Origin of the sequence: Hoskinsella mucinilytica (assembly GCF_045223415.1) — a bacterium.
Taxonomy (GTDB): Bacteria; Bacillota_I; Bacilli_A; order Erysipelotrichales; family Erysipelotrichaceae; genus Hoskinsella; species Hoskinsella mucinilytica.
This window is the reverse complement of record NZ_JBEQZJ010000008.1, coordinates 1-57,671: the sequence shown is the minus strand read 5'-3', so window position 1 is coordinate 57,671 and position 57,671 is coordinate 1. Positions and strand designations below refer to the sequence as shown.

At 33.8% G+C, this 57,671-nt stretch carries 53 protein-coding genes (1 of these 53 running past the window's edge); 41 read left to right on the top strand and 12 right to left on the bottom strand.

Annotated features, from left to right (window positions below; translation table 11 throughout):
• From UGRO018_RS04140 to UGRO018_RS04045, 19 genes are all read left to right on the top strand, one after another.
• Positions 1-5,051: the 3' portion of a SpaA isopeptide-forming pilin-related protein gene (locus tag UGRO018_RS04140; protein WP_416325191.1), read on the top strand. It extends 88 nt beyond the left edge of the window; only the last 5,051 of its 5,139 coding nucleotides appear in the window; the start codon falls outside the window, past its left edge; the stop codon is at positions 5,049-5,051.
• Positions 5,052-5,213: 162 nt separating this feature from the next.
• A complete protein-coding gene (locus UGRO018_RS04135) occupies positions 5,214-5,714 on the top strand; it encodes a hypothetical protein (protein WP_416325190.1) in 501 nt (166 codons plus the stop codon).
• Between the two features lie 31 nt (positions 5,715-5,745).
• Complete coding sequence (locus UGRO018_RS04125; protein WP_463667550.1) at positions 5,746-14,277, top strand: helicase-related protein; 8,532 nt, start codon at positions 5,746-5,748, stop codon at positions 14,275-14,277.
• 65 nt (positions 14,278-14,342) lie between these two features.
• Positions 14,343-14,684 (top strand): hypothetical protein, encoded by a 342-nt coding sequence (locus UGRO018_RS04120; RefSeq protein WP_416325189.1) that lies wholly within the window; start codon positions 14,343-14,345, stop codon positions 14,682-14,684.
• 67 nt (positions 14,685-14,751) lie between these two features.
• Positions 14,752-15,765: a DUF3991 domain-containing protein gene (locus tag UGRO018_RS04115; RefSeq protein ID WP_416325188.1), complete on the top strand. Its 1,014-nt coding sequence runs from the start codon at positions 14,752-14,754 to the stop codon at positions 15,763-15,765.
• 110 nt (positions 15,766-15,875) lie between these two features.
• Positions 15,876-16,049, top strand: coding sequence for a hypothetical protein (locus UGRO018_RS04110; protein ID WP_416325187.1), 174 nt, complete (start codon positions 15,876-15,878; stop codon positions 16,047-16,049).
• A gap of 109 nt (positions 16,050-16,158) precedes the next feature.
• Positions 16,159-16,968, top strand: a complete 810-nt coding sequence (locus UGRO018_RS04105) for a KilA-N domain-containing protein (protein WP_416325186.1) — start codon at positions 16,159-16,161, stop codon at positions 16,966-16,968.
• 287 nt (positions 16,969-17,255) lie between these two features.
• A complete protein-coding gene (locus tag UGRO018_RS04100) occupies positions 17,256-17,495 on the top strand; it encodes a hypothetical protein (protein WP_416325185.1) in 240 nt (79 codons plus the stop codon).
• A gap of 363 nt (positions 17,496-17,858) precedes the next feature.
• Entirely contained in the window at positions 17,859-18,209 is a 351-nt protein-coding gene (locus UGRO018_RS04095; RefSeq protein ID WP_416325184.1) for a DUF6664 family protein, read from the top strand.
• Positions 18,206-18,517 (top strand): hypothetical protein, encoded by a 312-nt coding sequence (locus UGRO018_RS04090; RefSeq protein ID WP_416325183.1) that lies wholly within the window; start codon positions 18,206-18,208, stop codon positions 18,515-18,517. Before UGRO018_RS04095 ends, UGRO018_RS04090 begins: the two co-directional genes overlap by 4 nt.
• Positions 18,518-18,585: 68 nt before the next feature.
• Positions 18,586-18,921, top strand: a complete 336-nt coding sequence (locus UGRO018_RS04085) for a DUF3848 domain-containing protein (protein WP_416325182.1) — start codon at positions 18,586-18,588, stop codon at positions 18,919-18,921.
• Between the two features lie 56 nt (positions 18,922-18,977).
• Positions 18,978-19,310: a plasmid mobilization protein gene (locus tag UGRO018_RS04080; RefSeq protein WP_416325181.1), complete on the top strand. Its 333-nt coding sequence runs from the start codon at positions 18,978-18,980 to the stop codon at positions 19,308-19,310.
• A gap of 1 nt (position 19,311) precedes the next feature.
• Positions 19,312-20,718, top strand: coding sequence for a relaxase/mobilization nuclease domain-containing protein (locus UGRO018_RS04075; RefSeq protein WP_416325180.1), 1,407 nt, complete (start codon positions 19,312-19,314; stop codon positions 20,716-20,718).
• Positions 20,681-21,442, top strand: a complete 762-nt coding sequence (locus UGRO018_RS04070; RefSeq protein ID WP_416325179.1) for a PcfB family protein — start codon at positions 20,681-20,683, stop codon at positions 21,440-21,442. Before UGRO018_RS04075 ends, UGRO018_RS04070 begins: the two co-directional genes overlap by 38 nt.
• Positions 21,443-21,444: 2 nt before the next feature.
• Positions 21,445-22,356, top strand: a complete 912-nt coding sequence (locus tag UGRO018_RS04065) for a hypothetical protein (protein WP_416325178.1) — start codon at positions 21,445-21,447, stop codon at positions 22,354-22,356.
• Between the two features lie 8 nt (positions 22,357-22,364).
• Positions 22,365-22,550, top strand: coding sequence for a hypothetical protein (locus tag UGRO018_RS04060; RefSeq protein WP_416325177.1), 186 nt, complete (start codon positions 22,365-22,367; stop codon positions 22,548-22,550).
• The gene (locus UGRO018_RS04055; protein ID WP_416325176.1) at positions 22,540-24,327 is read left to right on the top strand and encodes a VirD4-like conjugal transfer protein, CD1115 family; all 1,788 of its coding nucleotides are present in this window, start codon (positions 22,540-22,542) and stop codon (positions 24,325-24,327) included. Before UGRO018_RS04060 ends, UGRO018_RS04055 begins: the two co-directional genes overlap by 11 nt.
• Complete coding sequence (locus UGRO018_RS04050) at positions 24,287-24,649, top strand: glutamyl-tRNA amidotransferase (protein ID WP_463667549.1); 363 nt, start codon at positions 24,287-24,289, stop codon at positions 24,647-24,649. The genes UGRO018_RS04055 and UGRO018_RS04050 overlap by 41 nt, the downstream gene beginning before the upstream one ends.
• A complete protein-coding gene (locus tag UGRO018_RS04045; protein WP_416325175.1) occupies positions 24,649-25,488 on the top strand; it encodes a hypothetical protein in 840 nt (279 codons plus the stop codon). Before UGRO018_RS04050 ends, UGRO018_RS04045 begins: the two co-directional genes overlap by 1 nt.
• Before the next feature lie 23 nt (positions 25,489-25,511).
• Here UGRO018_RS04045 and UGRO018_RS04040 read toward each other — a convergent pair whose 3' ends face one another.
• Positions 25,512-25,898 (bottom strand): hypothetical protein, encoded by a 387-nt coding sequence (locus UGRO018_RS04040; protein WP_416325174.1) that lies wholly within the window; start codon positions 25,896-25,898, stop codon positions 25,512-25,514.
• 94 nt (positions 25,899-25,992) lie between these two features.
• Here UGRO018_RS04040 and UGRO018_RS04035 point away from each other — a divergent pair, with 94 nt between their 5' ends.
• From UGRO018_RS04035 to UGRO018_RS04000, 8 genes are all read left to right on the top strand, one after another.
• Positions 25,993-26,376, top strand: coding sequence for a PrgI family protein (locus tag UGRO018_RS04035; RefSeq protein ID WP_416325173.1), 384 nt, complete (start codon positions 25,993-25,995; stop codon positions 26,374-26,376).
• Positions 26,348-28,705, top strand: coding sequence for a VirB4-like conjugal transfer ATPase, CD1110 family (locus tag UGRO018_RS04030; RefSeq protein WP_416325172.1), 2,358 nt, complete (start codon positions 26,348-26,350; stop codon positions 28,703-28,705). Before UGRO018_RS04035 ends, UGRO018_RS04030 begins: the two co-directional genes overlap by 29 nt.
• Positions 28,692-29,471 carry a DUF6674 family protein gene (locus UGRO018_RS04025; protein ID WP_416325171.1) on the top strand — a complete coding sequence of 260 codons (780 nt, stop codon included), beginning with the start codon at positions 28,692-28,694 and terminating at the stop codon, positions 29,469-29,471. The genes UGRO018_RS04030 and UGRO018_RS04025 overlap by 14 nt, the downstream gene beginning before the upstream one ends.
• Before the next feature lie 25 nt (positions 29,472-29,496).
• Positions 29,497-29,895: a DUF6075 family protein gene (locus UGRO018_RS04020; protein WP_416325170.1), complete on the top strand. Its 399-nt coding sequence runs from the start codon at positions 29,497-29,499 to the stop codon at positions 29,893-29,895.
• Positions 29,892-31,619: a lysozyme family protein gene (locus UGRO018_RS04015; protein WP_416325169.1), complete on the top strand. Its 1,728-nt coding sequence runs from the start codon at positions 29,892-29,894 to the stop codon at positions 31,617-31,619. Before UGRO018_RS04020 ends, UGRO018_RS04015 begins: the two co-directional genes overlap by 4 nt.
• A gap of 248 nt (positions 31,620-31,867) precedes the next feature.
• The gene (locus UGRO018_RS04010) at positions 31,868-32,275 is read left to right on the top strand and encodes a hypothetical protein (protein ID WP_416325168.1); all 408 of its coding nucleotides are present in this window, start codon (positions 31,868-31,870) and stop codon (positions 32,273-32,275) included.
• A gap of 61 nt (positions 32,276-32,336) precedes the next feature.
• Complete coding sequence (locus tag UGRO018_RS04005; protein ID WP_416325167.1) at positions 32,337-33,134, top strand: hypothetical protein; 798 nt, start codon at positions 32,337-32,339, stop codon at positions 33,132-33,134.
• Between the two features lie 1,428 nt (positions 33,135-34,562).
• Positions 34,563-35,195, top strand: coding sequence for an ABC transporter ATP-binding protein (locus tag UGRO018_RS04000; protein ID WP_416325166.1), 633 nt, complete (start codon positions 34,563-34,565; stop codon positions 35,193-35,195).
• Between the two features lie 332 nt (positions 35,196-35,527).
• Here UGRO018_RS04000 and UGRO018_RS03995 read toward each other — a convergent pair whose 3' ends face one another.
• The gene (locus UGRO018_RS03995; RefSeq protein ID WP_416325165.1) at positions 35,528-36,169 is read right to left on the bottom strand and encodes a VanZ family protein; all 642 of its coding nucleotides are present in this window, start codon (positions 36,167-36,169) and stop codon (positions 35,528-35,530) included.
• A gap of 599 nt (positions 36,170-36,768) precedes the next feature.
• Between UGRO018_RS03995 and UGRO018_RS03990 the strand changes: the two genes are divergently transcribed.
• Positions 36,769-39,042, top strand: coding sequence for a glycoside hydrolase domain-containing protein (locus UGRO018_RS03990; RefSeq protein ID WP_416325164.1), 2,274 nt, complete (start codon positions 36,769-36,771; stop codon positions 39,040-39,042).
• Positions 39,043-39,147: 105 nt separating this feature from the next.
• On the opposite strand, the gene UGRO018_RS03985 is transcribed toward UGRO018_RS03990, so the two are convergent.
• The 7 genes from UGRO018_RS03985 to UGRO018_RS03955 form a co-directional block, all read right to left on the bottom strand.
• Positions 39,148-39,654, bottom strand: a complete 507-nt coding sequence (locus UGRO018_RS03985; protein WP_416325163.1) for a hypothetical protein — start codon at positions 39,652-39,654, stop codon at positions 39,148-39,150.
• A 2-nt stretch (positions 39,655-39,656) separates the two neighbouring features.
• Positions 39,657-40,241, bottom strand: a complete 585-nt coding sequence (locus UGRO018_RS03980) for a hypothetical protein (protein WP_416325162.1) — start codon at positions 40,239-40,241, stop codon at positions 39,657-39,659.
• A 377-nt stretch (positions 40,242-40,618) separates the two neighbouring features.
• Entirely contained in the window at positions 40,619-41,200 is a 582-nt protein-coding gene (locus UGRO018_RS03975) for an accessory gene regulator B family protein (RefSeq protein WP_416325161.1), read from the bottom strand.
• Positions 41,175-42,446: a hypothetical protein gene (locus tag UGRO018_RS03970; protein WP_416325160.1), complete on the bottom strand. Its 1,272-nt coding sequence runs from the start codon at positions 42,444-42,446 to the stop codon at positions 41,175-41,177. The genes UGRO018_RS03975 and UGRO018_RS03970 overlap by 26 nt, the downstream gene beginning before the upstream one ends.
• Before the next feature lie 2 nt (positions 42,447-42,448).
• Positions 42,449-43,150: a LytR/AlgR family response regulator transcription factor gene (locus UGRO018_RS03965; RefSeq protein ID WP_416325159.1), complete on the bottom strand. Its 702-nt coding sequence runs from the start codon at positions 43,148-43,150 to the stop codon at positions 42,449-42,451.
• Between the two features lie 26 nt (positions 43,151-43,176).
• Positions 43,177-43,497 (bottom strand): helix-turn-helix transcriptional regulator, encoded by a 321-nt coding sequence (locus tag UGRO018_RS03960; protein ID WP_416325158.1) that lies wholly within the window; start codon positions 43,495-43,497, stop codon positions 43,177-43,179.
• A gap of 89 nt (positions 43,498-43,586) precedes the next feature.
• A complete protein-coding gene (locus tag UGRO018_RS03955; RefSeq protein WP_416325157.1) occupies positions 43,587-43,790 on the bottom strand; it encodes a helix-turn-helix domain-containing protein in 204 nt (67 codons plus the stop codon).
• Positions 43,791-44,008: 218 nt separating this feature from the next.
• Between UGRO018_RS03955 and UGRO018_RS03950 the strand changes: the two genes are divergently transcribed.
• The 7 genes from UGRO018_RS03950 (at position 44,009) to UGRO018_RS03920 (ending at position 48,713) form a co-directional block, all read left to right on the top strand.
• Positions 44,009-44,149 carry a cyclic lactone autoinducer peptide gene (locus UGRO018_RS03950; protein ID WP_416325156.1) on the top strand — a complete coding sequence of 47 codons (141 nt, stop codon included), beginning with the start codon at positions 44,009-44,011 and terminating at the stop codon, positions 44,147-44,149.
• A gap of 188 nt (positions 44,150-44,337) precedes the next feature.
• Positions 44,338-44,793, top strand: a complete 456-nt coding sequence (locus UGRO018_RS03945) for a sigma-70 family RNA polymerase sigma factor (RefSeq protein ID WP_416325155.1) — start codon at positions 44,338-44,340, stop codon at positions 44,791-44,793.
• A 48-nt stretch (positions 44,794-44,841) separates the two neighbouring features.
• Complete coding sequence (locus tag UGRO018_RS03940) at positions 44,842-45,192, top strand: recombinase family protein (RefSeq protein WP_416325154.1); 351 nt, start codon at positions 44,842-44,844, stop codon at positions 45,190-45,192.
• Positions 45,193-45,277: 85 nt separating this feature from the next.
• Positions 45,278-45,703 (top strand): sigma-70 RNA polymerase sigma factor region 4 domain-containing protein, encoded by a 426-nt coding sequence (locus UGRO018_RS03935; RefSeq protein WP_416325153.1) that lies wholly within the window; start codon positions 45,278-45,280, stop codon positions 45,701-45,703.
• 541 nt (positions 45,704-46,244) lie between these two features.
• Entirely contained in the window at positions 46,245-46,607 is a 363-nt protein-coding gene (locus UGRO018_RS03930) for a type II toxin-antitoxin system PemK/MazF family toxin (RefSeq protein WP_416325152.1), read from the top strand.
• Positions 46,608-46,665: 58 nt separating this feature from the next.
• Positions 46,666-46,935 carry a DUF6870 family protein gene (locus UGRO018_RS03925; protein ID WP_416325151.1) on the top strand — a complete coding sequence of 90 codons (270 nt, stop codon included), beginning with the start codon at positions 46,666-46,668 and terminating at the stop codon, positions 46,933-46,935.
• Between the two features lie 56 nt (positions 46,936-46,991).
• Positions 46,992-48,713: a recombinase family protein gene (locus tag UGRO018_RS03920; RefSeq protein WP_416325150.1), complete on the top strand. Its 1,722-nt coding sequence runs from the start codon at positions 46,992-46,994 to the stop codon at positions 48,711-48,713.
• On the opposite strand, the gene UGRO018_RS03915 is transcribed toward UGRO018_RS03920, so the two are convergent.
• The 3 genes from UGRO018_RS03915 to UGRO018_RS03905 form a co-directional block, all read right to left on the bottom strand.
• Positions 48,674-49,060 carry a hypothetical protein gene (locus UGRO018_RS03915; protein WP_416325149.1) on the bottom strand — a complete coding sequence of 129 codons (387 nt, stop codon included), beginning with the start codon at positions 49,058-49,060 and terminating at the stop codon, positions 48,674-48,676. The genes UGRO018_RS03920 and UGRO018_RS03915 overlap by 40 nt on opposite strands.
• A 78-nt stretch (positions 49,061-49,138) precedes the next feature.
• Positions 49,139-50,251, bottom strand: coding sequence for a patatin-like phospholipase family protein (locus UGRO018_RS03910; RefSeq protein ID WP_416325148.1), 1,113 nt, complete (start codon positions 50,249-50,251; stop codon positions 49,139-49,141).
• Between the two features lie 93 nt (positions 50,252-50,344).
• Positions 50,345-50,569, bottom strand: coding sequence for a hypothetical protein (locus UGRO018_RS03905; RefSeq protein WP_416325147.1), 225 nt, complete (start codon positions 50,567-50,569; stop codon positions 50,345-50,347).
• A 173-nt stretch (positions 50,570-50,742) separates the two neighbouring features.
• On the opposite strand from UGRO018_RS03905, the gene UGRO018_RS03900 reads away from it, so the two are divergent.
• The 6 genes from UGRO018_RS03900 to UGRO018_RS03875 form a co-directional block, all read left to right on the top strand.
• Positions 50,743-51,417, top strand: coding sequence for a response regulator transcription factor (locus UGRO018_RS03900; protein ID WP_416325146.1), 675 nt, complete (start codon positions 50,743-50,745; stop codon positions 51,415-51,417).
• A complete protein-coding gene (locus tag UGRO018_RS03895; RefSeq protein WP_416325145.1) occupies positions 51,407-52,429 on the top strand; it encodes a sensor histidine kinase in 1,023 nt (340 codons plus the stop codon). The genes UGRO018_RS03900 and UGRO018_RS03895 overlap by 11 nt, the downstream gene beginning before the upstream one ends.
• A 138-nt stretch (positions 52,430-52,567) precedes the next feature.
• Positions 52,568-52,774, top strand: a complete 207-nt coding sequence (locus UGRO018_RS03890) for a hypothetical protein (RefSeq protein ID WP_416325144.1) — start codon at positions 52,568-52,570, stop codon at positions 52,772-52,774.
• Positions 52,771-53,538, top strand: coding sequence for an ABC transporter ATP-binding protein (locus tag UGRO018_RS03885; RefSeq protein WP_416325143.1), 768 nt, complete (start codon positions 52,771-52,773; stop codon positions 53,536-53,538). The genes UGRO018_RS03890 and UGRO018_RS03885 overlap by 4 nt, the downstream gene beginning before the upstream one ends.
• Positions 53,528-55,585, top strand: a complete 2,058-nt coding sequence (locus tag UGRO018_RS03880; protein ID WP_416325142.1) for an FtsX-like permease family protein — start codon at positions 53,528-53,530, stop codon at positions 55,583-55,585. The genes UGRO018_RS03885 and UGRO018_RS03880 overlap by 11 nt, the downstream gene beginning before the upstream one ends.
• A gap of 52 nt (positions 55,586-55,637) precedes the next feature.
• Positions 55,638-57,671 (top strand): ABC transporter permease (locus UGRO018_RS03875; RefSeq protein WP_416325141.1); only part of this gene is annotated, 2,034 nt, incomplete at its 3' end.

The window sequence follows — 57,671 nt, the reverse complement described above, 5'->3', positions numbered from 1 at the left end:
TCATGGCAAGTACGCATACAGCTAGTTTTACAGCTACAGGATATGAAGCTAATATCAATTTCTCGATTGAAGATCGTTTTTCTGGCACAGTGAGCAGTCCCAAAAAATATCCAATATATGATTTCAGAATAGATGGACAAAAAGCATATTGTGTAGAGCCTGATGTTCAGATTTCAAATAACATTAACTATGCTCATGAGAAGATATATGGACGATCAGCATTCAAAAATATAGGATTTTCTGATGCTCAAATAGATCGTATGGGTTATATTTCTAGTCTTGGTTACGGTTTTAAAGGTGATAATTCCAAGGAAATGCTTGCGGCAACACAACTCTTAATTTGGAGAGTGAAGAAACCAAACGGATTTTCACAGATACCTTCAGCAGTACAAGCTAAAGTAGACATTATCAACAATAGATTGAATGTTATTTACTCGAATGTATCTTTTAAAAACAACACGGTAGAGTTACAAGGTTATGGGAAAGAACATGCAATTACTTTAACAGATGTTTCTAAAACATTTTCTGCTTATCTAACAAATAGCGTACCAAAGGGTATTCATGTTGAAAGAAACGATAATCAACTCACCATATGGGCTGATAAGAGTGCTTCTGATAATGGTAATATTGTTTTTGATGCCTATTATTTGAAAAATGAAGCTACAAATGCTGAAATTGGCTACTATCAACCATTGAATCAAACATTGGCTGTTTTTGGAGTGAAAGATCCAAAGAGTATGAGAGTATCCTATAAGGTGGCAGTACAACCCGAAACAGCAGATATTTCTTCAAAGAAAACAGGAAAAGGAAAAGTAGATGCTGAATTAAAATTGAACAAGACAGATAGAGATTCTAAGAAAGGAATCAAGGATATTGAGTTTGAGTTTTTTCGTGACGATGTTTCCCTTGGTAAAGCAAAAACAGATACAGATGGAAAAGTATCCATGTCCTCACATATCGAACAGGGATTTTCTTCTGCAACATATAGTGAAACGTATGTAACAAACTGGGATGACTTAAATTCTGCTATGCAGCTCTATAGCACATCACAGGGATGGTATCCATCTGAAAAGGAAGCACAAGCAGAAGCAGATAAAAAAGCACAGCAGGATTTAGATAGTCAAATCAATGCTTATCAAAATTCAAAGCATACGTATAAAGCAGTGGAAACAAACAGTGGCAAGTATTATTATCTTGACCCTGAAACAACCGTTTCTAAAGAAATGAATGGCAGTGGAGAAGTTGATCTAACAAAAGATAACCAGCGTTTTACTTTATCCATTCAATTAGACAAGTTTGACGAGGATATTCATAAGGTCATGAACGGTCTAACAGAAGAAGAATTCAATCAAAACAACAGCATAGTGCCTAGTGCGAATACTTCTACAGGAAGTAAACAGACACAGGGAGATGCGGTCTTAAGTGATGCAGTTTATGGTCTTTACGCAGCCAATGATATTTACAATCCAGAGAACAGAAAACAGGTTCTTTATCATAAAGGCGAGAAAGTCATGGAAGTCACTACAGACAAAAATGGTTATGCAGATACCAGTGCCTATACAGACAAGAATGGTAAAAAGGGTCTTTACTTCGGCTCTGCTGATGATAACAGTTGGTATTATTGGAAAGAAATCAAGGCTCCGAAAGGTTATGAACAATCTGATCTTTATTACCCAGTCACAAAAGATATGATAGTACAAGATGGAGAACCATATCACTTTCTAGTAAAAGTCGAAGCTTCAGATAAAGTACGTACAGGAAAATTTGAAATTGCGAAATTTATTACAGATGGTGAGAATAGTGAAATTACAAAACCTGAAGTAGATGCAGAATTCAAAGCAGTGGCTAAGAAATATTATGATGAAGCAAAAGGTAATATCCATCAAGCAATCGAACTGGCGAAGAAGAGTGGCACAAAGAAGGAATATACAGTTATGAAAACTGACAATACAGGAACTGCCTATTCTCCTGATCTAGCTTATGGAGCTTATGTAGTACAACAAACATCAAAAGGTACAAATGGTCAGGAAACAGAATTATATGCTGAACCATTTTTCTTTTATGTTGCTGAAACAACCGACGGACAGACTTACGTCTATGGTGAAGATGAAAAAGGTAATCACATTGGTTCCTCTACGGATGAAAGTGTGCATTTCTACATCAACAACCGTCCATTTGATTCTTATGTGCAAGTTGTGAAGAAAGATGCGGAAACAGGTAAAAACGTATCACTCAATTATGCAACATTCAAGGTACAGATGTTAGATGAAGATGAAAAGGCTATAACGAATTATAAAAAGAAAACGATTCGTACCGACGACAATGGCTATATTTCCATGAAGGTCGGCTCTAGCTGGTATTCTGAATTTACGACGAACTCAGATAATCGGATCAGTATAGGTAGTAAAATAGTGGATTTCTTTGCTTCTGATAAAAATTATGAAGAGAACGAGAGTTATGACAAAGCAAAAGTAAAACTACCAGTACCTTTGCCTGCTTCTAAATATAAGTTGACAGAAATTACAGCGCCAGATTATTTCGTAATCGCAAAAGAATCCAAAGTCTTTGAAATTACCTCTTCTAATGTATCAGGGAAAGATGAAGATGGCGAGCCAGTTGTGGAGATAGAAATGTCTAATAAAGAAGTCAAAGGACAGGTATCTGTAAAAAAAGAAGGAGAAGTCCTCACTTCGGTTGGAAAGGATAAGAACGGAAACATCCAATTCCATTATGAAGTGCAAGGTATTGCAGGTGCAATTTACGAAGTACGTGCTAGAGAAGATGTACTTGATCCAGCAGATGGAAGCATCATGTATAAAGCTGGTACGGTATTGGATACTATTACAACAGGAAAAGATGGTGTTGCCACCTCAAAGAAACTTCCATTATCAAAACTGGAAGTCGAAGAAATCAAAGCGCCTAATGGATTCATCATTACTCATGACATTCAGTATGCAGAATTGGAATATGAAGATCAGAATACTGAACTTGTTTTTGATTCTGTGACTTATTTCAATGAACGTCAAAAATTAGATATGAGTGTGATAAAAAAGGACTCTGAAACAAAGAAACCATTAGCTGGATCAACATTTGGTGTTTATGCAACTAAAGATATTAAATCAGCAACTGGCAAAGTAGTAGTTGAAAAAGGAACACTGATTGAAACAGCAATATCTGATTCCAAGGGGCTTGTTGATTTTAGTGCTGATTATCCATTATCAACTTATGAAATCAAAGAAATTAAACCAAGTATTGGTTATGCGACAAACAAAGATGTTTTAAAAGTTGATGGAACATATCAAGGTCAGAGCATTCCAGTCATTAAATATCGCAACGAAGTCTTAAATGAAATGACGAAGGTTGAAGTATACAAACAAGACATTACAGATGAATCAGAAATAGAAGGTGCATTATTAACGGTATATCCTAAAGAACAACAGGGAGAAATCTTTGATACTTGGATATCAGGACAAGATGGGGAAAATGAGGATGGAAGTATTAAGCCACATCTCATTAAGGGATTGGAAATCAATAAAACCTATATTCTGCATGAGGAAAGTTCCCCTTATGGCTTTGCTTTAACGAATGATATTGAATTTAAAATCAAGGATACTGGTGAAATTCAAAAGGTAACAATGAAAGATGAACTTGTCATGGGAACGTTAAAATGGAACAAGACCGGAGAAATATTTAATCAGGTCATTACTGGTCAAAACGAATTTGGTACGACATATTCCCCTGTTTGGAATGAATCCAACTTGCTAAATGCTGAAATCACAATCTATGCAGCAGAGGATATTAAGATTGGCAACAACGTCTATTACAAAGCTAATGAAAAAGTGCAGATACTGGAGAGTGATTTAGAAGCAAGAGTAAGCAAGAAACTTCCAGTTGGTCGCTATTATTATTTGGAGAGCAAGACACCACATGGTTATATTACTGATACAAACAAACATTATTTCAGTATTGAGGATAACCAATCAACAACCATTCAAATCGTTACTTCTATTCTTGAAAATAAACGACCTTCTTTTGATATTGATATGAAAAAAGTTATGGAACAACAGAGCTACTTTAAGAATGAAGAAGCCTATAAAGATGTTGTCTTTGGAATCTATGCTCGTGAGGATATTTACGACTATAAGGAACAAGTAGCAATCAAAAACAGCTCTATGATTGCGACTACAGGAATTGACGAACAGGGACATCTTGTCGATGTACCAGACCTCCCAAATGGCGTTTATTTCATCAAGGAACTGGCAACAAACAGCCAGTACAAACTGAATGACAAGGAATATGATTTTGAAGTTTCTTATCATGGAGAGGATGTATCTTGTTATACGATTCACATTGGAGATGCTGGTAAAGTAGAAAACAAACTGGCACGAGGAAATGTCAGAGTGAGAAAAGTAGACACCATTCATTCTGAAAAAATCATGAGTGGAATTACTTTCAATCTTTCTGTAAAAGAAGATATGTCAGAAGTAGTGGCAACCGCAATGACCGGCGATGATTCTGTTGCCTATTTTAATGATCTAGAATTAGGAACTTACTATATTCAAGAAGCAGAGCAACTTGATGGATATTCATTGAACAATCATATTTATAAAGCGATAGTAACAACTGATGGTATGGAGCTTGAAATCAAATGCGAGAATAAACCGACAGAAATTGTGTTTAGTAAAGTGGATATAACAAACAAAAGAGAACTAGAGGGTGCAATCATTACTGTAACAGACAAAAAAACAAATGAGGTCATTGATCAATGGACATCTACAAAAGATAGCCACATCATACGTTATCTTGTTGAAGGCAAGGAATATGTCATGACAGAAATTACTGCACCAAATGGTTATAAAAAGGCAGAAAGTATCACGTTTGTCGCAAAAGATGGTATGAAAGTAACCATGAGTGATGAAAGAAAACAGGAAGTTGTAAAAACAGGAGATGAAACAGACACATCAAAAGCAGTGTTACTTTTTGGTGTTTCATTGTTTGTGATTGGTTCTTTACTTTATCTGAAAAACAGAAAAAAGAATGATAATGAATAGTATATGGATATTGCTTGGTGCCATGATAGCCATACTGGCACTTAGAATTTATTTGGAGGTTAGGTTTTACCAAAAGTATAAAAAGAAATAGCGTAAGGGCGATGCAGTTCAATCGCCCTTTTACATACCCAAAGAACGGTATAGAGAAAGGATGGATAAAAAATGAATGATAAAACAAGTGAAGTTAGTAATCTGATGACAAAGAAGGAGTTTGATTCAGCGAGAAAATTTATCAATCGGTATTCACAATATACGCTAGAGGATATTCAACAGTCCCCTGTTGTTAGAAATAAATTTGAAAAATGGCAGATACGTGAAGAATTATCTAAGCTAGATTATTATCATAGGGGTATTCAGAGAAGCGATTCCTTTATCCAAATAACATTGGTTGACTTAGTGAATGCATTAGATCAAAATCCAAAGCTTAAAGAGTACGTGTTTTCCTATGCACAGAGCAATCTTGTGGAAAACTCATTAGATGATAAATTCAATACGATATGGGCAATAAAGAATTCTGATATAGATTTTCTTCAAGAATGCGATACAGAAGTTCGAGAAAACTTCTGTAAAAGTTTTCTTGGAGGGATAAAATCTATGCGGACAGAGTTAAGAGAAAAAAACAAGGAACTATCTACACCGCAAAAGAAAGATGTTAGCAGATAAAATTATGTAATGATCAAAGGAGGTGTCATATATGGCAATTCGATATGAAGAGGCAACACAACTATATCAAGAAACATTAAAACGAATCACAAAAGATGAGAAAAACTGGACTGCGTTTTTGAAAGTAGCATGTAAAAACTATCGTTTACCCTTTAGCGATATGGTCATGATCTATGCACAGCGACCTGATGCTACCGCAGTGTTGGAAATGGAAGATTGGAACCGGCGCTATGGATTGTGGATTAAAAGCGGTTCAAAAGGTATCGCAGTATTTGATGACGAATATCAGGGGAACGCAAGACTAAAATATTATTTTGATATATCAGACACGAGAGCATCAAAACAACATCGTCAGGTTCCTGTGTGGAATATGAAATTGGAATATGAAACAGAAGTCATAGAAACACTGATAGATAAATTCGGTCCATTAAATCAAAAGGATAAACTCGTTTCCGCAATCCTATCCTCAACAGCTAACATCGTAGAGGATAATATCAAAGATTATTTAAATGATTTACAATACTGTAAAGAAGGAACTATGCTTGAGGAACTAGATGAACAGAATACAGCAATCATTTATCAAAATGTTATCAATGCCAGTGTTGCTTATGCTGTGTTGACTCGTTGTGGTATTCATGCAGAGGATTATATCAGTGAAGATGACTTGCGACAGATTTCATTGTTTACGGGAACTAGTATCAATGCAGTTGGTGTGCCAGTGAAAGATATGTCGCAGATGATTATCAACGAAAACAGAAGAACGGTATTGTTGTTAGAACGCAATGAGAATCGCACATTTGCCGATGAGTCTGTAAAAAACTACAATGAAGATGAAAAAGAAACCACGATGGAAAGGAGTCAGGAATCATATGGAACTAAATTATATACAGATGGGAGAGTATCAGATACCCAATCTCACATTGAAACCGGAGAAGACGGTGGAGTTAGGCAAGTACGGATTGATGAGGAGAAAATATCTCAAGGAACACCATCCGATTCTGTTTACGAATTATTTGACAACACAGACCTTGAATCAACATCTAATGGAGATAGACAAGACAGCCAATCGACGCAAAGAACAGCTGATGACGCAGATGAAGGAAAAGATGGGAGTCAACGAGCAACTCAAGGAAGTCAACCAAATGGAATGGATACGTCAGATGAACAACATCGAGGAAACGATTCACGAACTGATCAAGAAAGAACTGATCTTCATTTAAATACAGAAACTGCAGGTACGAAGTCTTCCATACCTGCTTTTTTTACGCAAGATGAGTTTGAGGAACTTCTCAAATATGACCGTTTCCGTTCCCACAAGAATAAAGATATTCAAACAGTTTTTCAGTTCTTTGATGATAAGGAACATCGCCTTGCTTATATCAAAGAAAGTTTTACCACCACAATCATTGAATTTCTGTATCAAGAAGAAAGACTTGGATTTCAACGCAGTGAAGAAAAAGATATGTTAAGGGTCTGGAAAGGAAGTTATCTTAATCCGAAGTTTGAAGGGTATGTTACATGGGATGTTATTACTGCATATACAGAGGATATGATTCAACGAAATGCATGGGTTTCTATTCCTATAAAGCCACTTCTTTCTACACAGGAACAGCAATTGAACCTATTTGAAATAGAATCTTTTGAACCAGCTGAAAATAAAGAAAAGCTCCCCTTTTCTATGCCTCAGCATATCGTAGATGCGGTACTGGCAGAAGGTACAGAAGAACGGGATTCTAAGATACAAATTGCATTATTTCTATCACTTGATTTACCAATAAAAGAGAATGTCCAAATGCTGAAGAATTTATATAAAAAAGGCAGCAATGGTTTTATCATCGACAATAAGCATGTTGCCTATACATGGGATGGGGATGGTATTCACATTTCATGGGGAAAAGGAATCGTTACGTCATTTGATAAACAATCATTAAGCTGGGAGGATGTGTCAAAAGGTATTCGTAATCTGTTGGAAACAGGACGCTATATGCCACAGGAAGATTTGGATAAGCTGAATGATTATGAATATAAAGATATATCTGTAAAGCTATTGTATATGTGTCAAAACATGAATTTTGAAGTTAGTGACCATATGATGGAGCTTCGAGAATATTATCATATGGGATTTGTTGATGGTCCGCCTAAAGTAGCTGAGCTTCTCAAGACAAAAGATTTTTATGATCGAACGTTACAGGATTTATTTGAATTCAATCAAGCTTATCAGCAGAATCACGATCTCATGAACTGGAAACAGTATACACCGGATAAAATGATCACTGCTATGGAATATATAGCGATTCCTCATTTAGATTTTCGTGCAGCAGATTATCATGAACCTGATTATGCATATTTTATTACACAGGATACAATTGATGAAGTCTTGACTGCTGAGCATCGCACCAATCAAAAGTATGATACGTTATCATTTTACAGAAATCATAATGATAAAAAAGAGCGTATAAAATTCTTGAAAAATATTTGGGGAATGGCAGGAAATAATAGATACTTGTCTGACAGCAAAGGAATTGAAATCAAAACCGGTTCTTATAATAAGCCCTATGCAAAGACATTGTTGAAATGGAAAGATGTGGCAGATAGAATTGCTTATTTGATTGCACATGATAAATATCTTACAACAGAAGAAAAAGCAGGTATGGAAGATCATGAGCGACATACGATTACAATGGAAATCGAGAATTTCTTTTATCATCTGCCATTTCATAATATCCGCCCTTATCGCATAGCTTACGGGTTCTTTAATGAAGATAAGGCATTGTTCTCATTCCTTAGTAAAAAAGATAACATAGAGCATGTTTTGGATCTAATGCATATTGCACTTCGCAATACTGAGGAAGGTTCACAATATCATGAACAGATGAATGAGGAATTATCCCATGTATTGGAGTTCTATTATGGAACGTATTCTCTTTTTCATGAGAAGAAAGAACCGACAATTTACACGCCATACGAGCCGATATTAAGTGCAAGAGAAACCATAGCCAAAACTTTGACTACGTTTATGGCAGAATATGATCCAAACAATTTCAAGAATCAGTATCAAGAAACGGATTTTGAAGCAGCGGTTTCTGATACCCAAATGATGCTAAATGATATAGGAGGGTTAGAAGATTTAATCTTATTTCTGAATAAAATAGTTTATGAACAAATAGAAAATCCACTGTTTGATAAGGCAATGATTCTTCGTGAAGAAATCAGTATGCTGTATGCGGAAAGAAAAGGCAGTGACCTAACAAAAAACAGTGAATCAGGATATTCGTATGATCCAGTAATTTCAAATGAACAGCCACGTTATAATGACGGAGATATTGTTTTCTTTCAATATGAGAATAAACAGATCTATGGAAAAATTGAAGTGGTTGATGAAGATGAAGTTATCTTAAATCTATTCTCCGATAGTTATGATGGAGATGGAATGATAGAAGTAGATATTGAGGATTTTGAGAAAGCGATTCTTCATGATTATCGTAATGGTTATCTTTATGATCAAAACAGACCATTTTTTCGTGTTGAGAAGAAAGCACCGAAAATTTACACGCCATATGAGCCAATATTAAGTTCAAGAGAAACCATAGCTAAAACTTTGACTACCTTGATACCATATCAAGAAAATATAGAAACAAAACCAACTCAAAAAGAAACGTTCGTTGATATGCCTAGAAATGAGAAAGAAATCATCATTCCTAGGAAACTATATCCTAATGTATCTGATACAGAACGTCGCAACTACCAAATTACCGATGATAGCTTAGGCTCAGGTGGATTGAAAGAGAAATATCAAAATAATGTATCCGCAATAAAACTGTTAAAACAGCTGGAACAGGAACAGCGATTAGCTACTCCTGAAGAACAGCAAGTCCTATCAAACTATGTAGGATGGGGTGCCTTGGCAGATGCATTTGATGACACCAAAGAAAAGTGGAAAAACGAATATGAAGAATTGAAAGCAGTATTGAATGATACAGAATACAAGGCAGCGAGAGAATCTACTCTAACTGCCTTTTATACACCTCCAATCATCATAGAAGCAATTTATCAAAAGCTGATGGATATGGGATTGAAAGAAGGAAACCTGCTGGAACCATCTTGTGGTATTGGAAATTTTATGGGGATGCAGCCGGAAGGTATGGATTGCAATTTTTATGGTGTAGAACTTGACTCAATTTCAGGTAGAATTGCCCAGCAACTATATCAAAAGGCAACAATTGATATAAAGGGATTTGAACAGACAGAACTATCTGATAATCTGTTCGATGCAGTGGTTGGCAACGTTCCTTATGGTCAATTACCGGTATATGATCCTAAATACAATCAGCAGCACTTCATGATTCATGATTATTTCTTCGCTAAGGCACTAGATAAAGTCAAGGTTGGTGGTATTGTTGTATTTCTGACTTCTAAATTCACAATGGACAAGAAAAATAGGAACGTACGAAAGTATATTGCTCAGCGTGCTGATCTATTGGGCGCAATCCGTCTGCCTGATGATACCTTTTCATTAAATGCAGGCACAAGAGTGACCAGTGATATTTTATTTCTACAAAAACGAGAAAGACCATTTGTTGATGAACCTGAATGGCTGGATGTCATGAGCAATAAGGATGGTATCGTCATGAATTCATATTTTGTCAATCATCCTGAGATGTGCTTGGGTACGATGGTGGAAGAACCTTCACAGTATGGTGTATCTACTTCTTGCAAGCCTTATGAAAATGCAGATATTAAACAGCTGCTTGAAGATGCAATGAGTAATATCAAATCAGATATATCCATGGCTTCCTCGTTATATGTGGATGAAGAAGATCAATCCATTCCCGCAGATCCGACAGTACGTAATTACAGTTACTGTATCGTAGATGGAACTATCTATTATCGTGAGAATAGTAGGATGTATCCGTACACTACCTCAAAAACAGGAGAAAATCGTATACGAGGCATGATTCAAATTCGTGATGCCATGCGACAGCTCATTGTATATCAGACAGATGATGATCCACAGGATAAGATAGAACAGCAGCAGACACAGCTTCATGACCTTTATGATTCTTTTACCAACAAATATGATTTATTGAATAGTCGAGGAAATAAACAAGCATTTCAGGATGACAGTTCTTACAACCTAATTTGCTCGTTAGAAGTCTTGAATGAAGATAAGACATTGAAGAAAAAAGCAGATATTTTTTATAAACGAACCATAAAACCTCGCAAACAGCTTGCTTCTGTAAAATCAGCAAATGAAGCTCTAATTGTCTGTATGTCAGAAAAAGGTCATGTTGATTTTTCATTTATGACACAAATATCTGAAATGGAAGAGCCAGAACTTATACAGAGTTTAAATGGAGTTATTTATCCAAATCCTGAGAAGAAAGATGAAAATGGCAATCCTGTGTATGAAACAGCTGATGAATATCTATCAGGAAATGTGAGAGAGAAACTGATTTATGCAAAACATGCAGCAATGAAAGAACCACAACTTTATCAGATGAATGTAACTGCGTTGGAACAGGTTCAGCCGGAACCCATCAAAGCAGGAGATATTAGTGTACGTCTTGGAACAACATGGATACCAAGAGAACTCTATAAAGAATTCATGTATCAATTATTGGATACACCTAGCTATTATCGCAGTTCCATAGATATTCAATTTGTGACAAGCACACAAGAATGGAATGTAACGAGAAAATCGCTTGATTGTGGTGTAAAAGCGACGAAAAGCTTTGGAACACATCGTGTCAATGCCTATAAAATTATTGAGAATACGCTGAATCTAAGAGATGTTAAAGTGTTTGATAAGACTACTGATGAAAACGGAAAAGAAGTACGTGTATTGAATAAAAAGGAAACTGCTATCGCACAAGATAAACAGGATTTGATAAAATCAGAATTCAGTAATTGGATATGGAAAGATCCTGAACGAAGAGAACAATTATGTACGATTTATAATGAGAGATTTAATTCTATTAGAAATCGGACCTATGATGGAAGTCACTTATCATTCATCGGTATGAATCCTGATATTACTCTTCGAAAGCATCAGGTAGATGCCATTGCCCGTATCCTCTATGGCGGGAATACCCTATTGGCTCATTCCGTAGGTGCAGGAAAGACATTTGAAATGATCGCTGCAGGGATGGAAAGTAAACGACTTGGCTTTTGCAGTAAACCGTTATATGTAGTGCCGAATAACATCATCGGTGATTTTGCATCGGATTTTTATCGTTTATATCCTAGTGCAAATGTTTTGGTGGCAACAACCGATACGTTATCCAAAGCAAATCGCCATAAGTTCTTTGCACGTATTGCTGCCGGAGATTGGGATGGCGTCATCATCACACATAGCCAATTTATCAAAATGCCGATTTCAGCAGAGCGGCAACGAATCCAAATTAGAAATCAGGTAGAAGAGATTTCTAATAATATTAAAATGTTAAAAGAAAGTGATGGAGAACGTTTCACAATCAAACAGTTAGAAAAAATGAAGTATCAACTTTCAAGCAAATTGGATAAGCTCAATGATTCTACCAAAAAGGATGATATTCTTTGTTTTGAACAATTGGGCATTGATATGCTGTTTGTAGATGAAGCGGATCTGTTCAAGAACTTATTTCTTTACAGCAAAATGCGAAATGTATCAGGGATATCACAGACTGATTCTCAGCGTGCTTCTGATCTATTCATGAAAACACAGTATTTAAATGAACTTACAGGATATCGTGGTGTTGTTTTCGCAACGGGAACTGCGATATCAAACAGCATGGCAGAATTGTATACGATGCAAAGATATCTTCAATATGATGTGTTGAAAAAAAATGAACTTGAATCCTTCGATGCGTGGGCATCTACATTTGGAGAAACCGTTACTGCTATGGAACTATCGCCAGATGGAAAAGGTTTTAAGATGAAAACACGATTCTCTAAATTTTATAACTTGCCTGAACTTATGACCATGTTTCGTGAGGTCGCAGACATACAGACACCGGAAATGTTGAATCTACCAGTACCCAAAGTACAATTCGATATTATATCTGTTCCCGCCAGTGATGAACAGGAGAAGATGATAAAATCACTGGGAGAACGAGCAGAGAAAATAAGAAATCGTGAAGTAAAGCCATATGAGGACAACATGCTGAAGATTACATCGGATGGAAGAAAACTGGCATTAGATCAACGCTTAATGAATCCATTATTACCGGAACATGAAGGAAGCAAGGTCAATGCTTGTATTGAGCAGGTATACAAACTATGGGAAGATTCAGCAGATATCAAAGGCACTCAGTTGTTGTTTTGCGATTTATCTACACCAACAGCAGATTCTAAAAATATCAATGATGATGTCATAGCAGATTCAAATGATGTGTCAGTATTCAATAATGTCTATGAAGAAGTCAAAAAGAAACTGGTAAAAAAAGGCATACCATCCAATGAAATTGCGTTTATCCACGATGCTAAAACAGATATTCAACGAAAAGAATTGTTTGCGAAAACACGTCAAGGATCTGTACGTATCTTACTTGGGAGTACCAGCAAGATGGGTGCCGGCACGAATGTGCAGGATTTGATTGTTGCTTTGCATGATCTTGATTGTCCATGGCGACCAAGAGATCTAGAGCAACGGCGTGGACGAGGAATCCGACAAGGCAATATCAATGAAACTGTGCATGTCATCCGATATGTGACCGAAGGAACATTCGATGCCTATTTGTATCAGACCATAGAAAAGAAACAGCAGTTTATCTCACAGGTACTGACAGGGAAAACACCGCAAAGATCCATGGAGGAAATTGATGATGCAGTTATGGAGTATGCTGCAATCAAGGCGATTGCCTGTGGTGATCCTAAAATTATGGAACGTTGCAATCTGGAGATGGAAGTCAATAAGCTGAATACGTTGAAAGCCAGTTATCAAAATCAAATCTATGAATTACAAGACAGTATTTTAAAAACGTATCCCAAACAGATTGCATTGAATAAAGAAATCATTCAATTAACTCAAAAAGATATTTTGATAAGAGATCAGCATCCCCTTTTAGATGGAGAGGAGTTTATTGGTATGGAATTAGGTGGTGTTCATTATCAGGACAAAGCAGAAGCAGGCAACATGCTGCTTTTACTTTGTAGAAAACACACATCCTCAGAACCTGTATTGATTGGCAATTATCGAGGATTCGATATGAAAGTTTCTTTTAATCAATTTAATGCTGAATATATGCTCACATTAGAACATGGATGGGAATATACAATTTCGTTAGGAAGCGATAAATCCGGAAATCTTACAAGGATCAATAACGCACTGAATGGTATTGAGAAAATCAAAGAGAAAGCAGAAACAACCTTATCTTTGGTTCAATCACAACTGGAAACAGCTAAAATAGAGGTAAATAAACCATTTGAGCATGAAGATAAATTACAGGAGAAAAGCAAAAGGCTTGCGAAACTGACCATCGAATTGAAACTTGATGAAAAAGAGCCTTCGATTATTGATGAGAATGAAATTGATACAGTTGATGACAGGGAAACAAATCGAAGATCAAGACAAAGAGAAAGATAACGCTCATCGTACATTTGCGAATATGGCTATCCATTTCTATAATAAAAGTGGGAAAGGAGGAGCTTATGAAATTTATTGATTTATGGGATGATGAGTATATCACATTGCGTAGTCCATTTGTTACAAGAATGTATGATGTACCTACAAAAAAATTATGTAATCTATCAGATAAGTATCGAGAACTGAAAAAAAGAAAAGATAAATTAGAAGAGGACTATCCGTTTATATCTTCACTGAGTGATGATACTGAATTGGAAAAGGAAACATATTCAAGAGAAGATATGAAAGCCTTACAGGAATTTTTTAGTGTTGTACGAATGATGGATAATTATGAACAGTTAGAAATCTACAAATTAGGTTATCATGATTGTATGAGATGGTTGCAAATGATTGGTTTATATGATTAATAAAATGATTGAAATGTTAGGAGAGCCTGAAATATGGTTCTCTTTTCATTTGAAAGGAGCAGAGGTTATGGCATATATCAAGCCAGCGGAACTGGAAAAAATAAAAAAGGTAGATTTACTCACTTACCTTTCTAACTATCAGCCTGAACGATTGAAAAAGATCTCACATGATACGTATTGTATAAGAAATCACGACAGCTTGCATATATCTAATGGATTATGGCATTGGCAGTCTATGGGAATAGGAGGAAAATCAGCTTTGGATTTTCTCATTAAAGTAGATCACTATTCCTTTTTGGAAGCTGCAAAGATTCTTGCGGGCAACATGGAGTTAAAAGCACTTAAATATGTTCCTTATTCAGAAAAGGAAAAAGACAAGAAGCTGCAGCGTCCCTTACCATCGAAAAGCAATCAGGAAACTTTAGATTACCTGTTAGGTAGAGGAATCGCATATGAGGTAATTCATTACTGTATTGCACATTATTTGATTTATCAGTGTGAGTATCAAAATAAGGAAACGAAAAGGACCTATAAAAATGTTGCCTTTGTTGGTTATGATAAAGAAACACAGAAAGCACGTCATGTTGCATTACGTGGTATCAACAGTGATTTCAAAGGAGATGCAGCTGGAAGTGATAAGCGATACAGCTTTTGTATTGAATCAGCAGATCCTGATTGTAGAATCGTTCATGTAAATGAAGCACCTATTGATGTTTTATCACAGGCTACCCTATTTATCCTTGATAAAAAAGAATTTAATCAGGAGTATATTCTAGCACTAACTGGTGCATATGCTCCACAAAATGAAACAAAAGAAATCAAGATTCCCCTAGCATTGATACAGTTTCTAAAAGATCATCCTAAGGTAAATACGATTGTATTTCACTTAGATTTAGATAGGACAGGTAGAATGGCAACAAAGTTGATTATTGAAAATATGAAAGTGAAAATGCCTAATTATATCTGCCTTGATGAACCACCACAACATTACAAGGATGTGAATGATAACCTTTGTATTAGATTAGGAATACAGCCAACTAAAACAAGAAAAGAGAAATTCAAGGAATACGAAAAAGGATAAAGATATTTTCTGTTGTAGCCTTAATTTTCTTTTTCATATATTGTACTTTATCAAATTCAATGTTAATATGACTGTAGTTAAAATTAGAATTTGTAAGTGAGGTGACAAGAATGTATAAAACTGAATTAGTAGATGATATCTCTGTAGGAAATGTGACAAATAAAATTGATCAGAAAATAGCTGAAATGGAGAAGAGCGGTTATCGTTTAATCACTATGTCATTTTTAGGCACACAAAGAGCAGTTTTAGTTTTTAAAAAAGGATTAAAAGGGAGCTTATTGTAAGATTATAAATTTGAATTTGTGGAGATACAATAATAGATTTAGTAAGAGAGATAGTGATTATTTGTGCAATAATAAATGTAAAAAAATAGGTACTAATAAGGAGAAAATTATGGAGAAATTAAAAGTATTAGATAATGAAATCTCGGTGAAAACGATTGATAATAAGGATTTTATATCACTTACAGATATGTTGAAATCGAAAGATGGTGAATTTTTTATATCCGATTGGTTAAGAAATCGTAATACAATTGAATTTTTAGGTGTATGGGAAAGTATGTATAATCCAGATTTTAATTATGGCGAATTCGCCATAATTAAAAGTAATGCAGGATTAAACAGTTATAAAATTAGTGTAAAAGAATGGTGTGCCAAAACGAACGCTATTGGTTTAAAGGCAACGGCAGGAAGATATGGTGGAACATATGCACAATCTGATATTGCATATGAATTTGCATCTTGGATTTCGGTGGAATTTAAACTATATTTGATCAAAGAATTTCAGCGTTTGAAATTGGAAGAACAAAAGCGATTAGGTTGGGATGTACGCCGAGAGTTGACCAAAATAAATTATTTAGTGCATACCGACTCTATAAAAGAAAATCTTATTCCAACCCTTAATGATAATCAGAAAAAAGTTGTGTATGCAAGTGAAGCTGATTTGTTAAATGTAGCATTATTTGGTAAAACAGCTCGTGAGTGGAAAAATGAAAATCCGAAACTAAAAGGTAATATAAGAGATTATGCAACAATTGAACAATTATTGATTTTGGCAAATCTTGAAGTGTTAAATGCAGAATATATAGAAGCTGGAATAACGCAATCAATAAGACTAGAAAAACTTAATAAAAGTGCAGTTAGACAATTAGAATCATTGCAAAAAAGAATTGAAGTATCAAAGGTATTAACAGTAGATAAATGATTTGTATAGATAGTAATTTTATCTTCAGAAAAAATAATAAAAATCCCAGTTTATAGTTATCTTTGAATAATAAATCTTTTGAGCTAGTAAAGCAAAATACGTATATGGATACACAAGTATTAAGAATAGAATGCACTATACCAGCAAGCACTGGATATGGATAGCCTTAACCACTATCCTTCTCCTTTTTCTATGGATGATTCCCTAGCACCCTTTTCTTAGCATAGTAATCTATATTCAATTATGCTAAAATGAGTATATAAATTAGAATTTGTGGAGGTAATAAAATGGAAGATATTATTATCATTTGTTTAGTCGGAGTAATTATTTTTGCTATTATAATATGTTTGATAATTGCAACGGTACAGAGTAAACATAATTTTAAATGTAAAAATTGTGGTAAAGAATTTCACCCAAAATGGACGCAAATGATTTTTGAAGTACATTTAATGAAGGAACATAAAATAAAATGCCCATATTGCGGGGTTAAAGATTATTGTACAGACGAGGGAAAAATCAGAAGATAAATCCCAGTTTATCGGTGTTTGGTAAGATTAAAAATGGAGTCATGTGTAAAAAAATAAAGAGGTGGTAGCGTGAGAAGCCTATGGAAACAAATAAGAAACTTCTTTATAAATCATTTTGAAACTATTTGGTTTTTGTTTGGCGATGATACTTTTGAATCTTGGGATGAATTTAAGAAAAGGGATGGTATGAAGTGAAATCCATCTCTTTTTCTAAACATACAGGTTGTGAATTATACCAAGGCAATTAATCGATGCAATTTATATGACATACCTTCTAACGCACTAAATGAAAGACAATTTGCACATTTGTCTAATTCCTCGATATTGTTTATAGTGTATATAGATAAATAGGAGGTTGATGTTATGGAGTTAACGAGAGATAGTATTCAAAGTGTTACACTAGAGAACGCTTTAACGAGGGCGGTACAATATCTAGAAGAATGTGATGATGATTATAAACACCTCATCATGGAACGAAACGAAATTATGGATAAATATCACAATATGTTAAATTTTCTTGAATATGAGAAACCAAAGCAATTATCAGACGATGAACATAAAGCAATGATTCATTATTTAGAATTAGAAAGTCGAATAGAAGATATGAAGCGTTATGCAATTTATCTATGCGGTCATTTGGATTGCTCGACCTATTTGCAGATGTTGAACAATTTTGCTATAGCGAGTGAACATGTGTTGGAGAATGAATTATGAATGCATATGAGCAAATATATGAGATGTTGCATTATCATTTTGAATCTTTAGATCGCCAAGGTATGAGTGCATTAAAGAAAATTAGTTCGGATTATAAAAACAATTATGAAGAGTCAATGGCGATATTGGATACACCTTTTATGACCACTCTATTGAATGATCAAATGACAGAGCCGATGACACCGGAACAGGCAAAGACCGTAGTAAGGTATATAAAATTGCAAAGCCTGCTTGAATATGAGTTGAGATTCATGTTTTATCTATATGGCATGAAAGATGCAACTGCATTTTTTAACATAATGAAATAAGATGATTGTCTACATAGCCACTTGGTTTAATTACTGAGTGGCTTTTTATATGAAAGGAGTTGATAGAAATGGATAGAAGTAAAATGTTAAATGAAATGCTCAATGATAAAGTTCAAAATGAATACAATACATTCATTGAAAAACTTAAAGGGTTATCTCCTGTTGAAATTATTGAGCATTCTTATGAGAAAGTCTTTAAGGAGGATTTAGCAATGGCATTAAGTGAAAAATCACTATCTTCAGATGAAGCCAAAGCAATGCTTTCCTTGAAGTATCCACTTGACGCACTTTATCAAGAATGGATGAAAACAGATATATCCTATATGGATATGCTCAGTGACATCGTTGATTACAAAGTAGAATCTGCAGTTAAAGAAATGAAAAAGCAAAATAGAGAACGATAAACAGCGGGAAGTTTGATGATAGGTCAGCTTCCTTTTGTTTATAGAATGGAGGAACTATGAGAAAAAGAAATATTGCAATAATTACAAGATTGAATAGGCGTGAACAGCAACATCTTAAAAATCTTGTGAAGAAGTCGGGGTTATCACAGGAGGCATATATTCGTCATCTGATCAACGGTGTTGTGCCTGTGGAAGCTCCTTCAGCAGATTACTATGCCATGATGAAGGAACTTCATGCTGTGGGAAATAACTTAAATCAAATCGCTCGTAAGGCTCATCAGCTTAACGTCGTTGATGTACAGCAATATGATCAAGCAGTAAAAGAATTTGAAAAGGCAGTTACAAAAATAACTGAAGCAGTGATTTTGCCAAAGTCAATGAAGTTTTAATATGGCAACAACATCAATTTGGGATGTCAAGGGATGGCTTGGCAAGATTGTGATCTATGTGGAAAATCCGGAAAAGACAAAGAATCCTGATTTTTACGAGAAACAGGATATAGATGATAAAGGTACAGAAGCATTACAGGATGTTATCGGCTATGCCATGAGAGAAGAAGCTACTTTTTCAGAAGTAACAACAGAGCGATTTGTATCCGGTATCAACTGCTCAATCCATACAGCAAGAACAGAAATGCTTGCAGTAAAAAAGCGTTATGGAAAAGAAGATGGGATCGTAGCCTTTCATGGTTATCAATCATTTGCGGAAAATGAAGGTACTCCAAAGATTGCACATGAGATTGGGATAAAACTTGCCAATGAATTATGGGGCGAACGTTTTCAGGTTATTGTCGCAACCCATCTTGATAAGCAAAAACATATTCACAATCATTTCGTGCTGAATTCTGTTTCTTTTAGGGATGGATACCGTTATAACGATTGTACCAAGACCTATATGCAAATGCGAAAGGCTTCCGATCGCATTTGTAAAGAATATGGTCTATCTGTCATAGAGAACCCACGACGTGGCAAAGCAAAACAGTATGGAGAGTGGAAAGCAGAACAGGAAGGCAGACCGACATGGCGGAACCTCATTAAAAGTGATGTAGATGAAGTGATTCAACAATCTATGACAGACAAGCAATTTTTTTACTTGCTCAGACAAAAAGGCTATACGATCAAACAAGGAAAAGATATAACAGTGCGTCCTCAAGGGAAAGAACGTGGAATCAAGCTGGCACGTAATCTTGGCGAAGAATATACCTATGATGCCATTTGTAAAAGAATACTTGCAAACGATCATCGTAAATTAGCAGATAAGAAACCTAAGCAAAAAGTGACAGTGTTAAGGTTCCATGGTTCTCTAAAAAAACAACGCAGTTTTAAAGGTCTAAGAGGATTGTATCTCAGTTATTGTTTTAAACTGGGTATTCTTCCCAAAGACAAGCAGGTATCAAATGCAAGACTTCATTTTTTATTGAGAGAAGATCTTGCAAAATTAGAAACTATCAATAAAGAAACAAGGCTGTTGTGTGTTCACAAGATTGAAACTTCACAACAGCTTTTTTCATACCAATCGAAGCAGGAGAAAATGATGAAATCGCTGGTGGATGAGCGTAAGCATCTTCGCTATCGTTTACGCAGTGTGCATGATGACGATACCAAAAACATGCTCAAACAGAAGATCAAAAACCTCACTGTTGAGATTGGTGTTTTACGAAAGGAGGTGGTACTCTGCGAAAATATCGCAAAGCGTTCTGAAGTAATAAAAGCAAAACTGAAAGTCGTTCATGACGATGAAAGAAAGGAGGAGTCGCAAATTGAACACAGGAGGAGATGCAGCCGAACAAGTCATTAGGATGAGCTTGAATGGTGCAGAAGTTGCCTTAAAAATCAGTGGCGTAGCAGCGAAGGAAGTTGCGACCATGCTGTATGCTATTTTAAAGGACAACAAAAAAAGTAAAGGGCGTACACGTTTAGAAAATCTGATTAAAACAGGACGACCACTTACGATCTTTACGGTCAAAGTCGATGATTTTGATCAATTTAAAAAGGAAGCCAAACGTTATGGCATTTTGTATTGTGCTGTACGTAATGGACGAGGTACAGAAGATGGCATGGTAGATGTCATGGTCAAACAGGAAGATGCCAGCAGAGTAGATCGCATCGTGGATCGCTTTAAGTTATCGGATGTCAGCCAATCAGCTCAAATCAAGGCGGACATTGAAAAAACACGCAGTATCAAAAAACAAAGGGATGTTCTAGAACAGGAAAAACCGGAAAAGTCAGAGAATGAAAAGGTAATGGAACAGATATTTACGAAACCTTTGCAGAAGGAAGAAGCTTCAGTAAACCCCAAGGTGGCGAAGATGGAGAACTCCCGTCCATCCGAGCCTATCTCAAAACAAATCGAGGGGGAACCTTTTAAACTTCCAAAGCCAAGCGTGAAAAAAGAATTGGCAGAAATCAAGAAAAAACAGGAACAGAAATTAGCAGAACCACAGAAAGAAAAAGCAAAGCAATTACAGCATGCGGATATAAAACACACCGAAGCTAAGAAAAGAAAGAGAAAAGAGAGGTAAACATGATGAATTATTTTAATGATATGTTCACAGGAAAACAAGAGCAGGCAAAGAAAGAACGAACACCTGATGAGGTGCAGGCATTTGTAAATGAAAGCAAGGAGAATCGTCAGAAGTGCTATACAATGGCAGATGAGATGGCACTGAAGGTAGGAAATGATCCGGCTTCTTTACAGTTGTATCTTGATGTACAGGGAACCTTTCCTCGTTATTCCGTTAACAATGCGTTATTGTTGGCTGAACAGCGCCCTGAAGCGACACAGATTGGAGATCTTCGCTATTGGAGAGAACAAAAGGTATATATCCAAAATTCAGAATTCAACAACCCTATCCTGATTCTGGAACCCGGAGATGAGTATCGTCGAGAAGATGGTTCCATAGGAACATACTACAATGCGAAAAAAGTCTATGATGTTTCTCAGACAAAACAGTATCACCACAAAGAACATGGCAGGCAGTTTGACATCAACATGCTATGCATGGCGTTGGCAAAGAAATCCCCTGTTTCTTTTTCTTCCGTTACACCGGAGCAGATGCCTGAAGGATATGCGGTCTTGTATGATGATAATAGCAACAAGATTTATATGCGTAACGGATTGGATGATGGAAATAAAGTATTTCAGCTTACTTCGATGGAAATCGCACATGCCTTGATGGCACAGAACAATCCTCAGTATGATCGAAATGAATGTCATATGTATGCGTATGCTGCATCTTATCTGTTATGCAAGCAGTATGGCGTTCCTACAGATGGCTATGAGTTTGATGTTAGTGTACAGGGGGATGGAAAAGAGCCACAAGACATTAAGAAGGAATTGATGAACATCAAAGCAGTTGCAGATGAAATTTCCAATCGTATGGAACCTGCACTGGTAAAAAACAGAGCTGTAAAAGAAGCCGGTTTTGAAAGATAAGGTATCTTATGAAAGAAGTCATCTATACGTTAAGGCTAGACAAATATGATTACGGTATTATTTTGAACACCTTGAATGAAAAAAGAAATCAAATGATCCAGGAGAATGAAGATACGGAAATCATTGACAACACCCTGATGAAAGTCATTGACGCCAATGTCAGAATGAGAGGAAGTGAGCGAAATGAACGTTAAAAATCGGCAATCCTATGTACTGCTATATCTATTTGGAACTGTTCCGGTAGTATGGGTTGCGTTGTTATTTGCACCATACATTTTTGAAGGAGGGATATTCACTCATCTTTCAGAAATGACAAAAGCCTTAAATACCCCATTTCATATCATATGGTCAAAGGATAGCTTAAAAACTATCCTTCTTTTTCTATGTGTCTATGGTATGGGTATTTCCATTTATCATGCGACCAAGAAGAACTATCGTCGTGGCGAAGAACATGGTTCCGCAAAGTGGGGTTCTACTTCAGCCCTCAATAAAAAATATGCCAGTAAAAAGCCCATAGAAGATAAGATACTGACACAGAATGTTCGTATCAGTTATAACGGAAGAAAACATCGGCGAAATGTATTGGCACTTATTTGCGGAGGCTCCGGTGCTGGTAAGACAAGATTCTTTGCAAAACCAAATCTATTACAGGCAAACACAAGTTTTGTGGTGCTTGATCCTAAGGGAGAACTGACAAGAGATTGTGGAAATATGCTGAAGCAGCAAGGATATGAAGTACGTGTATTAGATTTAATCAATATGGATCAATCATACTGCTATAACCCTTTTGCCTATCTGCATTCAGATAATGATGTGCAGAAGCTAGTTACCAATCTATTCAAAGCCACGACACCAAAAGGAGCACAGGCACAAGATCCTTTTTGGGATACTGCAGCATCTATGCTATTGCTTTTCTTAATCTTTTATCTAAGGTATGAAGCACCAGTGGAAGAACAGAATTTCCCCATGGTTATGGAAATGCTTCGTGCGGGCGATGTGCATGAGGATGACGATTATTACCAATCCCCTTTAGACGAATTGTTTAATCGGCTGGAAATGAGAGATTCCAATCATATTGCTGTGAAATACTATCGTGATTATCATTCAGGTTCTGCGAAAACACTGAAATCTATTCAAATCACACTGGCAGCACGCTTGGAGAAATTTAATCTTGAATCCTTGTCAAAATTAACTCAAACAGATGATTTGGACATGAGCAGTATCGGAGAGAAGAAGGTAGCGTTATTTGCAATTATTCCAGATAATGATACTTCTTTCAACTTTCTGATTTCTATTTTGTATACGCAGTTGTTTCAACAGTTATTTTGGGTAGCAGATCATAAATATCATGGTCGCTTGCCTGTCCACGTGCATTTTTTAATGGATGAATTTGCGAATGTCAGTTTACCTGATGATTTTGATAAAATCTTGTCTGTTATGCGTAGTCGAGAAGTTTCTGTATCTATTATTCTCCAAAACCTTGCACAGCTGAAGGCATTGTTTGAAAAACAGTGGGAAAGCATTGTCGGAAACTGTGATGAATTTCTTTATCTTGGTGGAAATGAGCAGAGTACACATAAATACGTTTCAGAATTACTCGGAAAAAGTACAATCGACACGAATACGTATGGAAAGAGTACAGGACACAGTGGAAACTATTCCACCAACTATCAAAACTCCGGTCGTGAACTGTTGACACCTGATGAAGTCAGAATGCTCGATAATGAACTGGCTATTCTTTTTATACGAGGAGAGCGACCAATCATGGATAAAAAGTATGACATCATAAAACATCCCAATGTAGGTATGACGCCGGATAGCGGAGATTCCACAAAGGAATTCCATCATGGAGAGATTCACAATGCAGTGGCTTCGATTACACTGAGCAACGAGTTCACAGCAGCACAAGAATTTGTAACAGAAGAAAACTATGTTTTCATATCTGATGAAAACGAAAAGGAGGAACTATAGAATGAAAGTAGTAAAGAAAAAACTTTCCCGTAGAGGAAAAATCTTATTCACGATGTATGTAGTTGCAGTTGTTATGTTTACCGTTGGAGCGACACCCACCCATGCGGCTGGCGATCCATTACAAGTTGTCAATAATCTATCTGATTTTATCTTTGGACTAGTTAGAGCCATCGGTATGATTTTATTAGGGTTTGGTATCGTACAGATTGGATTGAGTTTAAAGTCACATGATCCATCCCAACGTGCCAATGGTTTTATGACGCTTGCAGGTGGCGTTGTAATCACGTTTGCAAAAGAAATTCTTGATCTAATTGTTGGCTGATGGACAGCGATAACTGGATTGTACAAAACCTGCAAAATGCACTTGATACTTGGAATGAAAAACTGGCAGAGATATGGGCAATCATTACCCAATCCCCCAAAGATTTTAAAGGTGGTGGGATATGGCAGGTCATTGAACAAATCAATGGAGCTTTGATGGCGATTGGTCTTGCCTTGCTTGTTTTATTCTTTGTAGTTGGTGTGGTCAAAACATGTGGCTCTTTTGCGGAAGTGAAAAAGCCGGAACATGCTTTGAAAATATTCATACGATTTGCACTTGCAAAGGGTGTGGTTACCTATGGTCTGGAACTGATGATTGCATTATTTGAAATCGTGCAAGGGATTGTATCAACGATTATGAACGCAGGCGGTTTTGGTGGTGCAACGGATACAGTTCTTCCTGAATCACTGGTAACAGCAATCGAAGATGTAGGTTTCTTCGATTCCATTCCTTTATGGGCGGTAACCCTTATAGGTGGCTTATTCATTACCATATTGAGTTTCGTTATGATTATGAGTGTGTATGGTCGCTTCTTTCGCCTGTATCTTTATACAGCAATAGCGCCTGTGCCTTTATCTACTTTTGCGGGAGAACCATCACAAAATGTTGGAAAGTCATTTTTAAAATCATATTGTGCAGTATGCCTAGAAGGAGCTATTGTAGTACTAGCCTGTATCATCTTTTCACTATTCGCCGCTTCCCCTCCTGCTGTGGACGTGGACGCTGCCGCAGTGACACAGGTATGGAGCTATGTCGGAGAGCTGATATTCAATATGCTGGTATTGGTCGGTGCAGTTAAGATGAGTGATCGTGTGGTTAGAGAAATGATGGGCTTATAAAAAAAGATGCCGAGATTGGCACCTTAGATGATGGGTTCATTTGTATCATTGTAACGAAGTGTTCCCTGAGAGTCTACATAGACATCTTCCAGTTGAATACCTCGTTTCTTTGCTTGTTGTATCTGCCATGAAACATCATCTTCAACAGCCTTGGCATACCGTTTTTCACTGATAAAGTCTTTTAATGATTTCAACCAGCTAAGTATGCTTAATACGATTAAAGCATACAAACCATACAAGACAAGCTGTTCGTGTTCTGTTGTCCAACGTGTAAAAAACGTACTGACCACAGCAACGAGCAGATAGATGAATGGCAAGGTTAGTCTTAGCTTGCCTGCCAGTTTCATGGATACAGATATAAGCAATAATATAAACGTAGCACCTAATGACAATACAGCAAATAGCGGCATAATGATCCCTCCTGTTTGTATTGTAAAACAGTATAACAAATAATGCTTTTGGGTGCAAATGTGCATTTTTTTAAGATTGGAGGTCTTAATATCAATGGAAATAAAAGTGAATAAGGAAATCCGTAATTATACGGAATCTATCTATTTTGGATTGTCACTCAGACAATTCATTTTTTCTGTTCTGTCATGCATCATGGCAATCCTGCTTTACTTCGTCCTTCATCCTTATTTCGGACTAGAAACACTGTCATGGATGTGTATTGTCGGTGTTGCTCCTTTTGCGGCTTTAGGCTTTATCACTTATAACGGGATGAGTGCTGAACAGATCATATGGGCATGGATCAAATGCGAGATATTGATGCCAAGAACAATAAAGATGGAAACACACAACCTATATTGGGATATATTACAGCCTTATTTCAAAGAACAAGAAAGAGAGGTGCTGAAACGTGATAAAAACACTCACAAGCATAAATAAACAGGAAAAAGAAAAATATAAGATTCCAAGAAAGATTCAGCAGATCATACCGATTGATACGGTATATCACGATGGAATCTTCAAGGTAGGAAAAAATAAGTTTTCCATGACGTATAAATTTACAGATATTAACTATGCGGTTGCCAGCAAGGAAGATAAGGAAGCAATGTTTCTTGAATATTCAGAGCTTCTCAATTCTTTTGACAGTGGCGCAACAACCAAGATTACGATTTCTTTGAGAAGATTAAATAAAGATAATTTTGAAAAAGAAATTTTGTTGCCCCTCAAGGAAGATGGCTTGGATATATACAGAAAAGAATACAATGAAATGCTTTTAGATAAAGCAATGGGAACAAACGGTATGATTCGAGAAATGTATCTTACCGTTTCTGTATTTAGAAAAGACTATGAAGACGCAAAGACCTATTTTAGGAGAGTTACCACAGATATGACAACACATCTAGCTAGGCTGGATTCCAAATGCAGAATTTTGAATTCTGTAGAGCGATTACAGATCTTGCATGATTTCTATCGAACCGGCGAAGAAGTTGCGTTTCAGCTTGATCTAAAGCAGTTGATGAAAAGAGGTCATGATTTTAAAGATTATATCTGTCCGGATAGTTTTGAATTTCGCAAGGATTACTTCGTGATGGGAGAACGATATGGTCGAGTTCTCTTCCTAAAGGATTATGCAAGTTATATCAAGGATAGCATGATTGCGGATCTTACGGATATGAATCACAATATGATGATGAGCATTGACGTGATTCCGGTACCAACAGATGAAGCGGTACGAGAAGTAGAAAATCGTCTGCTAGGTGTGGAAACCAATATCACAAACTGGCAAAGACGGCAGAATGCCAATAACAATTTCTCTGCAGTGATCCCCTATGACATGGAGCAACAACGGAAAGAAGCAAAGGAGTTTCTCGATGACCTTACGACAAGAGATCAAAGAATGATGTTTGCAGTTTTAACATTTGTATTGACAGCTGATAGCAAGGAACAGTTGGATATTGACACAGACACATTGATGACAACTGCACGCAAGCATCTATGTCAAATGTCCCCACTTAATTTCCAACAGATGGATGGTTTAAATACCGCTTTACCGATCGGAGTGCGTAAAATCAATGCCTTGCGTACCCTTACAACCGAAAGTCTTGCGGTACTGAATCCGTTTCGTGTGCAAGAAATCATGGATAAAGATGGTATCTACTACGGCGAAAATGCCATATCACATAACTTGATTATGGTAAATAAAGAAAATTTGTTGAACCAATCGGCATTTCTACTCGGAGTACCGGGATCTGGGAAATCGTTCAGTGCGAAAGAATTGATTGTGTTTTTAGCACTCAGTACCAATGATCATATCTTGGTCTGTGATCCCGAAAACGAGTATTCCGCATTGCTCAAGGCATTAGGCGGAGAAGTTATTCACATTGCTGCCGGCAGTGATGATCATATCAATGCGATGGATATGGTAGAAAATTATGGAGAAGGAAAAAATCCTGTTATAGACAAATCAGAATTTATCCTTTCTCTATTTGAGCAACTGGATAAAAAAGGGATAGGACCAAAAGAAAAGTCCATTATTGACCGCTGTGTGTTCCTTGTGTATGAGGATTACCAGAATGGTGGAAAACTTCCTACATTGGCACTTTTAAGAGAGAAGCTGTTAGAGCAACCCGAAAAAGAAGCAAAGAATCTTGCACTTGAATTAGAGCTGTTTACCAATGGTTCATTAAATGCGTTTGCGCATAAGACCAATGTAGATACCAATAACCGCATGATTGTTTATGACATCATGGACTTAGGCAAGCAATTAAAGACAATGGGACTACTGGTAATTACAGACGCTATGCTGAATCGTGTCACTGAAAACTGGCGGAAAGGTATCCGTACACATGTATTCATTGATGAGTTTCATGTGGTATTTGAAAACGAATACTCAGCTTCATTCTTCAACAGTGCTTGGAGGCAGTTTCGAAAACGTGATGGTTTTCCAACAGGTATCACGCAAAATGTGGAGTATTTGTTGGATTCTGTTATGGCAAGCACCATGTTATCGAACAGCGAATTTGTGGTCATGTTAAATCAGGCTTCGCAAGACAGAACGAAACTAGCAAAAATGTTGAATATTTCAGATGAACAGATGTCGTATATCACTAATGCTGATGCAGGATGCGGTTTGATTAAATATGGCAGCTCTTTAGTGCCTTTTATCAATCGTTTTCCTACAGATACAAAATTATATCAGCTTATGACAACGAAACCAACGGATAAAAAGCCAAAGGAGAAAGGAGTATTAAATAATGGAACAGAATAAAAATTTGATGGATCAAGAGAATATGAAGAAATTCCTTCAGTTACTGGAGGAAAACGGAATGCATGATGAAAAGCTGAGCGTACAGCTGCTTGCCGGTTATGTAGATCAAATGGAATCACAGTTTACAACGGTGCTAGAGGAATTGAAAAATGTGCGACAAGAATTAAGTACGATTCAAGATAAGACCTTGCGGGCAACAGCAGGCAGAGCAGTGGATAAAGTTGTTGTTAAAGTGGAAGAAGCAAAAAATCAGGTCATAAAATTGAAAAAACACATCATGAAATCTGTCGATAAGGCAGTTAGTGATTTTAAGGAACATGGGAAATCAGCTTTAGTAACTGCTATGAAGTCATTGAATGTAAAAGGTCTATTGGAAACTATCAAAGGAAGCTTAAATCATGCTGTGCAATCTGCGGATCATGGCATCGACCATCTGACAAAACTAGGCGATAACATTCATTCTGCAAGTCATCACTTGAAGAATGCCGGCAGAGTGTTAACAGGAAAAGAAGCAGATAAAATACCTACACGAGATACAGAAAAAGGAGTACTGGCGAAAGCACAAAGCGGTTTATTCGCTTCTATGAGTGCCTTAACAACGATGGCAACCAAAACAGATAATACGATTCATTCTTTGAATGAATTTGAACAGAAGCATGAGCCAAAGAAATCAGTCAAATCAGAATTGAAAGATATTAAAAACAAACAACATCAGGAAACATCTACTATAAAGATGGGAAAGGAAAAGGAACTGGAGCAGAGATGATCTGCTTCAGTTTTTAGGTTATGATATGCAAATTAGATTTCATTCAGAAGAGCATCGCAATTTCTATTTGAATTGGATGAAGAGTAGTCCTAGGCAGGATTCTTATCATCGTGCATTATTTTATACACTTGGAATCAATCAGGATTGCAGAAACAATATACTCTCTTTATATGATCCGAAAGAGGATCGTATTAAACCTGATGGATTATATCAGCCTTGGCAAACCAGTGGTTCTGAATGTGCCACTAAATTAGCATTCAATTTATGGAATGGTTTTATGTGGGAAGGACACGAACAAGAAAGTACTCCGTATGATTTGTTCGCCTGTGAACACGCTCCTTATTTCTTTGAAGCGATTAAATTACGTTATCCGGAATATTGCAGGGATTGTCAAACAAGAAATCCTAAAGAGTTTGAACGATGAGTAAAGATATTAAAACCAAGAATACGATCAAAGATATTAAGGCGATTGATAAAGCAGCAGTCGCAGGAGAGCATATTCGTAATATAACCGCTAAGACAAAAGAAAGCATAGAGGAAACCAAGGATTCTCAATATACCAGTCCCAATGATTATGCGACAAATCAGGTAACCATACATGGACAACATGTTGTTGACCAGTCTGCAGTAAATGCTAAGATTCAGATAGCAAAAGGACATCGCTATTTGAAAGATAAGCGAAATAAGCAAGAAGATATGGTTCTTGATTCAGAAGAAGATGTAGAAACTCCAAGTCCACAAACAAAGTCCAAATCATTGAAATCAGATACACATCGTGCAACAAAAGAGCCAGCTCATGAGGTAGAGGAACATCCATCTAAAATCAAAACAAGAGAGTCAACTTCTAAGGGAATCAAAACAACGGATCGTAATTCATATAAAAGTAAAACTTCATCGAAAAGAGAAATCAAAAATGCAGCAAGGAACGGGAAAGCATTAAAAGATACAAGCAAAGTATCCCTGAAAACAACGCAAGAGCTTGCGAAGCAATCAGCGATTGAGTCAGCAAAAGTATCTAAGGAATCATTCCATGCTGTTAAAATCCTAGGACGTAAATCCTTATCGTCTATTAAGTCAACCACAAAGGCTGCAAAACGGGCAATCGAAGCTACAAGGACAGCAATAGCTTTCCTATGTTCCATAAGTTCTATTGCTCTATTAGCAATCTTGTTGATTGCCTTGATTGGCGGTATTTTTATGACAGGTAGTTCTAGTAGTGGCGTAGGAAATCAGTTATCTCCTGAAGTCATTGCCCATACAGAAACATTGCAGAAGTATGCGGATGAATATGAGATTCCCCATTTTCTTAGTGCATTACAAGCAATCATGATGCAGGAATCAGGTGGTAGAGGAACTGATCCAATGCAAGCCAGTGAGTGTGCATATAATAAAAAGTATCCCAATGTTCCAAATGGTATCACTGATCCGAATTACTCTATTCAGGTTGGTGTACAAAATTTTGCAGAATGTCTGAAGCAGGCTGAATGTAATGATCCTTTAGATATACCAAAACTTAGCTTAGCTTTACAAGGATATAATTATGGTAATGGTTATATTAGTTGGGCAATCAAAAACTTTGGAGCATACTCACAAGGAAATGCAAAAGTTTTTTCAGATGAACAAGCACGTAAACATGGATGGAGTAGTTATGGAGATCCAGAGTATGTTCCTCATGTATTACGCTATTATCAATTTGCCGGCATGGGAACAAGTGGAAGTAGGCTAGTTGATATAGCAGTTTCACAAATTGGCAATCAAGGCGGTACTCCTTATTGGTCATGGTATGGTTATAAAGAACGTGTAGAATGGTGTGCTTGCTTTGTGAGTTGGGTGGCCTATCAATCTGGTGATCTTGATATAACGATTCCAAAATTTGCGGCGGTAGTTGACGGAGTCAAATGGTATAAAGATAGAGGACAATGGAAAGATAGAGGGCATATCCCTAAGAGTGGAGATATTATATTCTTTGATTGGGAAAATGATGGTACACCAGATCATGTAGGCATAGTGGAGAAAGTAGATAATGGAATAGTTTATACGATTGAAGGAAATTCCAATGATCAATGTAAGCTAAATTCTTATTCTTTTGGTAGTATCATTATATTTGGATACGGAAAGAATGAAAATCATTTAAAGTTTTATGCATAAAGTAATATTTCATTAAATTTTTTAATCAAAAAAGTCTAAAAATCGATATGATGAGACGATTCGCATTTGTTTATAGATATCAATTATTTACTATTGAAGCGTAGCAATGTCTAAAAAAGGCTTTTTTGTGTCTTAATGACCATTTTATGATAACTTTATTTTGATATAATTTATGCGTAGTCATTAGAAAATTTTGATTACACGTTTTGATGTTATAAGGTGTAAAACAAAAAGGAGGAAAAACAAGGATGAAAAAATCGAGTATTTTAAAAGCAGGATTAATGTCCCTTATGCTTATGGGAACACTAGTTACTGCAAGCGCATACAATGGAAAATATACACTGAATTTGACTTCAGGTTGGTTGAGTCCATGGGCATATACGAATTATGTTTATAAGGTTACAAACAATGAAGCGCCAATTATAAAGTGTACAAATACATCAGGAAGTACAAACAATTTCGAATATGATATGGCGAATTCAAATGGAGAATCACGTGTAGTTGCATTCACCCAAGCAGGTACATTTGGATATCATGTTTGGTCACGTTTCAATGCTGTAGGGGGATATCAATATGCTGCCCGTGCAACTAGACACGGAGGTGCATGGAATTCTTCAGCAACAACGTACGGAAATTGGAGTCCTGATTCATACTAAATAAAATGAATTAGACTATCGTTTACACCTTATAACATCTCCTAATTGAGGAGGTCTATGTATGTTCCAAGAGATAAAACGAGCTTTGCTGAAAAAATCTAATATTATTTTATTTATTCTTATTGTTTGCTTAATGCTAGTAAATACGTATTATAAGGGATGGCGAACAGCACTTTTAGCTAAACCATCAATAGAATTTACTAGACAAGATGATTTGTTGTTTTTTAAACACTATTATGGAAATGTATTTCGTGTATGGAGTGGCTCATATTACATGGTTCAAGCATTAGCTCCACTTATTCTTATATCGCCCTATATATTATCATATTATGAAGAAAAGAAAAATAACTTCAGAAATTTTATGACTGCTCGTGAAGGAAGAAAGAAGTATTTAATAAAAAAAATTATGGCTATTGCAATATCAGGTACAATGCTATTGGCCATGGCTGAACTATGTTTTGCAATTATAACATATTTCTTCACATACCATGATGTTGATTTAGAATTTATTGAAAATTTGGTTTCTTATAAAGAATCATTTTTTCTCAAAAACCCATATGTTTACTTTTTATTATTATTTGGAATGCAAACAATTTATTACTTTAGCTTTATCGTATTTTCAGTTGGGATTACGGCAATGCTAAAAAATAAAATTGCAATCATCATTGTTCCATTTTTAATTGTTGGCGTATTGGATATGATTTTCCCATCTTTTTTGCAACCCAATGTAGTTATGCAACCACTAATATCAACAAATTTCACTTTATATGGTTTTATAATCATGATAATTGTATATTTACTTATCGGAATTATCAGTTATGTATTAAATGAAAATAGATATTTAAAAAGCGGTAATTGATATATGAATCTAATAAAAGAAAAATTTAAAATAGTTTATAAATCTAAACTTACTTATTTAGTCACCTTTGCAAATATTTTTTTTATTATAGTAACAGCGCATATGAGCAATACAAATGACTTTTATGGATACTTATCAATCGTTACAAATGATTTATATTTATGGTTAGTATTTATTCCTTCCTTAGTGATAATACACAAAAATGGTATATATATCATTCTTTTAAATTATGTTTCTAGATTTCAATCGAAAAAAAATTATGTTTTAATTGATTCTATATTTATAGTATTGTCAACTATTCTTATTTGTTTAACTATAACTATAGTACCTATTTTTTATTTTACACTTGTGTTAGGGAATTTTTCGGTTATTATATTATACAATATAATGTTTCTTGTAATACGATATTTTCTATTAGCCTGTATAGCACAGTTATTGACATACTATAGTATGTTACATTTCCAAATTATTCAAAAAAACAGTAATTATATTTGTTTAATTCCTATCTTGATATTTTTTGTATTGACACTTCCAACAGAATTACTGAAAATTTTTAATAATAATTTTATTCTGATATTAGATTTTTCTGCTGGAGGTAATTATTTAAGGCAACAAGAAATTATGAAACTGAATGATACGATATTTTTGAATATACATCTTATAGGATATATGGTTTTCTATTCATGGATAGAGCAAGATTTACTTATCAACAGATTGGAGTTTAATGAATATGATAACAGTAATGAGTCTTAATAAATTGATATGGAAAGAATTCAAAACACTTATTATTGTCAATCTACTTTTGTTTTTAGCAATTGATTTTTTGTTTTTAGTCTTTATTATGAAACCAATAGATGAATATAGTTCATATATTCTTTGGATTGGTGGAGATAATAATCATGTCTTCAGTTTAAGCTTATTGGTATTCAAATTGATAAACATCTCAATAATATTCATGTTTATTGGAAGAATTATAGAAAAAGTAAGAAGTGAAATAGCGATTTTTATACTTTCAAGAATTAGTAGTTATAAAAAATTCATGAATTCTGTATTAGTCATTATTTTATGCTATGGTGTTGCTCTTACTATGTTGTCTAACATAGTATATTTTATTCTTTCCAGAGCATATTTGATAAAACAATTAGAATTAGTAGAATACATTGTCGCAGATTGTTTGAGCATAGTCAGTATGATAGTGATTTATGTGGTATTAGAATGTATAATTCAGTTTGAATATAGTTTCATTTCTATTCTAATTATATATTGTGCGAACACAATGATACCAATTAACATTCCTTTAGCGATTTCAACATCAAAATTTATAGAAATAGAAACAAATTATATACCATATGTTTTGATGTTGTTTACAATAGATTTTATTTCAATTTTTTGGTTTAAATATTTAATTAAAAAGAAGGAGGTTGTTCTATGCTAAAAATAGAACATTTATCAAAGAAGTTTAAAAATCATATCGTAATTGATGATATCAATATCGAACTTGATTATGGCAAAATTTATGGTTTTATTGGTGCAAATGGATCTGGAAAGTCAGTTTTTTTCAAACTGCTTTGTGGTTTTTTAAAACCAAATAAAGGAACCGTTTTATTCAATGGAAAACAAATAGGGAAAGATTTGGATTTTATCCCTGATTTAGGTGTTTTGATAGAACGACCAGGATTTATTGAAAATTACAATCAATTTCAAAATTTAAAGTATTTAGCAAGCATTCGAAATAAAATTTCAGATGATGAAATAAAAAGATATATTTCATTAGTTGGATTGGATATTAATAATAAAGATAAGGTTAAAAATTTCTCTTTAGGAATGCGTCAGCGGCTGGCAATAGCCCAAGCAATTATGGAAGATCAAAAAATCATAGTATTAGATGAACCATTTAATGGATTGGATAAAAAAGGTAGGAAAGAAATTAAAAACTTACTTATCACTCTAAAAAGCAAGGATAGAATCATTTTATTAACTAGCCATATTGAAGGAGATATTGAAGAATTAGCAGATTCTGTATATGAATTTAATAACGCCACTCTCACTCAAATATTTTAAATGTTTAAGGATTACACAATAAAAGCAAAAAAGTAAATGTAAAAAATATTAGAGGCATTAATGGGTGTAAATAGATAAAATATTTAACATAAAAATTGGTAACTCAAAAGAGGTAATAACCAGTAAATTAATTTGGCAATCTATCCTATGTGTTTTGATTTTAAAAAAGAAAATTCTAAAAGTTGTAATGTTGTTCGAATGTTGAACACATTACTTTTTTTATGCCTTCTGTATTAATGTAAAAAAGGCACTTTAATTGAGCAACCGGACTATCTCCTTTGTACCACTAATGAAGATCTTCAAGGAAGAAACATAAATTCTCACTGTGTTGCTTAAAGTGCTATAAAATTTATGATAATAGATCTAAAAAATAATTGAATGAAAATAATGATATAAATTAATACCTCTAACTTACTAAATCTAATATTTTTTTTGTATGTATTCTCGTTATTTTTTGGAAAAAAATGTGTTATAACTAGCTGTGCTTTTTGTGAAAATATCTTAAATAAAATATATCCTATTAAGCCTCCTAGTGTATTAGAAATCAAATCTGTGATATCGCATACTGCTAATCCTCTAATTGAAAACAATTGCAAAACCTCGATACAAGTACTTAATAAAAATGTATAACAAAGTGTTGGTATACATTTTTTTTGGGTACAGAAAGGTAATAAAATACCAAATGGAACCATCATTAAGATATTCAATCCAAACTCCTTTACGGCTTGACCATTACCTTGTATTATATCTTTAAATAGAATGAGATTAAGATTGTTGAAACTAAAATTGGTACCAGAAAAGGGTGTAGGAAAAACAACTGGAAGTAATGTGAAATATAGTAAGAAACATATGTAAATATAGAACACTGTCTTTACAAAAAAAGTATATTTGCAGTTTTTCCATTGTGGATAAAAATGTAGCCTGTAGATAATAAGTAAACTAATAGCATCAAAAATAGTATATAGTTTGAACATAAATTCATCCTGCTTTCTTTATATAAATAATGCTTGTAAGAACACTTATAATTATAACATAATTACATATGTCAATTTATTGTGTTTTTTGTTTTACGGTATAATATATTTATGTTCACTCAGATTAGCAATAAATAATGGTATTCAATATATTGCTATAAAATAAAAAATGTTATTGAAAGTTTGTACTTAAAAATAAGTTTTTCATCACAGGTTAATTGATCGTTTTTTATCAATTACATCTATAAGAATTTTGAGTACAGTAATTATTATTAGCAGGACATAAGTTTAATTGACATATCCTAAATGTCTGTTTACAACTGATATAATTGGAGTAAATAATTATGATACTAAAAAATATAAATATCAAAAAATGAAATCCAATAAATATTGCCTGAAAGAAATGGTTGTTCATATATAGTTATAATTAAAGAAATCTAAATTTTGGGGTAAAAATATAAAAAATTATTATTTGATAAAACTAAGATAAAATAAATGTTTAAGACAGTAAAATTAGATTTAAATCATGGTTTATTGTTAATTACTAAATTAAAATATATATTATCCTTAGGGATTATTCCAAAAGGAGGATATTTATTATGGAAGAAAAGAATTCAAGCATTATAACGTTTCAGAATTGGTTAAACACGATATTTGGTGGAAGTGCAGGCTGGATTCCAGTTGAAGTTGATGGAGCTACAGGTACCAATTTAATGCAAGCGACCGTAAGAGCATTCCAAATTGAACATGCTATTACACCTACTGGAGTATTAGGACCAGTAACGGCTGAATGCATGAAAAATTTGAAACCTATTACTAAAATGGATCCTAATGATGAACCAAGTGTTGATGTATGTTTAATTCAAGGGGCGTTATTTGCAAAAGGATATAATGCTGGAGGAATAACAGGAATATACTATAATACTGGTATTGCCGCAGTTAAATCTATGCAAAGTGATGCAGGTTTAGAAGAAACAGGTATTGTAGATTGGAAAGTATGGTATGGACTTCTGTCTCTTTATTGGTTTGAAAAAGTTTTTGGTGGTGATAGTGATATTCAGACTATACAAAGACAATTAAATACATCTTATTCTGATTATATTGGTGTAGGTCCATGTGATGGTATTATGCAACGCCATACTGCTTTAAGTTTACTGGCCGCTTTACAATTAGAAACTAATGTAATAAGTAAGGAATGGATCGAAGATTTAAATGAATTAAATTTTGGACCATTAACAGCGTCTGCATTCCCAACGCTATATCAAGGGGGCAATAAAACTAAACTCAACAAAATTCTTCAGTATTCTTTATATGTAAATGGTTTTGATCCACAAAGATTTGATGGTGTATATGATGCTACAACAAGCAAAGCAGTTAGTGATTTCCAATCTTTTGCTGCCTTAAAAAATCTTGAAGGCGTTGTATTAGGTCAAGTTAATCATATCACGATGCATTCTTTATTAGATAGTAGAGGCGATCCTGATAGAAAGGCAAGAGCATGCGATTGTGCAACCGTATTAAATAGACAACAGGCTATAGACTTAAAAACAGCAGGGTATACTCATGTTGGTCGTTATCTTACTGGAACAGTTGGGAATGATTTTATACCAAAATTTATTACGTATGATGAAATTGACAATATTGAAGCAGCAGGACTATCCGTCTTCCCTATCTATCAAGATGGTGGATGGAGTTTAGATTATTTTAAAAATCCATCACAAGGATTTATTGATGGTATGACAGCCATTCTAGCCGCTAAAAGAATTGGTATACCTAATGGAACAACTATCTATTTTGCAGTTGATTTTGATGCGTATGGATACCAAATAATGACATTTATTATTCCATATTTCAAAAAATTAGCTACTGCATTTAAATCAGATGATAATGATAAAAATTACACATTAGGAGCATATGGTCCTAGGTATATATGTTCCCAGCTATGTGATAAAGGTTGGACCAAATATTCCTTTGTGGCAGGAATGTCTACTAAATTCGCTTGCAATATAGGTTATCCATTGCCTAAAAATTGGGCATTTGATCAATTTCATGAATTTGCCGGAACTCAAGATAGTCCTGCATTTCCATCAAATCCATCATTTCCTTTAGATAAAGTTGCTTATTCAGGGGCAGATATTGGAATTACAAAATTTGATAAGGTACCACATAAGACAGATAAAGAATTAGAAAAAGAGATAGAGGATGCTAAATTAGAAAATTCTAGAAAAGAATTTATATATAACGTATTAGATTCGTTTAATTGCCTTGATTCTTTAATTGATTTAGGAATTTCATATGATCATAAAATTCTTTTGGAAACATTTGCAACAGATTTTGCTACTACTGAAATTAGTACAACAATATCATTTGCATTATCACAGGATAAGACGAACGTAAAACTAGATGTCAATATAGATAATTCCGGCGAATTATCCACTACTTTTAAAAAGCAAGTAAATGATCTTTGTGCAGAAATCGAATTACAAGATTTTGATTCTAATCTATTTAACGTTAGTCAGTTTGAAGAAACAGTAAATAAGGTTGCAATGTCCATTAAATCAGGAAACATATCATTTTCAGTAAAAGTAGAAAGTTATAATGTATGTGTATTTAAAATAACGGCTGAAAAGGAACATTTAATGGATCAATCATTTGAAGGAACAGATTCTATATCTGTTGCTGTAGAAGTTAAAATAACATTGCATAAAAATAAATTTGATGATAATAAATTTCAACTAGAGCCAGAATTGGCATTAGCAGGATTGGCAGTATTGGCTATGTTTGCATTTGCCCCATATTTAGCACCAACTATAGCTCCAGAAGCTGGGTTATTAATTTATCAAGTAATGCAATCAGGCGCATTTATTTTATAAACTGAAAAGTGATTCTTTTAAAAAAGAGATTAATTGAGTAGATTTTAGCGTAAAAAAAGAAGATAAGGCTTGATCATCATTGGACTATATCTTCTTTTTTTACGTTTAGTCACAAGCTTCAAGAAGTATCTTTGATGTATATGTATGTCCATTTTCTTCATACTCACAAATGATTAATGGAATTATTTCTTCATTAACATTTGACATATCTTTTCTGATATATGTTACGTTAGAAAAAGATTTTTGATAATAATTTCTTTTATCAGCATTATAAGTCATGTTGAAACTTGTTCTTCCAGTTCTACCTTTACTATAAAACGTAAAAAAACCATATGTAGCATCTAGAGAAACCAATAATTTATTATTGTCAGGATATAATGTCCTGTATGCGGTTTTTAAATTTTTTATCTCTATATCATCTTCATACATTCTAGCCACAATAATCATAGGTTTTTCAATTTCAAAATCAAACGTGTATGCTGTTTTTTCATTACCGTTTAATATTTGATCATATAGTGCCGCTTCTTTGTTTTCAACGTAATATATTTTCGTAGATGTTTTTGTAGTAGAGAGAAAAATAATGGAAGATAAAATTATTAAAAGTTTTTTCATGATCATACCTCCATCTTGACTGTCACATAAAACTTATCGGGTTCTATATTTGTATTATCTATATTTATATCATTTATATAAAATTCAACTTCATAAAGCACTTTACTTGAGTTAAGGTCTGTTTCTTCAATATAAGTAATAGGATTTGATGCAGAGGCTTTTATTTTATAACCTACAAAATCATTTATATCATTGTTCTGTTGCTTTATAATCTTACCATTTTCTATAAAAGCTGTTTTTAATACAAATTGATCATATGCCTGCATGATTACTTGTTTTTCTTGAGAAGAAGGAATGTCCATAACATTGATTTTTTTTTCTTTATCTTTAAATCTAAGATTTATAGTTAACGTATATGGTTTATCATGAGGTTCTAGTTCAAAATGATAAATACAGAAATAATTAGTATCTGTGCGTGGAGAAATTGCAAATATTTGATATATTTGTTTTTGTTCATCGCTATCTTCGAGATTATAAATATAGTCGTGATCTTGCCTAACTATTTTTTGAGAATTGTCATGTTGTGACGTGTTAGCATTGCATGCACTCATGAATAACATTAAGAAAACCAAAAGAATCTTTTTCATAAACATCCTCCTCGAACATAGTATTATGATACCATATTATCTAGTAAAGTTAGTTTAAATCATTATATTTTAGAACATAAATAAAAGATTTTAAACAATTATGATTATTAATTCTTAATTACATGATAAAGTGATTAATAATGATATTTAATCAGGGTATAAAAATTATTCTTACAAAGAATATATCAAATATGTATATATGCTTGTATAACAGGAGAAAAGCAAAAATTAGAAAAAGCATATTCTTATTGAGATTGTGAAAGATGTATTATATTGGTTTAGTTAGAAAGACTAAGAAATCTGTTGATCTTAGAAACATTTTCTAATGAATATAATCAATATGAGTTTATACAATTTGTCATCATTAATTAGATAGCTTATTGACTACTTTTTTTATAAAGTAGTTTTTGTTTAAAATGTGATAGTATAAGATTTAAACACATCATGATTAATGTAATAAGAATTACATTATAAAAATCCGGATACAGATCATAAAAAAAAAGTACGATAAAGCTGTATATAGATAACATTAAATACGCTTTTTTTCTAAAATACGCTTTATCAGTAATATCTAAAATTTTATTCTCACAATCTATAACACCTATAAAATATATGACGAGTAATGTTGAAAAACAAATTAAAAACCTGATAATTAAATTGAGAAAAGGGATATTTTTGCATATTAAGGGTATAAGTATTGTGATAAATAATGAAAAAATAAAGCAAACTTTTTCATTTTTGAAATGCAGTCCTCCAAGATACTGCCTAAAAGAGATAAAAGTTATTAAAAAGCCTAACATTTCTATAACACAATTAAATAATAAACTAAAAGGAAGGATACAAATAATAAATAGTAAGTAATTAACTAAAATATCCATTCCATAATTAAAAATATCATCCTCAATATAAATATTGTTTTTATTTAAAAATGCTTTAACAAATAATTTTATTTTTTTCATGAAAATCTCCTTGAACATTATTGAATAAAATAGTTATACTTGACACCTTATTTTCAACATCATATTCATACCAATAAAATAAATGATTATCATCACAAATTTTAATTAAATTAGTAAATTCTTGATTATTAATGAAAGGATCACTTCTTGTATATGAAGTATATAACATGTTGAATGCTACTTGATCATTAATTTGCTTGCTCTTGATTATTATATTTTTCATCATATGTGAATCTAGTTTTTGACATTCCAATATTGCATTATCCAATAATATTCTAAATAGCTTTTCTAAATCAGATGATTTACAGGCAAAATTGGTTGATTCCAGCCGGACTCTTATAGTGATTTCATAATCTTCTAAATCTTGAATCTTATCATTTATAATAGCATCAATGACTTCATAATCTGAGTTTATCATATTATATATTCTAGTTGTTTGACTAAAGATATTTAAAATATATTTTTCTAGTTCTTTATAATTTTTATCTTCTAATAGATTAAGCATATTACGTGTTTGATTTCTTATATTATGCAAAAATTTATTATGTTGTTGTAATAGGTTTCGAACAGTTTCATACTCCATTTTACCTTTTAGTAATTCATATTGTAGCTCTTTTTCTTTATTTATTACAGTGATAGTTTTATGAAAAACATATATACTCACAAGATTTGACAATAATAAGCCTATTAATATAATTATATTAAAATCGGTATCTGTTGACATTTGATAATAGTCATTAACACTTAAAATAAGACAAATTGTTGTAATAGGTAAAATCATAATCAACCAAGAGAATTTAGGAATATAATTGAGCTTATAATTTTTATAAAATGTTTTAAGAATCATAGAAAAAATGAATAATAAGGCGTTGCTTAAAACGACACCTAATAAGTAAGCAAAAGAGTTATTGTACACGGTTAATTCACTTTTATCATAGAAGAATAGTAGACTCTTTAAAGTAATCAATTCACATGCTGAAAGATTAATAGCAAATATAAATACAATGATAAGCTTTCCTATAATTGATCCTTCAAAAGTTATTAGAGATAATAAATAATAAGATAATAACATAATAAGAAAGGTAAACTTACTAGAAGTAGTAAAATGAATTAGAGAGGTTAAGGCACAAAAGATTAGAAAAATATAATTATACGTTTTATCTGAATATTTATTTTCAAAAAATATATGACATATGTAAGAGAATATACTTAAAGTCAATATATTCGATATTAATGTGGCAATCATAATTATACCTTTCTATTTATATATTGGAAGTATTGTCTTTGAAAAGCCTCTTTATAAATAGGGGTTATTGAGATTCTTTCGTTATTATCCATAGTAATTTCATTTAATTCATAATGATTTATATGTGTCAAATTAACATAAAATGATCTATGGGGTTGTGCAAAGGGGGCATTATCAATTATTTCAATCCATTTTTTTAAAGTAAAATAACTACCTATCTCTTCTTTATTTACCATATGTATGATTGATTTTCTTTGAAGCATTTCTATATATATTATATCCTTGTAATAAAGTTTCGTTGGATATATTTTAGGGTTAAAATAACTTTGATTTTGATAAATATAATCCCAAGCAATTTCACTCATTTCACTATTAAATTGGAATTGATTAACTGGCTTTAATAAATATAAATCAGCTTTTGCCTTATAACCATCAAGAAGGTATCTATTGTAATTTGATATAAAGATGATACGTATATCCTTGTTGTAAACCCTAATGTTTTTGGCTAAATCAATACCATTTGTGTCATCTAATTCAATATCTAATACGATTATATCGAAATCATTTGCGATTTTTAAGACTTTTTCATAATTCTTTTCAGTTGATATATCCAATTTGAAATCTTTTTCTTGCTGAAAATTCTTAAAGAGCTCAAGTATATCCTTTAAGTCTGATTCATCATTTTCTACAATAAGTATTTTCATGTTTGCCACCTCATTTACAAAACTTTCTATATTATTTTACCACAATTTTTATCCTTTGTTATATTCTCGTCCATGAAACAATCAAATAGGGATATTAAAACATTTTTTTGTTTTTGATTTAGATGATTTAAAACTATTTCATCCTCATTATTAGAGGCAAAAATTAGATAATGTACTGAAACTTTAAAAATGATTGACAATAATACGATATGTCTTAAAGAAGGGGAAGCACTTCCACTTTCCCAATTATTAATAGTAGATCTGGATACACCAATTTTATCAGCTAATTGCTTTTGAGTTAACTTATGTACTATTTTTCTTTGATAGTGTATTTTATCTGGAGTCATTTTTAAGTACCTCATTTTCATGTATGAAAAGATCATATAAATTGTGGATAATCATACGTTGATCTTTACTTAGCTCAGTTATGTTAAGTTTATCTATTACTTCTTACTTCGCCAAATAAAATCTCATCAGCATCTTTGCCAAAGATTTCTACCATTTTTATTAACTGATCTAGCTCCGGCATATTAATACCTAATTCCCAAGATTCTATCATTGATGGAGATGTCGATAATTCTTTTGACAAATCAGTAACGCTTAGATTAAGTTTTTTTCTGTTTTTCCCTATTGTATTCATAAAACGCCTCACTTTATGTTATGTTTTAATTATAAAATCAAAATACGATTATGTATTTATCAGCATATTAGAAATATGACTTAAATAGTCATTTATATTAGTTATTGACTATATTCTTATTTTCATACAAAATATAAGCTTTTAAAACATCATTCATAGATATGAAAATTCTGTAATGGTAATATAAAAATGTAAAAAACCAAAAAGGAGGATTTTATATGGTAAAGAATATTATTGCAAAAACTATGGAGAAAACTATCACATCAGTAACTTCGTATTCTGTAAATACGGCATGTTGGCTTGTATTTGGGCAGAAAAAAGAACCTGTATCACTTAAAAGGTTAAAGAAACAAAAGTAATTAATTGAATATTTTGTTAATAAAATTACTGTGATTAACAGTTTATGCAGAACAATTTATCTATTTTATCTATACTCGTCATCTATATGGTGTCGAGTTTTTTTATATTCATATTGATAATTTATCTAATTCATAAGGGACATCCGCCATAACAACATTTTCTTAAACAAAAAGAAAGTGAGGATGTTATGAAAAATGATTATAAGAGAAATTATTTTTGGAGTCTCAAAATAAACGGAGAATATAAATATTTTTTTAAAATAAAAGGGTCCTTTTTTGAAATATCAAAAGAAGTGTACTTTACATGTAAAAACAGTTATAGAAAAATTCACCGAGACAATAAACGGGATTATGAAATACTAGCGCACTATGAAGATATTGATTTAGCAATAAGTCATTTAGAATTCTTAGAAACCTTTGATATTGTAGATTATGTATATAAAAACATACTATATGAAAATCTTCATCTCGCAATAAAGTCGCTTACTGAATATGAACAGAATATTATTAAACTTATCTATTTGCAAGATAAAACTGAAAGAGAAGTAGCTGCCATTCTGAATATACCAAATACCACATTACATAATAAAAAAATAAAAATTTTAAAGAAATTAAAAAAATATTTGGAGCAAGATGAATTTTAATTGTCCTTTCTTGATTGAAGAGTAAATCTTCACAAGGAGGAACGTCTTATGGAACGTTATTTAAATGTTTGGATTCATTGTAGAGTTTCTAATGAATCAGAAAGAATCTTGTTAGAGTATCAAAAGGACAAGATTCTGAATCATCTTGAAGGGTTTAATTACTCAATATTTGGGATAAGCAAGGAAGTTAGTACAGGGAAAGATCCACATTCAAGAGCTATAAATTCGATTAGAATTCATGCCAGTAGAGGAGATATTGATGTTGTTATCGTAACAGATAAAACTAGATTACTTATTGATGATGGTCAATATCAAGAATTGAAGCTATTATGCGAAATGCTGGATGTAAAAATTGTTGAACTGCAAGAGATAGACGGTCTATTTCATATTGATTGGTAGTTTAGATACGCAACACTGTTATTATCAAATACGTGCGCCACCACCTCCTTCATTAGTTGAAAAACGAAGTGAGGGAGGATAAATTATGAGCTATAATAAATCATTAGAATTAAAGAAATGGCAAAAATGGAAACAAAAAGAAGAACAACTTTTAAGAGATTTAGGTGTTGAAGAAAATATCATAAATCAACTTCGAGATTATGATTATCAACAGTTTTTGGCTGAAAGAAGAATCAGAAGTAGACAAACTGCAACACTTAATACATTTTTCTTAAATTTGCCCTATCAAGATAAAAAAGAAATTAGGTCTGTTGAGGATTTATTAGATAATATCGAAAATGAATCCTTATTTGCCTATCTATCAAAAACAGATTCTGAAACTTTATCGATTCTATTACTAAGGATAATGGGTTATTCTGTATCGGAAATTTCTAATATCATTGGTAAACATGAAGGTGCAATTTATGTTAAAATACACCGTTTGAAGGAAAAAATAAAAAAATTTCAATAAGATGTAAGAAAATGGGTGTTTTCGTGGGCTATATAGTGAAGGGGTTAAATGATCCCTAATAGCTCTTTGAAAACTGAATACGAATCGTTGGTAACATTAACAGTATTTTAAGCCCACCGGAAGATACGCCATGACCATGTAGAGCAGAAAAAGAAAATGCAAACATGAGAGCGAATAACCTATCTGTCTGAAAAATAGTATGCAACTATAGGCGATGATAAATGCTGGGATAATGCTACTTCTGTAGTCGGCGCTAGAGCGGTTTTATTCCGTCGCAAGCAATGACAAGCAACTGGGTGAGAACCACGCAGGAGATCAGAATGGACGCCATAAAAGAACATCAACATCTCATGGAGCTGTTATGCAAAAACAGCCTATCAACGATTGCTTTGTTTCGGCGGTCAGGGACGAATAGGAACAAGAAAATATATAAATAAACAATAACCGTATTCAATATTGTAATGGAATATTTATATTTCTCAAACAAGACATTGAATACGGTTTTACATACCTATTTAGGATGTAGAAAGGAGGACACTATATGGAAAACCAAGTGTTAAGAGGTCAGATATATTATGCTGATTTGGAAACGACGGTAGGCTCTGAACAGGGTGGTGTACGACCTGTATTGATTATTCAAAACAATATTGGCAATAAGTACAGTCCCACTACGATTATAGTGGCTATGACAAAACGAGTACACTCAAAGCATAACTTGCCTACGCATCATTTCATATCATCTTCCATCGGACTAAAACATGATTCCATCATTTTATTGGAACAGATTCGCACGATTGATAAAGCGAGATTAAGAGAATATATTGGTACAATCGGAAAAGAAGATATGTTGCAGATTGAACGAAAGCTTATCATTAGTCTTGGAATCAATAAATACGATTTGTGACATTAGCATAAACGACAAAATATGTCATATATATCTAATATTCGGAGATGATAAGCAAATGCTTGAAATTGAAAAACTGACAGACTTAGGTCAAATGGAGATCAACCTTGTGGATAAAAGTTGTTTAAAAGATATTACACAAATAAAGGTTGATACGAGCCTTCCCATAACACAACGTCTTATAAAATTTTTAGAAGATATAGAAAACCCATACTGCTTTCTTGTGGGATCAAGTGCAGTAAAGATTGAATTTTCATCAAACGGACAACAGCTGCAAAACTGTTTAAAAAATCACTTTATTACACAGCGTAATCGCACATTTGAGTAGTAAGCATTTTTATCTTAAACTTAGGACGAATAAATGGTTATGGAAGGAGAGAGAAAATGCGAGAAACAAAAAAACAAGCAGTAAAAAAAACATTCCACTACTGTATGTATTTAAGAAAGTCCTCAGAGGAAGAAGATAGTCGCAGTATTGGAAATCAAAAAGAAGTGTTGGAAGGAGTCATTGAAGACATTATCTCCAATGATCCTTTCAATAACTATGTTTATGTAGATACCTTTAAAGATGAAAACTATACCGGAACGGATTCAGAGCGCCCTGATTTTAAACGAATGCTTCAGATGATGGCGCAAGGTAAAGTCAATATGATTGTTGTAACCGATTTATCAAGGTTATCAAGAAATATCTCTGAATCCATCAACTATATTCAAAGTGTATTTGTTATGTTGGATATAAGATTTATATCTTATCAGTTGCCTACCATAGACAGTTATCTAAATCCGGACAAAATTTATTCTCTTGAAGTACCAATACAAAGTATGATGAATGAAAATCATTGTGCGGAAACCTCAATTAAAGTACGAAGAACGTTTGATCGTTTGCGTGCTGATGGTAAGTTTATCGGAGCCTTTGCAGGATATGGATGGATCAAAAATCCGGATGACAAACATAAATTGTTAATAGATGAAGAAGCAAAAGAAATCATGCATTTAATGAAGGATTTGCTATTCCAATACAACAGTTGTAATCAGATAGCAAAGAGATTGAATGAAAAAGGCATTCTTAGTCCTGCAGGGCATAAAAAATCAAAAGGAATGAAGCATAATTCTGTAATGAACAACATTGATGGAAGTTATTTATGGTCAGGTGTAAGTGTACGAAAGATGCTTTCACGACCTGAGAATGTCGGAGATTTAGTACAAGGCAGACAAAAAGTTAAAAGCTATAAAATTCATACAAAAGTAAAAATGCCAGAAACAGAATGGTTCGTAACAAAAGATGGATGTCCAGCGATTTTCACTAGAGAAGAGCAAAGTAAAATCAATAAATTATTAGCAATGAATTTTCGTGAAATGCAAAAAGAAAAAGAAATAAGAGAAGTGCCAATGGACATGCCAGTAAATGATGAGGATAAAACAGGTAGTGGAAAAAATAAACCATATTTGTTTTCTGGGTTTGTGAGATGTCCAGATTGTAATCGGGCAATGAACCGAAAAGGTACGAAGAAAAGCTATGGATATTATATTTGTTCTACTTACAAGAATTATGGTACGTGCAGTAAGCATAGTATTCGTGAAGATGAATTAGCGAAAATAGTGTATGCAGCAATCAAACAACAGATAGATGTTTCAGTGGAAATGTCAGAATTGATCCAATCAATTAATGAAACACCTATTATGAAAAAGAAAAATTTTGATTATCATACACAAAAAAAGAAACTGGAGTCAGAATTGTATAAGATCGCTCATTATCAAAAAGGATTGTATCAAGATTTCAAAGATGGCTTGATTTCTAAGGAAGAATATCTTGATTTGAAAAAAGATTATACGGAACAAGCAGAGCAGATAAGAAAAGCGATTGAAAATGTTGAAACAGAATTAAGTACAATGCAGAAAGTAGTAGAACAAAAGGATCTGTATTTGGAACATTTTATCAAGCATCAAGGTTTTGATAAATTAAATCGAGATATGTTAACTGATTTAATTGATGCTATCTATATATATGAAAATAAAAATGTGAAAATCAAATTCTCATTTGAGGATGAATATAAAAACCTCATTGCTTATATGGAAGAAGGAAAGAATCTTCTTAAAAACGAATGAGGTTTTGTTTGAATTAAGTTTTGTCCTAATTTCATTGGACACGTTACTCCTCTTGGTCCAGGAAAGCCTTGTGGTCCGGTAGGACCAGCAATCCCTTGAATACCAGGACATCCCTGAGGTCCTGTTACCCCCTGTGGACCTCTACATCCTGGAAGTCCTTCCTTCCCTTGTGGACCTTGTAGCCCCCTTGGTCCCTGCGGCCCTCTTGGTCCTCTTGGACCCATTGGACCAACAGGGCCTGCACAACATTGTGTTTGTGAACAACATTCCTGACGATCACATTCACAATCCACATCAAATTCGTGATCATCGCACCCGCAATCATACTCATATCGATTCTGATACATAGCATGTCCCCTTTCTCATGAAACACTTCCTTGCTGTTTCAATTTACTATATGCCCATTTTACAAATGTGTTCCTGTCCTATTCCAGATTTCCAAAACAATACAATTGACACTGCGCCAATTCATACCCATGTCTTGCGATTTTATCAAAGTCTATGACACTCATTTTCTCTAATGTTGTTTTATAATCTTTGACCTTATCTACTTCTTTTTTATTTAACGAAGCCAATAACAGCTTTTCCTTTTCGTGATATGGTAATTCACAATGATGCAAGATATCCTTTACCTCACTACCGATTTTCAGATATAAGCCATTATGATACTTTTGAACATAAGCAATCACTGATCTACTTTTCAAAGATTCCACTTGATCCATACTGATATCCAATAAACGCTTTAAATTACCGATAGAAAAACTCATGGTTCTATTTTTGTGAGCAATCGTTCCTGAAGCATTACTTACGATCAAATAATTGATATCCTTATGAAGGGAAGTATGATTACCGATATGAAATAACGGATCCAACCCCATATTATCATAAACGCCACCATCCCATAGGTGAAGCACTTTATCTTGTGGCTGTATTGGTTCTTTTTTTTGATTCACCCAAGATTCATCCTTTGTTTTTAATTTATAAGGACCAATCAAAATCGGAAAACCGGCACTTGCGGCCATTGCATGAGTCAAAGGAAAAGATGGCTTCGATACATAACCTGTTTGAATAGATCCCATTTGTTCGGAAGAAATACGAAAATCTTTCCCACTTTCATAAGCAGTAGTATTGATGGTCCATCTAGGATAAACTGGTATATCTTGTAAACATCCTTCAACATTCCATCGTTGTTTCATTACGTTCGCTAAAAGATTTACTTTTTTATCCCAATAATATGGCTCTATCAACAATCTTGCCAAAGAATGCCATTGAATGTCTTTTTGTGTGATCATGGTTTTGATCTTCGGATATACTTCTTGAAGAAATGAAACATCATCTGGCCAACGATGATCATGGCAGCCATAAATCAACCCCATACAAATGCTTGCGCCCGATACGGAAGAAATATGTGCTATCTGTTCGAATAAACCATGTTCTGCAAGACATCGTAATACTCCTAAATGAAAAACAGCAGCTCTCATTCCCCCACCGGATAAAGCCAATCCAATCTTCATTTCTTTCTTTTTCAAACTAGTCACCCCTTGTTATTCTATGATGATGCAAAAAAAAGGACGCAAAAAAAGTCTGTCATAACAAAACGGTTTTCACACGCTTATTTGACAGACGATTTCTTATTCTTTTGTCGGAAACAATACTTCTGATATCAACTTTTGTGCTTTATCCGCATCCTCATGATGCACATATAACTGAAATGCATCTCCTAACTCATCATATGCAGATTTGGTCGTTTTCGTTGTATATTCGATATTTTCTTTTTTTAACATATCGCATACTTTGTCTAAATTTTCTTTTGCATAGGTCGTATAGACGACGGTGCGATTAAAAATTGTCAGCATACATCATGCCCCCTTTGTCTACTTTTATTATAACATGAAAGTTTCCGTGTTCCTATGTTTTCCTTCTTGACAAAAAGAGATCTCACAAAAGCAAGATATTTACATCTACTTTTTCAGCTTTCATAGAAAAATTAGAAATCCTCGTGTATAATAACAACAGGTGGTGATCTAACATGTATCGAATCATGATTATAGAAGATAACGAAAAAATTAGAAATGAGCTTTGTGATTTTTTAAGTAAAAACGGCTATGAAACAATCGGACCGGATGACTTTGAACATATCCTGGAAGCAATCCATAAAGAGAAACCGGATCTATTACTACTGGATTTAAATTTGCCTGTTTATGATGGACATTATATCTGTAGAGAAGTGCGTAAAAACAGCAATCTTCCTATCATCATTGTCACAAGCAGAGATTCGGATATGGATGAATTGATCTCTATGAATCTTGGCGCTGATGATTTTGTGACAAAGCCTTATAATCTACAGATTTTATTGGCAAGACTTTCCAGAGTATTACAGCGTTCCTATGAGCACTCCTCCAGCAATATACTTATGATTCATGATATTTCTTTAGATATCAGTAAAAGCACACTTACTTATCAAGGACAAAGCGTTGATCTGACCAAAAACGAATTAAGAATCATGCATTGTTTGTTTCAAAATAAAAACAAAATCGTATCCAGAAATGAACTGATGCAACATATGTGGGATTGTGATTTATTTGTGGATGATAATACCTTGACCGTAAATATCAATCGTTTACGTAAAAAATTGGAATATCTTCGTCTTGATGATTTGATACAGACAAAACGTGGTATGGGGTATATTGTTTATGAGGACTAGAAGTTTCTTAAAGGAAAAGTTATATCTACTTCTTTTATCTATTTTGACCTCTCTCATCACGGTATTGTTTCTTATCGCTATCAAAGTGAACCAAGAAGTCATTCTTGTCATTGAGTTTTTATTTTGGGGAATGATCTTAGCCATCTTGGTAATCGAATATTTACGTAGAGCCGGGTATTATCGAAGACTCGAGGATACATTAAATCAGTTGGATAAGAAATACCTGATTACTGAAATCATGGAAGAGCCTTTATTTATGGACGGACAGATATTATATGATACGTTACGTGTGGTTGATAAAAGTATGAATGATCATGTCAATAGCTTTAAAACCGTTCAAAAAGAGTATAAAGAATATGTAGAGATGTGGGTACATGAAATTAAGACCCCCTTGGCAGCAGCTAAACTTATCATATCCAATAATCCCAGTGATGTAACCGCAAGTATACAAGAGGAAATCGAAAAAGTCGAAGGTTATGTTGAACAAGCACTTTTTTATGCTCGTAGTACTTCTGTGGAAAAGGATTATGCGATCAAACAGCTTGAGCTTGCGCCATTAATTTCAAAAGTGATTCGTAGACATTCTAAGGAATTCATCTATCATAAAATAAAGATCACCTTAGATGATGTTGATAAACAGGTTTATAGTGATAGCAAATGGATCGAGTTTATCTTAGATCAGATTTTAACCAATGCTTTGAAATATACTTCTCCACAAACCGGAGAAATCCATATTTATACATCAATGAAGAATCATATGACCTGCCTACATATTCAAGATAACGGTATCGGAATTGATGCCAAAGATCTACCTAAAATATTTGAACGTGGGTTTACCGGTCAAAGTGGACGCAATCATGAGTTAGCAACCGGTATGGGATTATATTTATGCAAAACTTTATGTGATAAATTATATTTGTATTTACATGCAGATAGCAAACTTCATGAAGGAACGACCATTACCATTGGCTTTCCAGCCAGTGATTTGTATAAAATAGAGCATGAAACGTAAAAGAGTAAGGCGATAGAATCTTACTCTTTTCATATGATTTTCGGCTACCTTACAACATTGTAAGGATAATGTCACAGACATCCATGGCTGTTTTCCTTGCCATCAACTAAAATATGTGTGTAAGGAAGGTGATCCTCTATGGAAAAAATTTGGAATTATCGCTTTGAAATCTGTATCGCTTGTTCAGGAGCATTGTTATTTCTCAACCTATTGCTTCCTGAGTTCTTAAATGATGGTATCAATGGGTGTATGCTAATTCTATTTCTAATGTCGATCATCCTACTGAAATTAACAACCATTAACGAGCATATCAAACAGAAAATAAATCAAGGAGGAAGATTATGAAAACGATTTTATCTGTAGAACACATTGAAAAATATTATGGAAACCGAGGAAATATCACAAAAGCAGTCGATGACATCTCTTTTCAAGTAGATGAAGGAGAATTTGTCGGTGTAATGGGGCCTAGTGGTTCCGGTAAAACAACGTTATTAAATTGTATCTCTACCATCGATTCTGTGACCAGTGGGCATATCTTCATCAATGGCTCTGATATTACAGCTTTGAAAAAAAATAGCCTCAGCAAATTTCGTAGAGAAGAGCTAGGCTTTATCTTTCAAGATTTCAACCTATTAGATACGTTAACTGCCTATGAAAATATCGCCATTGCCTTAACAATTCAAAAAGTGAAAGCAAGTGAAATCGATCAACGTATTAAAACAGTTGCGAAAAAACTGGATATCACTGAAGTACTTCAAAAATACCCTTATCAAATGAGTGGTGGACAAAAACAGCGTGTCGCCAGTGCACGTGCCTTGATCACCAATCCAAGTTTGATTTTGGCAGATGAACCTACCGGAGCATTGGATTCCAAGAGTAGTCGCATGTTGTTAGATAGTATGGAAAAGTTAAATCAAGAATACAATGCCACGATCATGATGGTTACTCACGATGCCTTTACCGCATCTTATGCACATCGTATTTTATTCATCAAGGATGGAAAGATCTTCAACGAATTGATCCGTGGAGAGGATAGCCGCAAAGATTTCTTCAATCGCATTATGGAAGTTGTGACTCTATTGGGAGGAGATAGCGGCAATGTACTTTAAGCTTGCGCTTCGCAACGTCAAAAAGAGCTATCAAGATTTTCTCATCTATTTTTTGACACTTGCGTTTTCCGTCTGTCTGTTTTATACCTTCAACTCTTTTCAGGATCAACAATACGTCATGCAGATGAATGAGGGACAATCTCAAATCATACAATCATTATCTCTCATCATGTCCTATCTTTCCATGTTTGTTGCTATCGTTCTTGCCTTTCTGATTTTATATGCCAACAACTTTTTAATCAAACGCAGAAAAAAAGAGTTAGGCTTATATATGTTACTTGGCATGCCGAAAAACAAAATTTCCAAAGTACTTGTTTATGAAACCCTTTTGATTGGTTTATTATCTCTTGTTCTCGGGATGGTGTTCGGATTTCTTTTATCGCAACTATTAACCATTGTTACCGCACATCTATTCGAGGTATCATTAAACTATCGCTTTGTTTTCTCATTACAAGCTACCATTTGGACCGTTGTTTCTTTCACGATCATTTTCTTAGTCATCATGATATTTAATACCTTTGTCTTAAATCGTTATCAATTGATCGATTTGTTAAATGCAGGAAAAAAACATCAAGAATTGAAGCTCAAAAAGCTTTGGATGTCTGTTGTGATCTTCTTAATATCCTTAATCTGTCTTGGATGGGCTTATTATGAAGGCATCGAAAAAGGTCTATTGGCCGGTGATTTGATCGGTTATATCATCTTAGCAGGTAGTATTGGTACCGTATTGTTTTTCTTATCTTTGGCAGGCTTTTTATTGACGATCATCAAATCAAACAAACGCATTTACTTCCGTAATCTGCATTGTTTCATAACTCGTCAGATCAATGCCAGCATCAATACCAATTTTCTATCTATGAGTATTGTTTGTATCATGTTATTGCTTAGTATCGGTGCGTTATCTACAGGTTTAAATATGAGTGCGACCATGAACAAGACGGTTCGCTATTCTACACCGTATGACTTCTCTTATACAAACCATAACCGTATGCTGGATTATGATACGAAACAATTAGTTACAGTAGAACATGCTCCAGTAGATCTACAAAAAGCAATTGATGATATATCCTTAGATCCTTCTTATATTAAGTCATCCAATGTAGCAAGCGTATATGCTGATCAATTGCGTTGTAATGATGAAACCATCTTAAACATGATTACCAAAAAAGATATCAAAGAGTTTTTATCTTATCAGTATGATTTTGTGAACATCATTTCCCTAAGTGACTTTAATAAAGCACGTATTGCAAGAGGAATGGATGCGTTGTCACTTACAGATTCTCAAGCCTATCTTTATTCTAATTATGAAATGGTTGAGGATGGTGTTATGGAAATTTTAGCAGCTCACCCTGAACTCAACATCTTTCAACATAAGCTTAAGATCATAAATGATGACTATGAACGTATTTCCCTTCATACTACCATTGATAATGGGTTTGGCGAATATCTTATCTTAGTGGTAGCGGATAATGTAATTCCGGATAATGCATTGGTGTATACTACCTATTGGAATGCTGATTTAAATGATAACATTATGCCTCAAGCATTCTCTGAATATTTTATCGATCAAATGAATACGACATACGATGTGCCGGAAGATATCCATCAATTCCTACAACAATACTATGTAGAGGATAAAGATAGTGCAATGGAAGCTAGCAAAGGGATGTCTGTTGTATTTACTTATATCGGCATCTATCTTGGAATCGTATTTATGATTGCAAGTGCTGTTGTCTTAGCATTACAGCAATTATCCAGTGCAAATGATAGCAAAGCTCGTTATCAGATCTTAAACAAAATCGGTGCGGATAAGAAAATGATCAATCGAACCATCTTCACTGAAATTGCGATTTATTTCCTACTTCCTTTGGCACTTACCATTGTGCACAGCATCATTGGAATTCAGGTTGTAAATAATGTATTGATCATGTTCGGTAAAGGAGATATCTTGTTATCATCCTTATTTACCGGAGGAATCATTATCCTTATTTACGGATCTTATTTCATGATCACATATCTGGGATATAAAAGAATATTAAAATCTTAACAGGAGGTAATGCTCCTGTTTTGTGCAAGGATACAAGTTGGGAGGGACCATGATGTATTTAAAATTGGCATTGAAAAACGTTAAAAAAAGCTATCAAGATTTTCTTGTATATTTTATGACACTGAGTTTCTCTGTCTGTTTGTTTTATACCTTTAATTCTTTTCAAGAACAAAAAGCAGTGATTTCCATTCATGATTCCCAATATGATCTCATTACACAACTAAGTGGTACGATGATGTTTATCAGCATCTTTGTCGCAATCATATTAGGCTTTCTCATTCTTTATGCCAATAACTTTTTAATGAAACGTAGAAGAAAAGAGTTTGGTATTTATATGTTGCTTGGTATGCCTCGTCGAAACATATCGCATATTCTTATTTATGAAACTATGTTGATTGGTATCATTTCTTTTCTCACAGGTATCCTATTAGGGCTTTTTCTATCACAAATACTTACCGCAATCACTGCCAATCTTTTTGAAGCAACCTTAAATTATCACTTTGTTTTTTCTCCGCTTGCCTTTATCGTTACCTTGTGTTCCTTCTCTTTTATCTTCATTATCGTCATCCTTTGCCAAACCTTTGTGATTCGAAAAAATGATATCATTCATTTTATCAAAACGGATCCTATAGAAAAAGGAAAAGTGAAAAAACTGTGGTTATCTACACTTTTGTTTATCCTTTCCTTACTGTTTCTCGCTACAACTTATACGTTTGCCTTAAGGGATCCTATCAAAGCATTTGATCGCCTTGATTTGATCATTGTCTTAGGCAGTAGCGGTACCATATTATTCTTTCTTTCTCTATCTGGCTTTTTATTAAGTTTGATTCGATCAAATAAGCACCTATATTTTAAAAACTTGAATTGTTTCGTCTTACGTCAACTAAGCAGTACCGTAAATACCAGCTTTATTTCTATGAGCATTTTATGTATTATGTTATTATTAAGCATCGGAGCTTTATCTACCGGCTTGAATCTAAAAAATACCATCAATCAAACATTGAAAGCCAGTACTCCTTATGATTTTTCCTTTCTCGCCATATATCAAACAGAACATTCAAATCAACCTATCGATATGAAAAGCTATATTGATCCTTCCCTTATCGATCCTAGCATCGTAAAGGAAGCCTATACCTTTGACATCTATGATGGCCTCATAAAGCTCGATTCATTAGATACGAAAACCTTGAGTCAAGATGAAATTAGCTTATTACGCTCTTGGATGCCTGATCAAACGATGAAAGTTAACATCATTCCTTTATCTGCCTATAATCAAGTCATGAAAGATACCAATCGAAAAGCATTATCATTAAAATCACAGGAAGGCTTTCTCTATTATGATTCAGAGTATTATCGAAAGTATTTCGAAGCATTTCTTTCTACATCACCAACCGTTCAATTAGAACAGCAATCTTTTCGAATCATCAATCAAGAATATGATACTTATTATATGTATACTACCGCATTGACAGATACCAATACGATCTATCTTGTCCTGCCTGATCAACAAATTCCAAAGCAACTAGCAAAAAAAGAATGCGTTTATAATATCAATTTAAAAGATACGATAGATTCGATCCAATATTATGAAGAGTTTACGCAATTCATATATGAAGAACATACAGTGGAAATGAATGCTTCCAAGTATTCTGATATCTATTTCTATTGGTATGACGCTGATTCTATTCGTGTCAATTCCGCAGGACTTTCGGTATCCTTTACTTATGTCGGAATATATCTTGGTATCGTGTTTCTCATAGCCAGTGCAGCCATTTTATCACTACAGCTGTTATCTCAAGCGGAGGATAATAAGCAACGCTATGCTATCCTTACTAAAATAGGTACAGAGGAAAGTATGCAAAACAAAGCGATACTATTACAGATCGGATTATATTTTCTACTTCCGTTGATACTTGCGACCATTCATAGTATCGTAGGCATACAAATGGTCAATGCCTTGGTATCCTTCTTAGGAAAAGGAGATATCTTAGATGCTTCCTTATTAACCGCAACCTTCTTCTTATTACTTTATGGAGCTTATTTCTCCTTAACATATTCACAATACAAACGAATACTTCGTCATCGA

What these genes read in the sequence shown, in the direction of transcription:
- UGRO018_RS04135 (WP_416325190.1), top strand. Translation starts at nt 5,214, where the DNA reads ATGAATGATAAAACAAGTGAAGTTAGTAATCTGATGACAAAGAAGGAG.
- UGRO018_RS04125 (WP_463667550.1), top strand. Translation starts at nt 5,746, where the DNA reads ATGGCAATTCGATATGAAGAGGCAACACAACTATATCAAGAAACATTA.
- UGRO018_RS04120 (WP_416325189.1), top strand. Translation starts at nt 14,343, where the DNA reads ATGAAATTTATTGATTTATGGGATGATGAGTATATCACATTGCGTAGT.
- UGRO018_RS04115 (WP_416325188.1), top strand. Translation starts at nt 14,752, where the DNA reads ATGGCATATATCAAGCCAGCGGAACTGGAAAAAATAAAAAAGGTAGAT.
- UGRO018_RS04110 (WP_416325187.1), top strand. Translation starts at nt 15,876, where the DNA reads ATGTATAAAACTGAATTAGTAGATGATATCTCTGTAGGAAATGTGACA.
- UGRO018_RS04105 (WP_416325186.1), top strand. Translation starts at nt 16,159, where the DNA reads ATGGAGAAATTAAAAGTATTAGATAATGAAATCTCGGTGAAAACGATT.
- UGRO018_RS04100 (WP_416325185.1), top strand. Translation starts at nt 17,256, where the DNA reads ATGGAAGATATTATTATCATTTGTTTAGTCGGAGTAATTATTTTTGCT.
- UGRO018_RS04095 (WP_416325184.1), top strand. Translation starts at nt 17,859, where the DNA reads ATGGAGTTAACGAGAGATAGTATTCAAAGTGTTACACTAGAGAACGCT.
- UGRO018_RS04090 (WP_416325183.1), top strand. Translation starts at nt 18,206, where the DNA reads ATGAATGCATATGAGCAAATATATGAGATGTTGCATTATCATTTTGAA.
- UGRO018_RS04085 (WP_416325182.1), top strand. Translation starts at nt 18,586, where the DNA reads ATGGATAGAAGTAAAATGTTAAATGAAATGCTCAATGATAAAGTTCAA.
- UGRO018_RS04080 (WP_416325181.1), top strand. Translation starts at nt 18,978, where the DNA reads ATGAGAAAAAGAAATATTGCAATAATTACAAGATTGAATAGGCGTGAA.
- UGRO018_RS04075 (WP_416325180.1), top strand. Translation starts at nt 19,312, where the DNA reads ATGGCAACAACATCAATTTGGGATGTCAAGGGATGGCTTGGCAAGATT.
- UGRO018_RS04065 (WP_416325178.1), top strand. Translation starts at nt 21,445, where the DNA reads ATGATGAATTATTTTAATGATATGTTCACAGGAAAACAAGAGCAGGCA.
- UGRO018_RS04060 (WP_416325177.1), top strand. Translation starts at nt 22,365, where the DNA reads ATGAAAGAAGTCATCTATACGTTAAGGCTAGACAAATATGATTACGGT.
- UGRO018_RS04055 (WP_416325176.1), top strand. Translation starts at nt 22,540, where the DNA reads ATGAACGTTAAAAATCGGCAATCCTATGTACTGCTATATCTATTTGGA.
- UGRO018_RS04050 (WP_463667549.1), top strand. Translation starts at nt 24,287, where the DNA reads ATGTTTTCATATCTGATGAAAACGAAAAGGAGGAACTATAGAATGAAA.
- UGRO018_RS04045 (WP_416325175.1), top strand. Translation starts at nt 24,649, where the DNA reads ATGGACAGCGATAACTGGATTGTACAAAACCTGCAAAATGCACTTGAT.
- UGRO018_RS04040 (WP_416325174.1), bottom strand. Translation starts at nt 25,898, where the DNA reads ATGCCGCTATTTGCTGTATTGTCATTAGGTGCTACGTTTATATTATTG.
- UGRO018_RS04035 (WP_416325173.1), top strand. Translation starts at nt 25,993, where the DNA reads ATGGAAATAAAAGTGAATAAGGAAATCCGTAATTATACGGAATCTATC.
- UGRO018_RS04025 (WP_416325171.1), top strand. Translation starts at nt 28,692, where the DNA reads ATGGAACAGAATAAAAATTTGATGGATCAAGAGAATATGAAGAAATTC.
- UGRO018_RS04020 (WP_416325170.1), top strand. Translation starts at nt 29,497, where the DNA reads ATGCAAATTAGATTTCATTCAGAAGAGCATCGCAATTTCTATTTGAAT.
- UGRO018_RS04015 (WP_416325169.1), top strand. Translation starts at nt 29,892, where the DNA reads ATGAGTAAAGATATTAAAACCAAGAATACGATCAAAGATATTAAGGCG.
- UGRO018_RS04010 (WP_416325168.1), top strand. Translation starts at nt 31,868, where the DNA reads ATGAAAAAATCGAGTATTTTAAAAGCAGGATTAATGTCCCTTATGCTT.
- UGRO018_RS04005 (WP_416325167.1), top strand. Translation starts at nt 32,337, where the DNA reads ATGTTCCAAGAGATAAAACGAGCTTTGCTGAAAAAATCTAATATTATT.
- UGRO018_RS04000 (WP_416325166.1), top strand. Translation starts at nt 34,563, where the DNA reads ATGCTAAAAATAGAACATTTATCAAAGAAGTTTAAAAATCATATCGTA.
- UGRO018_RS03995 (WP_416325165.1), bottom strand. Translation starts at nt 36,169, where the DNA reads ATGTTCAAACTATATACTATTTTTGATGCTATTAGTTTACTTATTATC.
- UGRO018_RS03990 (WP_416325164.1), top strand. Translation starts at nt 36,769, where the DNA reads ATGGAAGAAAAGAATTCAAGCATTATAACGTTTCAGAATTGGTTAAAC.
- UGRO018_RS03985 (WP_416325163.1), bottom strand. Translation starts at nt 39,654, where the DNA reads ATGAAAAAACTTTTAATAATTTTATCTTCCATTATTTTTCTCTCTACT.
- UGRO018_RS03980 (WP_416325162.1), bottom strand. Translation starts at nt 40,241, where the DNA reads ATGAAAAAGATTCTTTTGGTTTTCTTAATGTTATTCATGAGTGCATGC.
- UGRO018_RS03975 (WP_416325161.1), bottom strand. Translation starts at nt 41,200, where the DNA reads ATGAAAAAAATAAAATTATTTGTTAAAGCATTTTTAAATAAAAACAAT.
- UGRO018_RS03970 (WP_416325160.1), bottom strand. Translation starts at nt 42,446, where the DNA reads ATGATTGCCACATTAATATCGAATATATTGACTTTAAGTATATTCTCT.
- UGRO018_RS03965 (WP_416325159.1), bottom strand. Translation starts at nt 43,150, where the DNA reads ATGAAAATACTTATTGTAGAAAATGATGAATCAGACTTAAAGGATATA.
- UGRO018_RS03960 (WP_416325158.1), bottom strand. Translation starts at nt 43,497, where the DNA reads ATGACTCCAGATAAAATACACTATCAAAGAAAAATAGTACATAAGTTA.
- UGRO018_RS03955 (WP_416325157.1), bottom strand. Translation starts at nt 43,790, where the DNA reads ATGAATACAATAGGGAAAAACAGAAAAAAACTTAATCTAAGCGTTACT.
- UGRO018_RS03950 (WP_416325156.1), top strand. Translation starts at nt 44,009, where the DNA reads ATGGTAAAGAATATTATTGCAAAAACTATGGAGAAAACTATCACATCA.
- UGRO018_RS03945 (WP_416325155.1), top strand. Translation starts at nt 44,338, where the DNA reads ATGAAAAATGATTATAAGAGAAATTATTTTTGGAGTCTCAAAATAAAC.
- UGRO018_RS03940 (WP_416325154.1), top strand. Translation starts at nt 44,842, where the DNA reads ATGGAACGTTATTTAAATGTTTGGATTCATTGTAGAGTTTCTAATGAA.
- UGRO018_RS03935 (WP_416325153.1), top strand. Translation starts at nt 45,278, where the DNA reads ATGAGCTATAATAAATCATTAGAATTAAAGAAATGGCAAAAATGGAAA.
- UGRO018_RS03930 (WP_416325152.1), top strand. Translation starts at nt 46,245, where the DNA reads ATGGAAAACCAAGTGTTAAGAGGTCAGATATATTATGCTGATTTGGAA.
- UGRO018_RS03925 (WP_416325151.1), top strand. Translation starts at nt 46,666, where the DNA reads ATGCTTGAAATTGAAAAACTGACAGACTTAGGTCAAATGGAGATCAAC.
- UGRO018_RS03920 (WP_416325150.1), top strand. Translation starts at nt 46,992, where the DNA reads ATGCGAGAAACAAAAAAACAAGCAGTAAAAAAAACATTCCACTACTGT.
- UGRO018_RS03915 (WP_416325149.1), bottom strand. Translation starts at nt 49,060, where the DNA reads ATGTATCAGAATCGATATGAGTATGATTGCGGGTGCGATGATCACGAA.
- UGRO018_RS03905 (WP_416325147.1), bottom strand. Translation starts at nt 50,569, where the DNA reads ATGCTGACAATTTTTAATCGCACCGTCGTCTATACGACCTATGCAAAA.
- UGRO018_RS03900 (WP_416325146.1), top strand. Translation starts at nt 50,743, where the DNA reads ATGTATCGAATCATGATTATAGAAGATAACGAAAAAATTAGAAATGAG.
- UGRO018_RS03895 (WP_416325145.1), top strand. Translation starts at nt 51,407, where the DNA reads ATGAGGACTAGAAGTTTCTTAAAGGAAAAGTTATATCTACTTCTTTTA.
- UGRO018_RS03890 (WP_416325144.1), top strand. Translation starts at nt 52,568, where the DNA reads ATGGAAAAAATTTGGAATTATCGCTTTGAAATCTGTATCGCTTGTTCA.
- UGRO018_RS03885 (WP_416325143.1), top strand. Translation starts at nt 52,771, where the DNA reads ATGAAAACGATTTTATCTGTAGAACACATTGAAAAATATTATGGAAAC.
- UGRO018_RS03880 (WP_416325142.1), top strand. Translation starts at nt 53,528, where the DNA reads ATGTACTTTAAGCTTGCGCTTCGCAACGTCAAAAAGAGCTATCAAGAT.